Source organism: Streptomyces sp. NPDC001493 (assembly GCF_053597235.1).
Genome location: NZ_JBSFHV010000006.1, coordinates 112,674 through 168,864, shown reverse-complemented (window position 1 = coordinate 168,864; position 56,191 = coordinate 112,674). Strand labels below are relative to the sequence as shown.

52 protein-coding genes and 1 tRNA gene (2 of these 53 only partly in view) are annotated in these 56,191 nt (G+C 71.3%); 20 read left to right on the top strand and 33 right to left on the bottom strand.

Annotated elements, in window-relative coordinates; genetic code table 11:
• From ACWCWD_RS11845 to ACWCWD_RS11830, 4 genes are all read right to left on the bottom strand, one after another.
• Positions 1-341, bottom strand: partial view of a sodium:solute symporter family protein gene (locus tag ACWCWD_RS11845; RefSeq protein WP_450772169.1) — the start only. It extends 1,225 nt beyond the left edge of the window; 341 of the gene's 1,566 nt are visible here — the first part of the coding sequence; it begins with the start codon at positions 339-341; the stop codon falls past the left edge of the window.
• A gap of 804 nt (positions 342-1,145) precedes the next feature.
• Entirely contained in the window at positions 1,146-1,352 is a 207-nt protein-coding gene (locus tag ACWCWD_RS11840; protein WP_450772167.1) for a DUF397 domain-containing protein, read from the bottom strand.
• Positions 1,353-1,637: 285 nt separating this feature from the next.
• Positions 1,638-2,495 carry a helix-turn-helix domain-containing protein gene (locus tag ACWCWD_RS11835; RefSeq protein ID WP_450772166.1) on the bottom strand — a complete coding sequence of 286 codons (858 nt, stop codon included), beginning with the start codon at positions 2,493-2,495 and terminating at the stop codon, positions 1,638-1,640.
• 291 nt (positions 2,496-2,786) lie between these two features.
• The gene (locus ACWCWD_RS11830) at positions 2,787-3,500 is read right to left on the bottom strand and encodes a GOLPH3/VPS74 family protein (RefSeq protein WP_327177326.1); all 714 of its coding nucleotides are present in this window, start codon (positions 3,498-3,500) and stop codon (positions 2,787-2,789) included.
• 191 nt (positions 3,501-3,691) lie between these two features.
• On the opposite strand from ACWCWD_RS11830, the gene ACWCWD_RS11825 reads away from it, so the two are divergent.
• A complete protein-coding gene (locus ACWCWD_RS11825) occupies positions 3,692-6,382 on the top strand; it encodes a serine hydrolase (protein WP_450772164.1) in 2,691 nt (896 codons plus the stop codon).
• A 326-nt stretch (positions 6,383-6,708) separates the two neighbouring features.
• Positions 6,709-8,736, top strand: a complete 2,028-nt coding sequence (locus ACWCWD_RS11820) for an MFS transporter (RefSeq protein WP_450772163.1) — start codon at positions 6,709-6,711, stop codon at positions 8,734-8,736.
• On the opposite strand, the gene ACWCWD_RS11815 is transcribed toward ACWCWD_RS11820, so the two are convergent.
• Positions 8,699-9,547, bottom strand: coding sequence for an ATP-grasp domain-containing protein (locus tag ACWCWD_RS11815; protein WP_450772162.1), 849 nt, complete (start codon positions 9,545-9,547; stop codon positions 8,699-8,701). The two genes, ACWCWD_RS11820 and ACWCWD_RS11815, sit on opposite strands and share 38 nt — an antisense overlap.
• 180 nt (positions 9,548-9,727) lie before the next feature.
• Here ACWCWD_RS11815 and ACWCWD_RS11810 point away from each other — a divergent pair, with 180 nt between their 5' ends.
• Positions 9,728-10,675, top strand: coding sequence for an aminoglycoside phosphotransferase family protein (locus ACWCWD_RS11810; protein ID WP_450772160.1), 948 nt, complete (start codon positions 9,728-9,730; stop codon positions 10,673-10,675).
• 70 nt (positions 10,676-10,745) lie between these two features.
• Here the strand turns inward: ACWCWD_RS11810 and ACWCWD_RS11805 are convergent, their stop codons facing one another.
• From ACWCWD_RS11805 to ACWCWD_RS11795, 3 genes are read right to left on the bottom strand one after another with little or no spacing between them, the layout of a single operon-like run.
• On the bottom strand, positions 10,746-11,489 hold the full coding sequence (locus tag ACWCWD_RS11805) for an ATP-binding protein (protein ID WP_450772159.1): 744 nt from the start codon (positions 11,487-11,489) through the stop codon (positions 10,746-10,748).
• Positions 11,490-11,491: 2 nt separating this feature from the next.
• The gene (locus ACWCWD_RS11800) at positions 11,492-12,406 is read right to left on the bottom strand and encodes a hypothetical protein (protein WP_450772158.1); all 915 of its coding nucleotides are present in this window, start codon (positions 12,404-12,406) and stop codon (positions 11,492-11,494) included.
• A complete protein-coding gene (locus ACWCWD_RS11795) occupies positions 12,403-12,546 on the bottom strand; it encodes a hypothetical protein (RefSeq protein WP_450772157.1) in 144 nt (47 codons plus the stop codon). The genes ACWCWD_RS11800 and ACWCWD_RS11795 overlap by 4 nt, the downstream gene beginning before the upstream one ends.
• 181 nt (positions 12,547-12,727) lie before the next feature.
• Here ACWCWD_RS11795 and ACWCWD_RS11790 point away from each other — a divergent pair, with 181 nt between their 5' ends.
• The 7 genes from ACWCWD_RS11790 (at position 12,728) to ACWCWD_RS11760 (ending at position 16,770) form a co-directional block, all read left to right on the top strand.
• Positions 12,728-13,228 carry a helix-turn-helix transcriptional regulator gene (locus tag ACWCWD_RS11790; protein ID WP_450772155.1) on the top strand — a complete coding sequence of 167 codons (501 nt, stop codon included), beginning with the start codon at positions 12,728-12,730 and terminating at the stop codon, positions 13,226-13,228.
• Between the two features lie 139 nt (positions 13,229-13,367).
• Entirely contained in the window at positions 13,368-14,612 is a 1,245-nt protein-coding gene (locus ACWCWD_RS11785) for a helix-turn-helix domain-containing protein (protein WP_450772153.1), read from the top strand.
• 88 nt (positions 14,613-14,700) lie between these two features.
• On the top strand, positions 14,701-14,880 hold the full coding sequence (locus ACWCWD_RS11780) for a hypothetical protein (RefSeq protein ID WP_450772151.1): 180 nt from the start codon (positions 14,701-14,703) through the stop codon (positions 14,878-14,880).
• The gene (locus ACWCWD_RS11775; RefSeq protein ID WP_450772149.1) at positions 14,877-15,026 is read left to right on the top strand and encodes a hypothetical protein; all 150 of its coding nucleotides are present in this window, start codon (positions 14,877-14,879) and stop codon (positions 15,024-15,026) included. Before ACWCWD_RS11780 ends, ACWCWD_RS11775 begins: the two co-directional genes overlap by 4 nt.
• The gene (locus tag ACWCWD_RS11770) at positions 15,023-15,226 is read left to right on the top strand and encodes a hypothetical protein (RefSeq protein WP_450772147.1); all 204 of its coding nucleotides are present in this window, start codon (positions 15,023-15,025) and stop codon (positions 15,224-15,226) included. The genes ACWCWD_RS11775 and ACWCWD_RS11770 overlap by 4 nt, the downstream gene beginning before the upstream one ends.
• A 339-nt stretch (positions 15,227-15,565) precedes the next feature.
• Complete coding sequence (locus ACWCWD_RS11765; RefSeq protein ID WP_450772146.1) at positions 15,566-16,255, top strand: SMI1/KNR4 family protein; 690 nt, start codon at positions 15,566-15,568, stop codon at positions 16,253-16,255.
• Between the two features lie 32 nt (positions 16,256-16,287).
• On the top strand, positions 16,288-16,770 hold the full coding sequence (locus ACWCWD_RS11760; protein ID WP_450772145.1) for a WapI family immunity protein: 483 nt from the start codon (positions 16,288-16,290) through the stop codon (positions 16,768-16,770).
• Here the strand turns inward: ACWCWD_RS11760 and ACWCWD_RS11755 are convergent, their stop codons facing one another.
• Both ACWCWD_RS11755 and ACWCWD_RS11750 read right to left on the bottom strand, forming a co-directional pair.
• Positions 16,771-16,899, bottom strand: coding sequence for a hypothetical protein (locus ACWCWD_RS11755; protein ID WP_450772144.1), 129 nt, complete (start codon positions 16,897-16,899; stop codon positions 16,771-16,773).
• Between the two features lie 33 nt (positions 16,900-16,932).
• Positions 16,933-18,180 (bottom strand): MFS transporter, encoded by a 1,248-nt coding sequence (locus ACWCWD_RS11750; RefSeq protein WP_450772142.1) that lies wholly within the window; start codon positions 18,178-18,180, stop codon positions 16,933-16,935.
• A 127-nt stretch (positions 18,181-18,307) separates the two neighbouring features.
• On the opposite strand from ACWCWD_RS11750, the gene ACWCWD_RS11745 reads away from it, so the two are divergent.
• On the top strand, positions 18,308-19,243 hold the full coding sequence (locus tag ACWCWD_RS11745) for a LysR family transcriptional regulator (protein ID WP_450772141.1): 936 nt from the start codon (positions 18,308-18,310) through the stop codon (positions 19,241-19,243).
• A gap of 561 nt (positions 19,244-19,804) precedes the next feature.
• Positions 19,805-20,362 carry a hypothetical protein gene (locus ACWCWD_RS11740; RefSeq protein ID WP_450772140.1) on the top strand — a complete coding sequence of 186 codons (558 nt, stop codon included), beginning with the start codon at positions 19,805-19,807 and terminating at the stop codon, positions 20,360-20,362.
• A 362-nt stretch (positions 20,363-20,724) separates the two neighbouring features.
• On the opposite strand, the gene ACWCWD_RS11735 is transcribed toward ACWCWD_RS11740, so the two are convergent.
• Positions 20,725-20,797 (bottom strand) — tRNA-Arg (locus ACWCWD_RS11735).
• A gap of 414 nt (positions 20,798-21,211) precedes the next feature.
• Positions 21,212-21,757: an RNA polymerase sigma factor gene (locus tag ACWCWD_RS11730; protein WP_450772138.1), complete on the bottom strand. Its 546-nt coding sequence runs from the start codon at positions 21,755-21,757 to the stop codon at positions 21,212-21,214.
• A gap of 219 nt (positions 21,758-21,976) precedes the next feature.
• Here ACWCWD_RS11730 and ACWCWD_RS11725 point away from each other — a divergent pair, with 219 nt between their 5' ends.
• Complete coding sequence (locus ACWCWD_RS11725; RefSeq protein ID WP_450772137.1) at positions 21,977-23,560, top strand: BTAD domain-containing putative transcriptional regulator; 1,584 nt, start codon at positions 21,977-21,979, stop codon at positions 23,558-23,560.
• Positions 23,561-23,575: 15 nt separating this feature from the next.
• Here ACWCWD_RS11725 and ACWCWD_RS11720 read toward each other — a convergent pair whose 3' ends face one another.
• The 14 genes from ACWCWD_RS11720 to ACWCWD_RS11655 form a co-directional block, all read right to left on the bottom strand.
• Complete coding sequence (locus tag ACWCWD_RS11720) at positions 23,576-24,193, bottom strand: TetR/AcrR family transcriptional regulator (RefSeq protein WP_450772136.1); 618 nt, start codon at positions 24,191-24,193, stop codon at positions 23,576-23,578.
• Positions 24,194-24,297: 104 nt separating this feature from the next.
• Positions 24,298-25,065 (bottom strand): dienelactone hydrolase family protein, encoded by a 768-nt coding sequence (locus tag ACWCWD_RS11715; protein WP_450772134.1) that lies wholly within the window; start codon positions 25,063-25,065, stop codon positions 24,298-24,300.
• 65 nt (positions 25,066-25,130) lie between these two features.
• The gene (locus ACWCWD_RS11710; RefSeq protein WP_450772351.1) at positions 25,131-25,469 is read right to left on the bottom strand and encodes a DUF4873 domain-containing protein; all 339 of its coding nucleotides are present in this window, start codon (positions 25,467-25,469) and stop codon (positions 25,131-25,133) included.
• A 17-nt stretch (positions 25,470-25,486) separates the two neighbouring features.
• Complete coding sequence (locus ACWCWD_RS11705) at positions 25,487-26,419, bottom strand: AurF N-oxygenase family protein (protein ID WP_450772132.1); 933 nt, start codon at positions 26,417-26,419, stop codon at positions 25,487-25,489.
• A gap of 5 nt (positions 26,420-26,424) precedes the next feature.
• On the bottom strand, positions 26,425-27,321 hold the full coding sequence (locus ACWCWD_RS11700) for a ThiF family adenylyltransferase (protein ID WP_450772131.1): 897 nt from the start codon (positions 27,319-27,321) through the stop codon (positions 26,425-26,427).
• Positions 27,318-28,262, bottom strand: coding sequence for a hypothetical protein (locus tag ACWCWD_RS11695; protein ID WP_450772130.1), 945 nt, complete (start codon positions 28,260-28,262; stop codon positions 27,318-27,320). Before ACWCWD_RS11695 ends, ACWCWD_RS11700 begins: the two co-directional genes overlap by 4 nt.
• 259 nt (positions 28,263-28,521) lie before the next feature.
• Positions 28,522-29,784 (bottom strand): acyl-CoA dehydrogenase family protein, encoded by a 1,263-nt coding sequence (locus ACWCWD_RS11690; RefSeq protein WP_450772129.1) that lies wholly within the window; start codon positions 29,782-29,784, stop codon positions 28,522-28,524.
• Positions 29,785-29,859: 75 nt separating this feature from the next.
• The gene (locus ACWCWD_RS11685) at positions 29,860-30,231 is read right to left on the bottom strand and encodes a hypothetical protein (RefSeq protein WP_450772127.1); all 372 of its coding nucleotides are present in this window, start codon (positions 30,229-30,231) and stop codon (positions 29,860-29,862) included.
• A 46-nt stretch (positions 30,232-30,277) separates the two neighbouring features.
• Positions 30,278-31,894: a GMC family oxidoreductase gene (locus tag ACWCWD_RS11680; protein WP_450772126.1), complete on the bottom strand. Its 1,617-nt coding sequence runs from the start codon at positions 31,892-31,894 to the stop codon at positions 30,278-30,280.
• The gene (locus ACWCWD_RS11675) at positions 31,894-32,577 is read right to left on the bottom strand and encodes an SGNH/GDSL hydrolase family protein (RefSeq protein WP_450772124.1); all 684 of its coding nucleotides are present in this window, start codon (positions 32,575-32,577) and stop codon (positions 31,894-31,896) included. Before ACWCWD_RS11675 ends, ACWCWD_RS11680 begins: the two co-directional genes overlap by 1 nt.
• 35 nt (positions 32,578-32,612) lie before the next feature.
• A complete protein-coding gene (locus tag ACWCWD_RS11670) occupies positions 32,613-32,906 on the bottom strand; it encodes an acyl carrier protein (RefSeq protein ID WP_450772122.1) in 294 nt (97 codons plus the stop codon).
• 54 nt (positions 32,907-32,960) lie between these two features.
• Positions 32,961-33,938, bottom strand: coding sequence for a ribonucleotide-diphosphate reductase subunit beta (locus ACWCWD_RS11665; RefSeq protein ID WP_450772120.1), 978 nt, complete (start codon positions 33,936-33,938; stop codon positions 32,961-32,963).
• Entirely contained in the window at positions 33,935-35,653 is a 1,719-nt protein-coding gene (locus ACWCWD_RS11660) for an AMP-binding protein (protein ID WP_450772119.1), read from the bottom strand. The genes ACWCWD_RS11665 and ACWCWD_RS11660 overlap by 4 nt, the downstream gene beginning before the upstream one ends.
• A 229-nt stretch (positions 35,654-35,882) precedes the next feature.
• On the bottom strand, positions 35,883-37,397 hold the full coding sequence (locus ACWCWD_RS11655) for a DHA2 family efflux MFS transporter permease subunit (protein ID WP_450772117.1): 1,515 nt from the start codon (positions 37,395-37,397) through the stop codon (positions 35,883-35,885).
• A 187-nt stretch (positions 37,398-37,584) separates the two neighbouring features.
• On the opposite strand from ACWCWD_RS11655, the gene ACWCWD_RS11650 reads away from it, so the two are divergent.
• Positions 37,585-38,589, top strand: a complete 1,005-nt coding sequence (locus ACWCWD_RS11650) for a beta-ketoacyl-ACP synthase 3 (protein ID WP_450772115.1) — start codon at positions 37,585-37,587, stop codon at positions 38,587-38,589.
• Between the two features lie 3 nt (positions 38,590-38,592).
• Here ACWCWD_RS11650 and ACWCWD_RS11645 read toward each other — a convergent pair whose 3' ends face one another.
• The 3 genes from ACWCWD_RS11645 to ACWCWD_RS11635 form a co-directional block, all read right to left on the bottom strand.
• On the bottom strand, positions 38,593-41,940 hold the full coding sequence (locus ACWCWD_RS11645; RefSeq protein WP_450772113.1) for a BTAD domain-containing putative transcriptional regulator: 3,348 nt from the start codon (positions 41,938-41,940) through the stop codon (positions 38,593-38,595).
• Between the two features lie 483 nt (positions 41,941-42,423).
• Positions 42,424-42,741 carry a hypothetical protein gene (locus ACWCWD_RS11640; RefSeq protein WP_450772111.1) on the bottom strand — a complete coding sequence of 106 codons (318 nt, stop codon included), beginning with the start codon at positions 42,739-42,741 and terminating at the stop codon, positions 42,424-42,426.
• Between the two features lie 13 nt (positions 42,742-42,754).
• On the bottom strand, positions 42,755-43,474 hold the full coding sequence (locus tag ACWCWD_RS11635; protein WP_450772110.1) for an amidase domain-containing protein: 720 nt from the start codon (positions 43,472-43,474) through the stop codon (positions 42,755-42,757).
• A 241-nt stretch (positions 43,475-43,715) separates the two neighbouring features.
• On the opposite strand from ACWCWD_RS11635, the gene ACWCWD_RS11630 reads away from it, so the two are divergent.
• The gene (locus tag ACWCWD_RS11630; RefSeq protein ID WP_450772108.1) at positions 43,716-45,284 is read left to right on the top strand and encodes a hypothetical protein; all 1,569 of its coding nucleotides are present in this window, start codon (positions 43,716-43,718) and stop codon (positions 45,282-45,284) included.
• 36 nt (positions 45,285-45,320) lie between these two features.
• Here the strand turns inward: ACWCWD_RS11630 and ACWCWD_RS11625 are convergent, their stop codons facing one another.
• Positions 45,321-45,641, bottom strand: coding sequence for a hypothetical protein (locus tag ACWCWD_RS11625; protein WP_450772107.1), 321 nt, complete (start codon positions 45,639-45,641; stop codon positions 45,321-45,323).
• A 297-nt stretch (positions 45,642-45,938) separates the two neighbouring features.
• Here ACWCWD_RS11625 and ACWCWD_RS11620 point away from each other — a divergent pair, with 297 nt between their 5' ends.
• The 4 genes from ACWCWD_RS11620 (at position 45,939) to ACWCWD_RS11605 (ending at position 49,383) form a co-directional block, all read left to right on the top strand.
• Positions 45,939-46,106, top strand: coding sequence for a hypothetical protein (locus ACWCWD_RS11620; protein ID WP_450772105.1), 168 nt, complete (start codon positions 45,939-45,941; stop codon positions 46,104-46,106).
• Positions 46,107-46,301: 195 nt separating this feature from the next.
• Entirely contained in the window at positions 46,302-46,751 is a 450-nt protein-coding gene (locus ACWCWD_RS11615) for a hypothetical protein (RefSeq protein ID WP_450772104.1), read from the top strand.
• Positions 46,751-48,841: a hypothetical protein gene (locus ACWCWD_RS11610; RefSeq protein ID WP_450772103.1), complete on the top strand. Its 2,091-nt coding sequence runs from the start codon at positions 46,751-46,753 to the stop codon at positions 48,839-48,841. Before ACWCWD_RS11615 ends, ACWCWD_RS11610 begins: the two co-directional genes overlap by 1 nt.
• A 107-nt stretch (positions 48,842-48,948) precedes the next feature.
• Positions 48,949-49,383 (top strand): hypothetical protein, encoded by a 435-nt coding sequence (locus ACWCWD_RS11605; RefSeq protein ID WP_450772102.1) that lies wholly within the window; start codon positions 48,949-48,951, stop codon positions 49,381-49,383.
• A 68-nt stretch (positions 49,384-49,451) separates the two neighbouring features.
• Here the strand turns inward: ACWCWD_RS11605 and ACWCWD_RS11600 are convergent, their stop codons facing one another.
• Both ACWCWD_RS11600 and ACWCWD_RS11595 read right to left on the bottom strand, forming a co-directional pair.
• The gene (locus tag ACWCWD_RS11600) at positions 49,452-53,126 is read right to left on the bottom strand and encodes an AAA family ATPase (RefSeq protein WP_450772100.1); all 3,675 of its coding nucleotides are present in this window, start codon (positions 53,124-53,126) and stop codon (positions 49,452-49,454) included.
• A gap of 177 nt (positions 53,127-53,303) precedes the next feature.
• Positions 53,304-54,224 (bottom strand): helix-turn-helix domain-containing protein, encoded by a 921-nt coding sequence (locus ACWCWD_RS11595; protein ID WP_450772099.1) that lies wholly within the window; start codon positions 54,222-54,224, stop codon positions 53,304-53,306.
• A 172-nt stretch (positions 54,225-54,396) separates the two neighbouring features.
• Between ACWCWD_RS11595 and ACWCWD_RS11590 the strand changes: the two genes are divergently transcribed.
• Positions 54,397-55,833 (top strand): MFS transporter, encoded by a 1,437-nt coding sequence (locus ACWCWD_RS11590; protein WP_450772097.1) that lies wholly within the window; start codon positions 54,397-54,399, stop codon positions 55,831-55,833.
• Between the two features lie 31 nt (positions 55,834-55,864).
• Here the strand turns inward: ACWCWD_RS11590 and ACWCWD_RS11585 are convergent, their stop codons facing one another.
• On the bottom strand, positions 55,865-56,191 hold the 3' portion of the coding sequence (locus ACWCWD_RS11585) for a helix-turn-helix transcriptional regulator (protein WP_450772095.1). The gene runs 522 nt beyond the window's last position; 327 of the gene's 849 nt are visible here — the last part of the coding sequence; its start codon lies off the right edge, out of view — the gene reads right to left on this strand; the stop codon is at positions 55,865-55,867.

Below are 56,191 nucleotides of genomic sequence, written 5' to 3'. Positions count from 1 at the left end.
TTCTTCAGGTACTCCAGCGGCGACGCGACCCGCAGCCGCGAGCGCAGCCGGTTGAGCCGGGGCGCGAAGAGCTTCGCACCGATGAAGATGCCGATGGCGATCGGGAGCGACCACGTGACGAAGGAAGTGACCCCGTACGTGTAGGCGATGCCGGCGTAGCCGGTGAACATCACCGCGCTGTACCCCGACATGTGGTGCGAGATGCCGGACAGCCACCACGGCATCTTCCCGCCGGCCGTGAAGAAGTCGCCGACGGTGTCCACGCGCTTGTGCGACCAGAGTCCGATCGCGACCATCACACCGAAGTATCCGATGAGTACGGTCCAGTCGAGACTGTTCATGTACCCCTCCAGGGGTCCGCCTTGTGAACGGGAACGCTCTTCGTCAGTACGGCCGTTCAGCGGTACCCCGCGCGGGTAACGGGGACTTGGGGGATTGAACCGCTTCCGCGTGTACGCGGTCAAGGCATCGGTGTCCATGAATGTGAACACCAATCAGCAACCCGAACGATTTTGCCTGTTCTTGACCAAGCGGGGCGTTGTGCGGACGTGGCGGCGGCCACACGATGGGCGGGCACTTCGTCAGGCTGTCCGAAACATCTGATGCGCGCGACGCACGCGATGCGCGCGACGCGGTGAACGGCCCGCGCGGAGACGGGAACGGGTGGCCATCGGGCGTCAACAGGCGCCCATGGCAATCGGGTTCGCGATCGCACCGTCGGGAGATGCCGCCGCCGTCACGTCCTCGCGGTTCCGGTCGCGGTGCGCGGGCCCCGGAAAGGGCCTCCCGCTCCGCGTGCCGCGCGCGAACGGCAAGACCGCACGGGATGCGGGTCCCGTGCGGTCGAGGAGGGGGGAACTTGGTCGGTCGACATGCGGCGATGCCGGAGCAGAGCCGGTGCGGTCGCCGGTTCCCACCCGGGTGTGCCGACGGTTCGTGCCGTACGGCTGGGTCGGTACGCCGCCTGTGTGGTGTCCGGGGCGGATGACCGCCCCGGACCGCATCGCGGCGTACCGGTGATGCGCGCGTACCGCTCGGTCACCCCGTACGGAGCGGGTGGAGCCGAGCCCTCTCGGCCAGGACGGCGGGCCGGTCGAGAGGGCCGGGTGAGCGGCACGGGAGCGGGCCGGCGGAGTTCACCGGGCTCAGATGTCGAGCGTGCGCTCCGCGACGTCCCGGACGAACGCGTTCCACGCGCCGGGCACGAAGGTGATCGAGGGGCCCTCGGTCACCTTCGAGTCGCGGACCGCGATGGAGAGCGCGACGGGGGACTTGACCTCGACACAGGCGCCGTTGCCGCCGGAGTAGGAGGACTTGGTCCACATGTCCGTAGCACCCTGGATGATAGCCATGTTCACTCCGGTTTCGATGAGTTGATCGTGAGCCTCGCACCAGACTGCTTTCAGCTGGCGTGATCGACGCTACTCGCCAACTCCCTCGGCTGAAATTGCCGTTCACTCGACCGGATGGCAAATGCCAATGAACTCTTACCCGATGAGGTGGCGACGGTGTATCGTGCCGTCGCCCCTCATCTCACATCGTTTCATGTCGCACATGACCCGCTATGGCGGGCCGTTCGGTCCGGTGGCGTCCTGGAGGCCCTGGGGCCACGGTTGTTGGCGCGGTTTCGACCCCGGTCAGTCGGTGTACTTCTTCGCGATCCCGCCGATGAAATGACGGCTCTGCTCCACGTTGAGTGCCTGGGCCCGCAGGTGCTCGTACATGACGCTGTACCGCTGCACGTCGTTCGCCTTCTCCAGGTAGAGGTCGCTGGTGACGCCCTCGATGTAGACCACGCTGGAGTCGGCCGTGTCCGGGAACTCCAGGATGGCGTACTGCCCGTTGATGCCCGGGTGCGCACCCATGTCGAACGGCAGGACCTGCACGGTCACGTGCGGCAGCTTCGAGCAGGCCACCAGGTGCTCCAGCTGCTCGATCATCACCTGCTTGCCGCCGACCGTCCGGTGCAGCGCGGATTCGTCTATGACGACCCACAGGCGCAACGGGCGTTCGGGATCGTTGATCCGGTCCTGGCGGCGGGCCCGGACGTTCACCCGCTTCTCGATGTCGGCCGGCGGCGCCTCCGGGAGAGCACCCGTGATCAGCGCCTCGGAGTACGCCCGCGTCTGGAGCAGTCCCGGGATGACCTGGGGCTCGTATCCGCGCAGCGACTCCGCGTCGGTCTCCAGACCGATGTAGACGCTGTACGGGATGTCGCCGAACGCGTGCCACCAGCCCTGCTGGCGCGAGTCCTTCGCCATCTGCATGAGGGAGTCGACGATGCGGTGGTCCTCGACCTCGTAGACCCCGCAGAGGTCGCGGACGTCACGCTGGCTGATGGAACGGCGGCCGTTCTCCAGCCGGCTGATCTTCGACTGGGAGACCAGCAGGCGGTCGGCGACCTCTTCGGCGGTCATGCCCTTGAGCTCGCGCAGGCGGCGCAATTCCTGGCCCAACCGACGTCGCCTGACGGTGGGATTGACGGTGGACGGCACGGAAACGGCACCTCCGGCTATGTAGCTGTGCGTATCTACTTCTCAGCAGATTGCCACCCTTGGCCCTCGCTTCGCTGGAAAACGGAGAACGCAAGCACGCGGGGCAGCCGGAAGACCGGCTGCCCCGCGTGTGGTGCGGCTCCCGAACCGGGTCTTCGTGGACGTCGGTACGGCGGTATGTGATTCTCCGCGCGGTCTCCCGCACGGGTTCCGCGCGGTCTCCCGCACGGCTCTGAAACGGTGCGCAGCGCGGATGTCCCGCGCGGCGCACCGCGGTTCAGCTCACTGCGTTCAGCTCGCCGCGGTCTGCGCCATGCTGCCGCGACGTGCTTGCGGCTGCAACGGCACTCCCGCTGCCTGCTGGTTGCGGCGGGGCTGTGCGCCCGCGCCGCTCTGGACGTCCATCACGGCATGCGCCACGAGGCCGCCCATCGGGTCGTGCCTGATCAGGTCCCGGAGGCGGGAGCGTGATGAACGCCCCTCGTTCCCCGGGTACAGGTGCTTGCCGAGTCCGACCGCGTGGGCCAGCGCGGCAAGCGCCGCGGTCCGCGGGTCCGGCGGTACACCGGTGCGGATCGCACTGTCCAGCCGGGACCTGATGTCCCTGCTGACTGCCGTGTCCGTCGCCTGGTAGCGAGTCGTCGGCAGCACTCCGCACATCTGGCCCGCCACGGCATGCACCATGCCGCACCGCTCCAGATGAGCGAGATAGACCTGACGGAGCCCCAGTCGGGGTCCGCCGATCCAGTGGACCGCCCGTACCGGGCTGCCGCGTCTGCGCAGCAGTTCCAGTGCGGAGTCCAGTGTCGGATCTCCAGTCGGCCGTGGCATCACCACGGCGATACGATCCCCGTCAGGGGCTATCCGTCCTGCCAGAGCCAGCTCCACTAGCTGTGCTCCGGCGAGGCCGAGGTCGAGCGACTGCGGCTGCGCCGTGGTACCCGTGGTCGGGTCCAGAGCGAGCAGCAAAAGCTCTTCCGGAATTGTTCTGCGGCTCCTGCCCATCCATGCCTCCCCGCGTGGATGAGTGACAGGGTGACCCCTCTCACAACTGTCTGTCGAGAGCGCCTGCCAGCTTTGTACGGGAACCAGTACGTATGTCGTTCTCGTCTAGCAGCTGAAGCAAGGGTTCACACAGGACACTGGTACACGGTTCGGACAGCGGGGGCAGTCCCCGCAGCGATGAGGAGGCATTGGTGGCGGGCGAGTCCCTCGGCAAATCGGAGCGGTCGAAGTCCTCGGGGACGGCTCCGGAGGAACGCGACCCCAGGCTCTCCGTGTTCCGTGAAACCGCCGGACCGGGTGACGACACCGTCGGTGACGCGGCGGACGACGCTCCCGGTTCCCGGACGGACGCGGAGCCGGGTACGGACGCGGCTTCCGGCACCGGTACGGACTCGGGCGCGGACGCGGACGCCGAGCCGGGTACGGACGCCGAGCCGGACGCCGACGCGCGGGAGGACACCGCCACCGCGGTGTTCCGCTTCCGCGTTCCGGTTCCCCCGGCGGCGGACGCGGCGGACGCGACGGAGGATGCCGACGAGGCGGCGGACACGGCCGACGCGGCGGCGGACACGGACGCCTCTGAGCGGGCCGAGGGCGTCACGAACACCGACGCGGCCGAGGACGGGGCGGCAGAGACCCCTGAAGGCCCCACGGAGCCCTCGGGGGCCGATTCCGCGCCCTCGGGCGCCTCCGGCGCGCAGGAGCCCGCCACGAGCGCCCCGGCCGCCGACGCGGACGCGGACGCGGCCGCCGACGCGGACGCGGACGACGACGAGACGGCTCAGAGCGAAACGGCTGAGAGCGAAACGACCGAGGGCGACGGCGACAAGCGGCTGCGCCGTGCGGTCGCCGCCTGGGTCGCCGAGGGCGACAGCCCTGCCGCAGCCGAGAAGCCGACCGGGGCCACGGAGTCCGCAGAACCCTCGAAGGACGACACGCCCTCGAAGGACGACACGCCCTCGAAGGGCGACAAGCCCGACGCGGACACGGCCGGCGCCCAGGTGCCCCGTACCCGTGAGGAGGCCGCGCCCACCGAACCGGCGTCGGCAGCCAAGGTGCCCGGACCTTCCGGCAAGACCGACGAACCCGCCGAGGCGGCGTCCGACGCGAAGGGCAAGTACGACGCGAAGGGCAAGTCCGACCCCGACGGCAAGTCCGACGCCGACGGCAAGCCCGGCGCCGATGAAGACGGCGACGACGCGGACGACACCGGTATCGACCAGCCCACCGCCGTGTTCAAGTCGGTCCGTCCCCGGATCGACCAGCCCACGACCGCGCTGAAGATCCCGAAGCGCGAGGCGTTGGCCAAGCAGGACGCCAAGCCGGACACGAAGCCTGCCCCGGGCGACGCGAGCGACCCGAAGGCCGCCAAGGCCGCGAAGCCGGAGTCCGAGAGCGACTCGGAGCGCACCAGCACCTTCGTACCGCTGCGCTCGGACGACGTACGGTCCGCGCCCGCGCCGCGGCGTCCGGCTCCGCAGGGGCCGGTCGTCGGTCCCACGGTGACGCCGGCCCTCGGTACGTCCACCACGTCGGACACGTCGTCGGACACGTCCGCCACGGGTGAGCCCGACCGGACCCGTTCCCTGCCGCTGCCTCCGAGGCCGCCGCTGGACCTGCTCGCCGAGCTGACGAACACCCCGCCGCCGGCGGAGACCCCGGTGCGTACGGCGGTCCGGCGGGTCAAGATCTGGACGCCGCTCGTCCTGCTCGTATTGATCATCTTTGCAGTCGTACAGATGGTCAGGCCGCTGCCGGACCCCACGCTCTCGGTGACGGCCAAGCCCACCTACACGTTCGACGGGGCCGCCCCCGACCTGTCGTGGCCGTCCCAGGGCCAGGGCTACATGGCGGCGACCGGCCTGGGCGAGGTCGGCTCGTTCGGGAAGCAGAAGCCGGTCCCGATCGCGAGTGTGGCGAAGGCCATGACCGCGTACATCGTGCTCAAGGACCACCCGATGAAGAAGGGTGAGGACGGGGCCTCGATCAAGGTCGACGCCAAGGGCGAGTCCGACGGCAAGCTCTCCTCCGAGGGCGAGTCCACGCTCGACACCGTCAAGGAAGGGGACGTGCTCACCCAGCGCGACGCCCTCTCCGCGATCATGATCCCCTCCGCCAACAACATCGCGCGGCTCCTGGCGCGGTGGGACGCGGGCTCCGAGAAGGCGTTCGTCGAGAAGATGAACGCCACCGCGAAGGAGCTCGGGATGACGAACACCACGTACACCGACCCCTCCGGCCTCGACGCCACCACCGTGAGCACCGCCGAGGACCTGGTGAAGCTCGGGGAGAAGCTGGTCGAGATCCCGGCGCTGATGGAGATCACCATCCTGCCGAGCTGGACCGACCCCACGGGCAAGCCCTGGCCCAACTACAACCGCCTGGTTCCGTTCAACGGGGCGCTCGGCATCAAGACCGGCTCGACCACCAAGGCGGGCGGCAACCTGCTCTTCGCGGCCCACAAGATGATCGACGGGACCGACCAGCTGATCGTCGGCGCGATTCTCGGCCAGTACGACAGCCAGTCGATCATCGATGAGGTCAACCGGGTCAGCAAGACGGTCATGCTGGCCACCGAGGACGCCCTCAAGGGCGCCACGATCGTGAAGAAGGGCCAGGTCGTCGGGGTCGTCGACGACGGACTCGGCTCCACCACCCCGGTCGTCGCGACCAAGGACGTCAAGGCGGTCGGCTGGGGAGGGCTCACGGTGAAGCTGGAGCTCACCGACGACGGAAAGACCGTCCCGCACGAGGCGGCGGCCGGTACCGAGGTCGGCACGCTGACGGTCGGAGAGGGCACCAGTCAGGTCAAGGTTCCGGTCGCCCTGGCCCAGGACCTGAGCGAGCCCGGATTCGGCGCCAAGCTGTCCCGGATCGGCTGACGACCGGGGGCCGTACCGGCTGACCACCGGGGGCCGGATCGGCCGACGACCGGTCCGGCCTGCGGGAAGGCCGCGGCGAAGGTCCGGAGCAGGACGCGCGAAGGCCGGGGCGAGGCCGAGGTCGGCCCGGAGGTTCGCCGAGGAGAGCCTCGGGGAAGGAGGGCGGGGGGTACCGATCCGGTGCCCCCCGTCCCCCTTCTGTCCGCTTGGTACGTGTTAGCGTCCCGGAACAGACCGAACAGACGAGCAGACGAACAGCAGCCGGAAAGCCGAACGGCGGTCGCCGGGGGGACGCACCGGGCCGGCGGACGACGGGGAGAGCCGTAGTGACCACCGCGGAGCCGAGACCCGGCCGCGAGGCGGACAGCGAGAGAGACCGGACGTCCGGGCAGCCCGACGGCGCCGCCCGCCCGACGGGTCCCGTGGACGGCGGCGACCCGGCCCTCGTGGGTCTCGTGCCGACCCAGCGCACCCCGGAACCGGAACCGCAGGCCGACCACGGCCACCCCGGCCCGTCCTCCGACGGCTCGCGCGAGCACCCGGGCGCCCCGTCCGAAACACAGCCGCAGCCGCTGACGACGCCGACCGAGCCGTCGACGCCGACCCAGGCACCTGCCCAGCCGCAGCCGCCGACGCAGTCGCTGCTGCACCGGCTGACCCGTCACCCCGTGACGATCGCGACGGCCGCCGCGGCCGTCACCCACGTCCTCTGGTTCTTCTTCTTCGCCAACAGCGGCGGCGACATCGCGGCGCAGGACGCCTGGGCCGAGTTCGTCGGCCAGCACCCCGGTACCGCGTACAACCTCGCCTGGTACGGGGGCATGCACCCCGTCTCGTACAGCGTGGTCTCGCCGTACCTGATGTCCGTGATCGGCGTCCGGTCGACGATGATGCTCGCGGGCACCGTCTCCGCCGGGCTGACCGCGATGATCCTGGTACGGGTCAAGGCCGTGCGGAACCCGCTCGCCTGCTCGCTCGCCGGGGTCTTCGCGTACCTGTGCAACGCGCTGTCGGGCCGGGTGACCTTCGGGCTCGGCATGATGTTCGCGGTCGGGGCCGTCGCCGCCGTCTTCTGCTGGCCGTACCGCTGGCGGTACCGGCGCTGGGCGAAGGCGGGCGTCGCCGCGCCGCTCGCCGGGCTCGCGACCGCCTCCAGCCCGGTCGCCGGTCTCTTCCTGGGCGTGGTGGCCGCCGCGCTCTTCCTGCACAAGCGGCGCCCCGGCGCGTACGCCATCGGGCTGCCCCCGGTGGTGGTGGTCGGGCTGTCCTCGTGGCTGTTCCCGTTCTCCGGTACCCAGCCGATGTCGGTGGGCACGCTGTCGCTGCCGTTCGTCTTCGCGGTGTTCGTCTTCGTGCTCGTACCGCGCGACTGGAAGACGGTCCGCACGGCGTCCGCCGTCTACGGCCTGGGCACGCTCGCCACCTACTTCGTGGACTCCCAGATCGGTTCCAACATCACGCGCATGGCGATGCTCTTCGCCGGTGTCGTGCTGCTGGCCGCGCTGCCGTTCACCGCGCCGCGCACCCGCCGCTGGTACGCCCTGGTGATCGCGATCGTCGGGCTCAACGTCTGGATCGGCTTCAAGAGCGTCGCCGACATCGTCCGTACCGCGCCGACCGCCTCCTGGGCGCGCGAGCTGGCGCCGCTGGTCAACCAGCTCCAGGTGGTGGACGCGACGAGGGGCCGGATCGAAGTGGTCCCCGCGAGCAGCCACCGCGAGGCCTCCGCTCTGGCGCCGTACGTCAACCTCGCCCGGGGCTGGAACCGCCAGGCCGACATGAAGCGCAACCCGCTCTTCTACGACGACACCCTCGACGGTACGAACTACCGCGAGTGGCTCGACCGCTGGGCCGTCCACTACGTGGTCCTGCCCAAGGGCAACCCGGACAGCGGGGCCGCCCAGGAGGCGACCCTGGTCGGCGACGGCCTGCCCTACCTGAAGCAGATCTGGGCCGACGCCAACTGGAAGCTGTACCGGGTCGAGGACCCGACGCCGCTCGCCGACCCGCCCGCCACCGTCCTGAACGCGGAGGCCGACGAGATCACCCTCCGGGTCGCCGAGGCGGGCCGCGTCCTCATCCGGGTGCCCTACACGCGCTGGCTCTCGCTTGTCGACGAGGAGGGCAAGGGCCTGGACCGCCCCCAGGAGACGGCGGAGTCCAAGGAGCGCACCAAGGACGACGACAAGGCTCCCAAGACCTTCGACAACGTCAACGGGTGCCTCCTGGAGGTCGACGAGGAGACCCACGGCGACCAGTGGACCGAACTCGTCGCCCCCAAGGCGGGCGTCTACCGGCTGGCCGCGCCGTACCGTTTCAGCCCCGGCACCCCGTGCCCGGAGGAACTGCGCTGACCCGCCGCCCCTGCGGGATCCCCGCCCCGGGCCTCACGAAGGCGCCGTCCCGGGCGGCGTCCAGCGCCGCCACCGGCCCGGCGGCCCGCAGCACCACGTCCAGGGCGCGTTCCGGGTCGGCGGCGTAGCAGCCGCTCGCCCAGGCGGCGTTCGCCTCGACCACACTCCAGCCGCCGTCCGCGTCCCTTCCTACGTCCACGACGATCGCGGACGGCAGCGAGCCCGAGGCGGCGGCCAGCAGGTCCGCGCCGAAGGCGAGGGCGTCCGGTGACGGCTCACCGAGCCGGAGGCGGCCGCGCCCGGCGTACCGGCTCGCGGTGTGCACGGCCCCGTCGAGGACGTACAGCCGGTACTCGGACACGTACGACAGCACCTCGCTGACCAGCACCGGCGTCTCCGGCTCGACCGCGTCGGGACCGGGCAGCCGGGAACCGTCCGTGTACACGAGGGCCGGGATGCTCTTGTCGTTGGGCGACTTCACGAACACCGGCCTGCGCAGCCCGTACGCCTCCCGGATCGGCATCGCCCGGATCTCCCGCCGCGTGAACGCGACGGGAAGCCTCGCGAGCCAGTCGGCCGGGGCTTCCAGCGGGGCGATCCCGAGCGCCGGCGCGACGGCGTCGGCGAAGCCCGGTCCGGCGTGCAGGTACGCACGGCCGTACGCCGACTCCCGCAGCGCGTCCGGTATCCGCGTCCCGCCCGGCTCCACGGTCCGCAGCCCGCGCCGCACCGCAGCCCCGGCGATCGCCCGCGCGGAGGCGGTGAGGCGGGGCGGCAGCACGAGGACGGTGTCTCGTCGGTCGTCGGTCATGGAGACCAGGGTGTGGTACGGGGACGGGCGCGGCCCAGCGGTTTTCGGGGGAGCTCCCGGGCGTTGTCGCCGTCCATGGTTTCCGCAGGTGGTGGCGGGTTCGGGCAGCCGTCGGGACCTCGTGGGCACCCGGTGCGGAAAGCGGTTGCGGCGGCCCCGCCCAGCCGATTCGATCGGTTCATGCTCTCCGACGAAGATCTTGTACGGGCCCTGGTCGCCGCACAGTTCCCGCAGTGGGCGGGGCTCCCCGTCACCCGCACCGGTTCCCACGGCACGGTGAACGCCATCTACCGGCTCGGGGGAGCGATGGCGGTACGGCTCCCGCTCGGCGAGGGCGGCGCCCGGGACGTGGAGAAGGAGCACCACTGGCTGCCCCGCCTGGCCGCCCACCTTCCGGTCCCGATCCCCGCCCCACTCGCCCAGGGCGGGCCGGGGGAGGGGTACCCCTGGGCCTGGTCGGTGTGCCGCTGGCTCGAAGAGGAGCCGCTGACACGGTGGTTGGATTCGTCGGTGAGTGAACGTGGCTCCGGAAATGGTGACTCGATTCCGGACGGCGGCGAACTGTCGTCGGATCTGGCCCAGTTCATCACCGCACTGCGCCGGATCGACACGGCCGGCGCCCCGACCGCGTACCGCAGTGAACCGCTCGCCGCCCGGGACGCCGACACCCGCCGGACGATCGAGGACCTCCGCGAGGTTCTGGGCGAGGAGGGCGCGGAGGGGGCTCTCGCCGTGTGGCGTGCGGCGCTGGCGGCCCCCGCGCAGGACGGGCCGGGGGTCTGGTCCCACGGAGACCTCCAGCCCGGCAACATCCTCATCAAGGAGGGCCGGTTGGGCGCCGTCATCGACTTCGGCTGCATGGGTCTCGCCGACCCGGCGCTCGACCTGATGGCCGCCTGGTACCTGCTCCCCGCCACCGCCCGCCCCCGGTTCCGTACCGCACTGGACGCGGACGGAGCGACCTGGCGGCGGGCGCGCGGCTGGGCCCTCTCCGTCGCCCTCCCCGAACTCGCCCACTACCGCACCACGAACCCGGTGATGGCGGACAACGCCCGCCGTGTCATTGGTGAGTTGCTGGCGGAGGGGACGAGTTTGCGTGGGGAGACGGCTCGGGCGGAGGGAGCCTGAGCCGGTCGGCGGCCGTGCAGCGGGAAGGGAGAGAGGCCTGATCCCGGGTGGACGCCAACTCCCGTCCGGGTCACCCGGCGGCCCGTCTGCGGTCCGCGCCGGTCATCGCGACGATCCGGGTGTCCTCGGAGAGCCGTGACACGATCCGCTCGCCGAGGTGGGTGGTGAGGTCGGTGCCGGTGGGGCGGCCCTGCTCGTCCAGGGGTGCGCGGGCGGGCAGGTTGCTCGTGTAGAGGCTGGGGAGGCAGGCGTTGTACCGCTCGTTGACCAGCCGGTACGTCACCTCCTCCGTCCACTCGCTGGCCTTCGCGGACCCGAGGTCGTCGAGGAGCAGCAGCGGGACCCGGCAGAGACGGCGCAGCTCCTCCTCGGTCCCCCGCTCCGAGCCCTTGGGGCGCAGGCGGCCGTACAGGTCGGCGGCGGTGACGGAGATGACCTCGTACGTACGCGGACCTGCTTCGGCGATACGGCGGAGCGCGCCGTACGCCTCGTACGTCTTGCCGGTGCCGGTCGTACCGGTGAGGAGCAGCGACCCGGCGGACTCCGGGTCGGCGGCCACGGCGTCCGCCCACTGCCGGACGGCGGGGAGGGTGGCGTCGGCCCGCCGGTAGCGGGGCGGTGTCGCGGTCCGCCAGCGGCCGAGCGCCCACGCGGCGCGGCGGCGGTGGTGGTACTCGGGGTGACCGGGCTCGTCCGGCACGTGCCCGTCCGCGACGGGGCCAGGACCGACGCCCTGGCGCTGCTTCTCGGCGATGCCGCCCATGATGTGCGCGAGGGCGGACGGGCCGAGGACGCCGATGGTGGTGGGCTCCATGGTCAGAATCCGTTCTCGTACACGGACGGGTCGACCGGGTTGGTGTACGGCTGCCAGCCGCCGGGGGCGGACGCGGCGTGGCGGGCGGGCGGTACGGGCACTCGCTGCTGTGCGGGCACTGGGCGCATCGGGGGCGCTGCGGGCCGTACGGGGCTGGGTGCGGGCAGCGGAGGTAACTCGCGCCAGCCGGGCAGGAAGTACTTCGCGAAGCTGATCTCGCGGGCGCTCGCTTGCCGTTGAGCGAAGGCGGCGAGGGCCGGGACACCGGTCCGCGCGATCAGGGCTTCGACCACGGACCACTCGGAGGCCGAGAGGTTCCAGCGTACGAGCACTCCGGCGGTGGTGAGCGCGTCGACCAACGGGCGTGCTGCGGTGGGGATCCCGGGGCCGAGGTCGACGGGGGCAGGCGCTCCGGCTTGCTTGCTTTCACTCCTGGTGGGAGTGGTTTGGTTGAGGGGGCCTGAATCGGTACCGCTAGGGGGCTCGATCCGGTACCTCCCCGGTCCTGAATCGAGACCCCTCGCATCCTCGCTACCGGTCTCGATCCGGTACCCCTCGATGCGGCCAGGGGTCTCGATTCGATCCCCCTGCAGGGCGTCCATCGGTCGCGAATCAGGACCGGTAGAGCCTGGAGTGGGCCGCATGTACGCCACCGCATGGGGAAGTTGGTAGACCGCCGCCCTGGTTCCGCGCGCCTCTTCGATCATGACCAGCTCTCCGGATGCGAGGGCCTTGTCGACCGCGCGGACGACCACCGACTTGCTGACCCCGCCGAGACGGGCCCGGAACTCGGTAGTGCCGATGCCGGTGACGCAACGGGCGTCCTGCACCTTGTCGGCGACCGCCAGCAGCACTATGCGGGGATTGCCGGTGCTCCTGGAGTGGGTCCACACCCAGTGCATGGCGTCGATAGTCACGGGGTCCCCTTCCGCACGGTGCTGGTCGTGCGACGGATCTTGGTCTCCGGCGTCTTCCAGGAGCGGCGGTCCGGGCCGGTGGCGTTCTGTAAGCCTTGGGGCGCGAGCATGGCTGCGCGCAGCAGTGATTGCACGTTCATGGCTCAATAATAGGCCCTGATGGGCCTCTTTCGATCCGCTTCGAGGCTTAATGGGGGGTGGGTGTTGCTCGATTGAGCCGTGCAGTGAGCTGAAGTGTCCCGCGTGTGCCTACTAGTCGCAGGTCGAGGACTCAAAAGGTGAGCTACGTGTAGGCATACCGATGGGGCATCATGAGGAACCATGGATCGCTGGGTACGTCTGGGTGAGGCATTCAAGGCCGCGCGCGCTGCGCTGAAGTTGACGCAGAGCGATGTCATGCGCGCCCTCGATGTCTCTCGGGCCACGGTGCAGAACGTGGAGAGGGGCAAGGCTTTCACCCGGCTGACCTCCACGCACCGGGCCTACGCCCGGCTCGTCGGCTGGAGCGGCGATAGTGTCGAACAGGTGTTGGCCGGCGGCGAGCCGACCCCCGCAGTTGACGCCGAGCCGAGCGTCAGCGGACCGGGCGTTTTCGTCCCTGACGATCTGCCGCTCCATGTCGCTGAAGAGCTGACCGCCGGCCGTTTGCTCGACACGATGGTGATTCGGTTGCCTGGCGGCGGGCAGGCCGTCGTAGTCGCGCGTGGCAAGGAGGGCAGCTCGCCCGAGGAGCTCCAGGCATTGATGGAGGCATGGCGGCGCATCCGCCCGCAGCTCCAAGAGATCGGCGAGCGGTCCGAAGGCCCTGCGTCGGCGGGGTAGGTCACGGACGCTCGGAGGGTCTTGGGCATCCCGGGGCGATGACGCGGGCGGGCCACCGTGGACTCGGCAAGTCCTCGACATGGAAGTGACCTTGCCCCCTACGCTGACAGCGACGAGTTGTTCAGAGAGGGGCGAGGCCATGCCGTTCGACACCAGCCCGGACCCGCACGCGGACCCGATCGCTTTCGGCCAGCGGCTTCAGATTCTCCGCACGCGGCGGGGCGTCACCCGCGAACAACTCGGGGGCCTGATGGGGCGATCCGCGTCCTGGGTGAAGGGGATCGAGACGGGGCGCAGAGGCGTACCCCGCCTGGAATCCATGCTCCGTCTCGCCGAGGTCCTCCGGGTGCAGAATCTGTCCGACCTGACCGGGGACCAGGCCGCGTCCGTGACCCTCTTCACCGGTCCTGGTCACGCCAGGCTGGCTGCCGTGCGCGCCGCCGTGGACGCGTTTCCGGTCGGCAGGACCGAGGTCGCACCGACCGCCGCGCATCTCTCCGCCCGCCTCGCCCGGGCGTGGGCCGCCCGGCACACCTCGCCGAACCACCGGGACGTGATCGGCGCCCTGCTGCCCGACCTGATCCGGGACGCGCAGGCCGCCGTACGGCAGGCCGGGACGGCCAGTAACTGGCGTGCGGCGCAGGCGGCTTTGGCGGAGGTGTACGCCCTCTGCCAGTTCTTCGTGTCGTACCAGCCGGATGCCGCCCTGGTGTGGCGGGTGTCCGAGCGAGGGATGATCGCGGCCCAGCAGTCCGAGGACGGTCACGCGATCGGTGTCGCGGCGTGGCTGGCGGCGCAGGCGCACCGGGACCGCGCGCACTACGACGCCGCCGAGCACGTGGTGGGCGAGGCGCTCCGATACCTGGAGCCCCTTCTCCCGGACAGCACCGAACCGGTCCGGGCGATCGCCGGTGCGCTGCGGTTCGAGGCCGGGTACACGGCTGCGCGACGGGGCGAGACCGGTACGGCCTGGCGGTACTGGGACGAGGCCCGACAGGTCGCCAACCGGCTCCCGGACGCGTACTTCCACCCGGTGACCAGCTTCGGCCGGGCGATCATGGGCGCCCACGCGGTGACCGTGGCGGTCGAGTTGCACGCCGGCGGCGAGTCCGTACGCCAAGCAGCGGCGGCCGACGCGACCACCATCCCGTCACGGCCGCGCAGGGCCCGCCACCGCATCGAACAGGCGCGCGGCTATCAGCTCGACGGGCAGCCCGATGTCGCGCTGGCCACCTTGGCGCAGGCGCACGAGGCGGCCCCGGAGACGATCCGCTACAACGGGTACGCGAAGAGGATCGTGCTGGAGGAAACGCAGGCGAAGTCGCCGGACCGCCGCCGCCGAGCCTCCGCGCTCGCGGTCCAACTCGGTCTCCTCGCGGCCTGATCGAAGGGGCGCACTCCGCGCCCCCGGTTCCTCGTGTCCGCCTCCACCCTTGGGTGACCTGCCCGCATGATCACACCGAGGTGAGCGGATGAACCATCGAGAGTGCACGTACTGCCCGGATTGCGGACCGGACGTCTGCGTGCGCATACACGGCACGGGCATCGGGCCGGACACGGTGGTGTACGCGCACGCCGCCTGCGCCGATCAGCGCGGAGTACCGGCTCTCTACCGAATCCTGCCCGAGGCCGAAACGGTGGTGTCCCGGTGACGAGATCCACCGAGCAGCCCGAAGCCGGGGAGCAGGCGTACCGCGTGTGGCTGGCGCACACCGCGACGTGTGCGACCTGCCGGGTCAGCGCGGCCTGCCCCACCTCGGTACGTCTCGGCCGTGCCTGGCGGAAGGCCCGCCGGTGACCTTCCCCCGCTACTGCGTCGACTGCGACCGGACGATCACCGGCAACGCGATCGTCGTCACCGAAGGGCATTCCGCCTCCGGGGCGCGCCCTGACGCGTACGCGCACCCGCCGGGCGACCCGGAGTGCACGGTTCGGCGGGCGTCACCGTCGATGCTGCACCAGGTGCTGGACGCGCTTCCGCCGACTGCCCGCCGCTGACGTCCCCACGCCCGCCGTCGAGGCCCGCTCACCGATTCGGCGGGGGCGGACTCGGGGGCGGGCCGGGAACGGAGACCGGCAGGACCGGGAGGCGAATCGGACCCGCGCTCGGGTCCATGGCCCTGCGCCCGCCACGTGGCAGCCGGTCAGACGCAAAGCGCGCGAGTTCCGGGAATCCTGTGCGTGCGGACGCCGGAACCCGCTCACTGTCGCGCCGAACTGTTCCTCCGGCGCGTAGGTTCGGTGTGCAAGTCGGCAGTCTCTCGGCGGGCGTTGACTCGCCTCAGGACACGACGACCCTCCGGTGGGTGTGTCAGTGGCGGCGCATATGGTCGCTGCATGGTTGATCAGGATTGGGCCGGGGTGAGGGAGCGGATCGTGGAGCTGAGCGCGCTCCCGGCGAGCCAGAAGGTGTTCGGGACACTCGGTCATCGGTGGGCGCTCGAGGATCCGCTTCGCGAGGACGAGATCGTCGAGTTGGAGGGCCAGATAGGCGTGCGGCTGCCTTCGGAGTACCGGGGCTTCCTCGCGATGGTCGCCGCCGGGGGCGCGGGGCCGTCCTATGGCGTCTTTCCCGTGCGACGCATTGAGGGCCGCTGGCGCTGGGAGGGCGACGGTGCCGACCTGGCCGATCTGTCCAAGCTCGCCGAACCGTTCCCTGACAAGGGCCCGGACCCAGAGGTCCTCGAACGGCTGTTGGCCGAGCGTCCCGAAGAGGAGGACTTCGAGGAAATCGAGGACTTCGACACCGCCATCGAGGCGTGGGATGAACGATGGGAAGCCGTCATGTTCGCCCCCGAGCGCACCGCCGGCGCCATCGTGATCTGCCACCACGGCTGTGCTCAGCGCGACTGGCTGGTCCTCAGCGGCTCCCACTGCGGCACTATGTGGTCCGATCCCCGAGCAGACGACGCGGATCTTGAGCCCCTCGTCGACGCGGAGGGCAAGCCCGTCACCTTCAGCGGCTGGTTCACCGATTGGCTGGACAAGGCCGAGCACGATGTCCGGCAGTCCTCCGCAGGCTCCTGAGTCACGCATTCGGGCCGTGGCATCCTGTGGCAGTGCTTCTGGGTGATGACGCGAGCAGTGTCGAGCTCTGTCCGCTGCGCTATCAGTTCGCCGCGGTCCGGGGCGACTCCTACGACGACAACTGGCTGGTCATTGGTGGGTCGGTGGCCACTCCCCAGGGCAGTTGGTCCTTTGCTGATCCATGTCTGCTGGCTCATGAAGCCCGGCAGGTGTCCGCGTGGCTGCGGGCGGTGGCCGCCGGGACGGTGGCGCTGACGGGGCCCGACGCCGAAGGCCGGCTGTCTCCGGACACATGGTTCGTCGAACCGGTCCTTGCCGTGAGCCTCGCTGATCGAAGCGACAGCGGGGCAGTGATTCGTGTTCACCTCTCCCTTGAGGCGGCGCCCCCATGGCAGCGGGGAAATGACGGGGCAGACATCTACCAGTACTTCGTGGAGCTGCAGCTGGATACTGCAGCACTGCTTCGCGAGGCCGACCGATGGGATCTTGCCCTGGACTCCTTCCCAGCTCGCTAATCAGCGCAGGGTGTTTCCGGTGCGTTCGGGGTGGGAGGCGTGGACGCACCTGACCGCCGTGACCTCGCTGATCCCGAACAGTCTGATCAGGTGGAGCGGATCTGCGGTGAGCTGGGCCTCGTAGAGCATCCGGTCTTGCGGACTTTGCGAGTGCCGCATGTGTCATGAGGGGCTGCGGGACAGCTCCGGCTCGTGCGGCGACGTCGTGCGGTCGTGCCGGGGCAGCAGGAGCGGGGTGGTCAGGATGAGCAGTCCCGCGGCCGTGAGAGCGGTGCGCGGGCTGGTGACGTCGGCGAGCAGTCCGGCGAGTGCGGTGAGGGCGGCGATGGACGCCTGCTGGCCGATGGACCAGGCCGACAGGGTGCGGGCGACGAGGTGCTGGGGGGTCTGTTCGAGCCGGTAGGTGGCGAGCACCGGGGTGTACAGGCTCATGTTGACGATGATCGCCAGCTCGACGGCCATCACGGTGACGAGGCCCACGACGCCGGGACGCACGAAGGCCAGGCCGATCAGCCAGACGGCACGCAGGGTGCCGACGGTCCGGAAGACCCTGTGCCGGCCGTACCGCGCCACGACCCGGCGGGCCAGCCGCGAGCCGATGAGGCCGCCGAGGCAGGGGGCGGCGAAGGCGAGGGCGTACTGCCAGGGCGGGAAGCCGAGTTGGCGGAGGAGGAGCACGGCCAGCAGCGGCTCGGTGGCCATGATCAGTCCGCCGACGAGGACCTGGTTGAGGTAGAGCGCCCGCAAGCCGGAATGCCCCATGATGTGGCGCCAGCCGTCGAGCAGTGCGCCCGCCCGGGACGGGCTCCCGCCAGGTGCCGTCGGTGCTTCTTCCCGGTCGCGGATCGCGGTGATGCAGAGCGCGGAGAGCAGGTAGCTGAACGCGTCGGCGACCACGGTGACGACCGGCCCGAACAGGCCGATCGCCGCCCCGCCCAGCGGGGGCCCGACCGCGATGGAGCTCCAGTTCGTGGACTCGAACCGCGCGTTGGCCACGAGCAGGCCGTCCGGCCGGACGAGGGCCTTGAGATAGGCGCCGCTCGCCGCGTTGAAGGCGATCTTGGCCGCGGCGACCACGGCCGAGATCACGAGCAGCTGGACGAAACCGAGCCGCCCGAAGGCGTAGGCGACCGGGATCGTCGCCATGGCCGCGAACCGGGTCAGGTCCATCATGATCATGACGGGCCGCTTGCGCCGGAACTCCACCCACGGCGCGAGGCGCAGCGCGATCAGCGCGCCCACCGCGGGCCCCACCGCGGACAGCGCGGACACCTCGGCGGGACTGGCGTGTAACGCCAGCACGGCGATCAGCGGCAGCGCGCCGAACCCGAGCCCGGAGCCGTAGGCGCTGACCGCGTACGCCGTCCACAACCAGCCGAACGGACGGCCCAGCGGTCTCCTGCTCACCATGCGCAGCGCTCCCATCCGAACAAACCGACGTTGACCGGTGAGAGCTAAGCGAGCGGCACAACCGCTGGTCAAACAACCGCACGGCTCGATGCTCACAACCATTGGTTGTTCACTAAGGTGGGTCGGCGTGGATCTCGAAGCAGTGCGTACCTTCACCGCCGTCGCGGAAGCGGGCCAGTTCCAGAAGGCCGCCGCCGACCTGTCGATCACCCAGCAGGCCGTCTCCAAGCGCGTCGCCGCGCTGGAGCGCGGCCTCGGCGTGCGGTTGTTCTCCCGCGTCCCCCGAGGCGCCGAGCTCACCATCGACGGGCAGGCGTTCCTGCCCCACGCGCGTGAGCTGCTGCGTGTCGCCGAGCGTGCGGTCGCGTCGGTGCGCCCCGGCAGCCGTCCGCTCCGCGTCGACGTGCTCTCCTCGCGCGGCGCGCAGTCGGGGCTGATGCGCGGCTTCCACCACGCGTACCCCGAGACCGCCCTCGACGTGGTGATGCTGTTCGAGATCGAGACGGCCGTCGCCGCCATCCGGTCCGGTGCGATCGACGCGTCCTTCCGCGCCGTCGCCGCGCCCGGCCGGCCCCTCCCCGAGGACATCGAGTCGGTCCGGGTGCTCGACGAGCCGCTCCAGCTCCTCACCGGCCCCGCCCACGCGCTGGCGGGCGCCCGGTCGGTGACCGTCGCCCAGCTCGCCGGGCACCGGATCTGGATGCCCGGCATCGTCCCCGGCACCGAGTGGGCCGCCTACTACGACGACCTCGTCGCCGAGTTCGGCCTCACCATCGAGGCGACCGGCCCCAACTTCGGCTCCGACGCACTCCTCGACACCATCGCCGACACCCCGGCCCTGGCCACCTTCATGGGCGAGCACACCCGCCTCATCTGGCCCACCGGCCACGACCTGCGCCGCATCCCGGTGACCGACCCGACGCCCGTCTACCCGCACTCGCTCCTCTGGCACCGCGACAACCCCCACCCGGCCCTGGCCACCCTCCGCGCCCACCTCGCCGCCACGACGGCCGGCCACGACGCCGCCGGGACCTGGACGCCCGGCTGGGTGACTCCGCGCTGAACGGCCCCCGCGCGCGCTGAACGGCCCCCGCCCGGCGGGGCGTTCCGCACGGCGAGGACCCGTCGCCGTGCGGTCGGAGAGGTCGTCGTGGTTGCCATGGGCTGCTGGGCGGGCGGGCGCCGACTGCCTCCCGGCAGTCGCATCCTCGTGCGGGGTACGAGGACCGGGCAAGGCTGCCCCGGTGCACCGGCAACGGGCGGCGGGGCGGTCGATCCCCGTTCTGTCGAGGGCTGTGACCGGCTGCTTGGACTCTGGGGCCGCGCGCCCCGAGGGGCCGGCGCCTGCCCGGTTGATTCCCGGCAAGCTCTTGGGGCTACCCTCCTCGGCCGGTCCCGAACGGCTTGAACCGGTTGAGGCCTCCCGACTCGTACGAGGGGCGACGCTCGCTGAAATGTGGCGCATCCCGGATGCGCCGCCCTCCGGGGGCGTCGCCGAGATGGCCGTTTCCCGTACCGCGCCAGTTGGCTGGAAGAAGACTTACCGGTGCTTTGTGAATGTATTTAAGATCCCCTCGTCTCGACTTGATCATCCGGAACTCTTTGTGACGAGAAAGGGAATTGCGTGAAGCGTCTCGCCTTGAAGGTGCTGGCCCCGACGATGCTCGCTGTAAGTGCCTCCGTGATGGCCGCAACGCCTTCCGTGGCACAAGAGGCAAACAACACCTGCTCCACTTTCGCCAGCACCAGTGACAACTATGAGTACAAGTGTGAATTCTGGGTCTATCCCCTCGCGAGCACTACCGAGGGCGGCGTGATCAAGAACGCCATCTTCACCGACATCATCACCGACTTCAACAAGTACTTTCCGCTCAGCGGCTGCCCGGACAAGCTGAGCGTGGGGCTGTCCTGCTCGCTGAAGGACCCCTTGGGGGTCACCAGTAATCCGATCAAGGTCACCGAGATCGGAACGAATTACTACACCGTGAAAACGCTTCCGGGGCATGCGGAAGGGGAGGACAGGTACATAAAGTTCGCGCTGTACATCACCGACAACGAACTGCGTCTGGGTGTCGATTCGTGGGGGAAGCCGAGCCTCGCCTCCAAGGCGACGGTCAGCTCGGGGGGCGCCACCGTGCTGTGGCAGAGTTTCGCGGAAAATATCACGGCAGTTTTCGGGTGATGGAAATTCGCCGTTCGCGACGCCAGGCATGAGCCGGCGACGAGTCGAAATCCGAGCCGGGGATGAGCTTGCCGGACGCGGCGGTGTGAGGGGTGGTCCGGATCGGTCCGCACGAGCGGCGGCGGAGGTCCGGCTGAACCGGGTGTTTACCCCGAGTCGCCCTGAACTCCTGAGCATGTGGCGCGCCCGGCCCGGACGTGGACGCTGAGCTCCCGCGCTCCCCGCCGGGTTCGCCCAAGGCCGGGGAGAGGCCTCGGCACGCGCGAGCACCACGCGGGAGCATGTCGTCGAACATGGCGAAGGGCCAGGCTGGGCGTATGCCCTGACCTGGCCCTTCGCCAGAAAACGCGTGCTTGGAGCTGTGCCCCCGGCAGGATTCGAACCTGCGACACCCACTTTAGGAGAGTGGTGCTCTATCCCCTGAGCTACGAAGGCGGGGCTCTCGGGGAAGATGTGTGGGAAATTGCCGCGATGTCCGCAAGGTCCTGCACGATCTTCCGTTGGAGCCGCAGCGCGCTGCCCGTGGAGGCTGCGCACCGCCGCCAGTGTAGCGGGTGGGGCGCGATGGTGGCTGAGGGTGCCGGACGCCGGGTCAGGGGCTGCCGGCTGTGGCGAGGGCGACGGAGTTGTTCACCCGGGCATGGCCGAGGTGCCCGACGAGCGCGCCCTCGCCCCGTACACGGGAACCCGTTTGGCGCGGCGGAGCAGTGTCTCTGACGCCGGCTCGGCAGGGGTGAGCCGCCTCATGCAGCTCAGCGGTGGGGATCGGGCAGGTCAGGAGAGGCGTCCCGTTCATGGGGCGCCCCTCCTAACCGTGTGCGCGGGATCCGGCCGGGCGGCAGGCGTGGGTCAGCGGGCCATTTCCTGGTGGTAGAGCACCCGCAGCCGGCTGCGGGCCCGGGTGAAGGCGCTCTCCGCCGACTTGTACGTGATCTGCAGCGCGTTCGCCGTCTCGGCGGTGCTCAGGCCGCGTGCCCGGGCGAGCAGTACGTCGCGTTCGCGGTTGCCGAGTCCGGTGAGCTGGGTCAACAGCCAGGCGCCCGCAGCCCTGTTGCAGACCCGGTGCTCGACCTCGGAGCCGGGGTCCGGCTCGGGCCGGCGCAGGATGTGGACCCGGACGGCGAGCCTGCGATCGCGCTGGGTGCCGCGCTGGTGGTCCACGCACAGGCGCAGGGTGATGGTGGTGAGCAGCGCGGCGACCCGGGACTCGTCGAGGGCCTCGAAGGCCACCGCGCGGATCATGGCTTCCTGGACGCAGTCCTCGGCGTCCGAGGTGCGGCCGAGCCGGCTGGTGGCCAGGCGTAGCAGGCGCTCGCGCTCGGCGAGTACGAGGTTCCAGCGGTGGTGGTCGCGCCGTTCCTTCTCAGTGGGGGGGTGGGACAGTGTGCGCGTCACATCAGCTCCCGTGCGAGGTCGTGGTGGCAGGAGCCAGCCTCGACGGGGGCGGTGCAGGAAAACTTGATGAAAACATTCTCTGATTCCTCGCCCGTGGCAGGGGCCGTTCAGCGAAAATCAAGAAATGTTCCATCGTGACAGGCTTCGTTACCAGAGCGGAGTCCGCTGATTCTGGTGGGCTGAGCGATCCGGAATGGCGCGCACACGGGGGTGGCGAGCATGGTTCATGTTCAGTTGCTGGGGCCTGTGGAGTACCGGGCCGCCGGGGAGGATCTGGCTGAACTGGGACAGGCCAAGCAGCGTTGCGTTTTCGCCATGCTCGCCGTCAGCGCCAATGAGGTGGTCATGCCTGACGAGCTGATCAGCCGGGCATGGAACGCGGACCCGCCGAAGTCGGCGCGGAACATGATCCACTCGTACATCTCGCGGCTGCGTGGCGCCCTGGAGGACGCCGACGACGGCAAGGGGGCCGTCCTGCGCCGCCGGCACGGCGGGTACGTCCTGGAAGCCGATCCCGACGCGATCGACCTGCACCGCTTCCGCCGCACCGTGGCGACCGCCCGTGCCGCGGGGACGGACACCCGTACGGCCACACGGCTGCTGCGGGAGGCGCTCGGATGTTGGCGCGGCAGGCCGCTCGGCGGGGTGTCCGGGGAGTGGGCCACCCGGACGCGGTTGCAGCTGGAACGGGAGCACCTGTCGGCCCTCGTGGAGTGCCATGAGGGTGAACTGCGGCTCGGGGGCGGCACCGGGCTCCTCGACGAGCTGCACTCGCTCGCCGATCTGCATCCGGACAACGAGCTGGTCATCCGCAATCTCATGACCGGGCTCCACCGCTCCGGCCGCCGTACCGAGGCCGTCGGGGCCTACGAGACGCTGCGCCGCCGGCTCGCCGACCAGCTGGGAGTGGAGCCGGCCCAGCAGACCACGGCGTTGCGCGCCACCATCCTGCGTGCCGATCCGGACCTCGCCGCGGTCGGGCCCGCGGTGCCCGACGTGGCCCTGTCCGTGCCCCGTCAGCTGCCGCGCGTCATCCGCTGTGTGGGCCGGGAGCAGGAACTGGCGATGCTCGACGGGGCCGTCACCGCCGCCGGCGGACGCCCGGTCACCCGGGTGATCGAGGGCCCGCCCGGCATCGGCAAGACCGCCCTGGCGGTCCAGTGGGCGCACCGGGTGGCCCACCGCTTCCCCGACGGCCAGATCTTCGTGGAACTGCACGGCGGCAGAGCCGCGGCGCGGCCCGGGGGCGCGCACCTGGCCGGGCGGACACCGGTACAGCGGCGTGCGCCGGCCGAGTCGGCCCGTGGCCTGCCGGCGGACGTGCCCACACGTGACCGCGTGCTCTCGGGAGACGACGTGCTGCGGCTCGTGCTGCGGAGTCTGGGTGTGGACGTGCCGTCGGGAGAGGCCGATCCGGTCGCGTTCGGCCAGGCCGTGCTCAAGGACCTCCGGGTGCTCGTCGTCCTCGACGACCTGACCTCGCCGGAGCAGCTGAAGGTGCTGCAGCCCGGCCCGTCCGCCGGAGCACTCCTGGTGACCACGAGGGACGCCCACCGCCTCGCGGGAGCCGACGCGGTGCGCACCGTGGGACTGCGGGAGCTCAGTGTCCAGCAGGCCCGGCGCATGCTCGCCGGGATCCTCGGCGAGCGCCGGGTCGAGGCGGAGGCGCTTGCGGTGTCCCGGATCATCGACCTGTGCGGGCGATCTCCGCGGGCGCTGAGCGCGGTTGCCGAGCAGGCGCTCGTACGGCCCTGGCTGCCCCTGTCCGATCTGGCGGCCGCGACGGCGGGCCGCACGGGGTGACCGGAGGCGTACGGCTCAGCGCGACGTCGTCGCCAGGGCGTCGAAGAGGGTGCGCAGTTCGGTGATGCCCGCGTCGAGGGCCTGCTGCTGGTCCTCGGCCCGGGCGACCGCCATCGCCGTCTCGCACAGGCCGCCGTACAGGAGGTGGGTGAGGGCGGTGACGGAGTGCGGCGTGATGTCGCCGGTCGCGGCGGCGCGCCGGACACCCTCCTCCATCATCTTCAGACAGCCGGAGTTGATCTCGCGCATCTCCTCGGTGCCGAGCGCGCCCGGGGCGTCCAGGAGGTTGATGCGCTGGACGTCGGGTGCGAGGACCTCCACGAGGAAGGCCCTCGCACCGACGAACACGGCTTCCCAGGAATCCGGCTTCGCGTCCAGGTAGGCGCTGGCCACGATGTGGGCGAGCCGGTTCTGTTCGCGCTCGTACACCGCACGGAAGAGGTGCTGCTTGCCGGAGAAATGGTGGTAGAGGGCGCCCTTGGTGAGGTGGGCGGCCTCCACGACGGCATCCAGCGGCGTCGCGTTGTAGCCGCGTTCGGCGAACAGCGTGCGGGCGGCGCGGAGCAGTTCCTCGATGGTGCCGTCGGACCGTTCGCGCTGCGTCGGACGCGTTCTCGTACGAGTGGTGGGCATGTTCACACTCCCCGAGGTTCGACCGCCTTCAACTGGCTTTCCAGGCTACACGCACTTTCATTCCGTCCATACGTATGTGTTCCGGTCGTTCCGTCGCCGGTGCCTCAGTGCGCACCGACGCGTTCCACGAACCGCAGGACCCGGTTCCAGGCGTCCGCCGACGCGTCGGCGTACGCGTCGCGCTTGGCGTCGAAGAAGCTGTGCGGGGTGCCGGGGTAGGTGACGACCTCCCGGTCCACGCCCGCCGCGGCCAAGGCCTCGTCGAACGCCGCGACATGGGCCGGCGGGATACCGGGGTCCTCCCCTGCCATGAGGGCCAGCACCGGCGCCGCCAGGTCGGCCGCCCGGCTGGTCGGCCCCGCGGAACCGTCCGGCCCGTCCGCGGGCCAGCAGTAGAAGCCGATCACGCCGGCCAGGTCGAAGCGCCCGGCCGCCGCCATCACCGCGAGCCGGCCGCCGATGCAGAAGCCGGAGGTGAGGACGGCGCTCGCGGCGCCGCCCTCCTCCGAGCGCAGGTGGGCGATGGCCGCACTCAGGTCGGCGTAGAGCTCACGGGGGCTGAGCTTGGCCATGTGCTGGGCGTACGGGAAGTCCTTCTCCCGTTTCCCGACGCCTGCCGTACGTCCGTAATAGTCGACGACGAGCGCCCGTACGCCGTTCTCCGCGAAGCGCTTGGCCAGCTCCGTGTAGAAGCCGTACAGCCCGCGGACATCGGGAAGGATCACGATCGCCGTACGTGTTCCGCCGGCCGGGGCGGCGGTGAACGCGGCGAATGTGTTGCCGTCACTCGCGGTCAATTCCAGATACCGGCTCTCGATCACCGAATCAGGAATGTGCGGTACCGGTGGAATGGCGTCCTCGTCGAAGCACATGGGCCGGGGGCCTCCGTTTTTCTGAGTAGATCTGTTCTCTTCGTACGTGGTTCACAGTGCGTTTCTCATGCGTCGGAGGAGTCGGCGTCCTCGGCGTCCTCCACTTCTTCCAGGCTGAACGGAACGCGGAACGGGGGCACGCTCGTGCCCTCGATCCGGTACCGGTTCCACAGGTCGGGTTCGGTGATGCGGCCCTCCGCGTCGCCCTCGGCCGTACGCAGCACCACGCCGGCGCTGCGGTCGCCGACCAGCCGGGTCAGCTCCTCGTGCGCCTCCAGCCGTCCGTACCAGCGATAGCGGCCGTCCAGTGGCTGGAAGCGGCCGGTGAGCCGGGCCCTGAGCGTGAACTCGGCCCGGTTTTCCACGACCAGGACCGCAGGACCCTCGTATCCGTCATCTTCCACGGTCAACTCGCTTTCCTCTAGGCGTCCTTCAGCCAACCGGCCTCGCGCCACACCTTCTCCGAGCGGCCTCCGATCAGACCGATCGACTTGTAGTACGGGGCGATCCGCTCGGCGCCGTACGCACCGTTGACCAGGCCGATGGGGTTGGTGCGCCCCACCTCCACGCAGACCTTCGGATCGAGACCGGCCCGCTCGTACATCAGCGGGTTGTACCGGTCGTGGCGCACGGTCTTCACCACGGAGGCGAGGAAGTCGCGGAGCAGCTGCAGGCGCCGCTTGGAGAGCGTCGGCACGAACCGCTCCAGCTCGGTGCGGGCGAAGCTGATGTGGCGGGCCTCCTCCACGACGTGGATACGGGCAACCGTGCGCACCAGCGGCTGCACCGTCTCGTCGCTCGCCTGCTCGCGCTGGAAGCGGTCGAAGAACTCCTCGGTGAGCAGGAGCATCGCCCACAGCGCGGGCACCGGCGCGAAGGTCTTCAGCAGAAGCCCGGAACGCTGCGTCTTGCGGCTGACGGGGTAGAACTCCGAGCCCGTCTTCTCCACCAGCTGCGCGAACATGATCATGTGGCGGACCTCGTCGGCCACCTCGGTCAGCGCGAACTGCACCTGCGGGCTGGTGATGTCGCGCTTGTAGGCGTACCGCGACACCAGGTGCAGCAGGATGTGCTCGGTCCACACACCCGCGGCCAGCGACGACGCCAGCTCCTCACGGCTGAGCAGCAGCTTCTGCTCCAGGGACAGGGAGTCGTACAGCTCCGTGCCGAAGAGCGAGATCCGCTTCTCGGGCAGGAACCACTTGCCCTCCTCCAGCGGTTCGTCCCAGTTGACGTCGACACGCGGGTCGTAGGAGTGCCGGGCCGACGCGACGAGCAGCTGGGCGGCCTTCTTGGTCTGCCGGACGAGCGGGTCGCCCGAGCGGCGTCCCGGGCGGTCGGTTGCGGTGGTCATCGCGACTACTCCTTGTCCTGTGCGGGCTGTGAACTTTCCGAATGGGGTTCCGGCAGCTCGGCGTCCGCCGAGACCAGCCGGTGCACGTCGACCGTGAGGCGGTCGCGGACCGGGCGGCCGGCCAGGATCTCGATCACGTAGCGGGCGGCGAGTACGCCGAACTGGTGCGACGCGTAGACGAGCTGCGGAACGCTGTAGTCCGGGTCCCCGCGGTGCGCGGTGACGTCCGCGATCAGGTCGGCCGGGACGATCTCCCGGGGGATCACCTTCAGCAGCAGCGTCCACAGCGCGCCCTCGGCGATGTCCTCGGCGCTGACCGCGTCCGCGAGCGGCGTGGGATCGGTGCGGTAGTCGTAGAAACGCACGTGCTGGGTGCCCGACAGGTCGTAGCCGGAGACCACGGGCAGGCGGCGGTGGGCCGCCGCCACGTGAAGGGCGTGCTTGGCCCGCCAGCCCGAGAGGGTCGTGACGTCCACGCCGTCGACGACCACGTCCACGCCGTCCAGGAGCAGTTCGGGGGCGTCGGGGTGGATGCCCGCCGTGTCGACCCGGATCTCGGCGTACGGGTTGACCGACCGGATGCGCTCGGCCGCCACCTCCGCCTTGTTCCTGCCGATGTCCGCGCGTGTGGCGCTCTGCCGGTTGAGGTTGTTGAGCTCGTACTCCCCGGGCTCGGCGAGCACGAAGCGCCCCGTGCCCAGGCGGGCCAGCGGTTCGACGACCGCTCCGCCCGTCGAACCGCACCCCGCCACCAGCACGGTGGCGTTGCGTAGTCGCTGCTGTACGGCGTCCGGAATCAGTCCCCGGTTGCGCTCGGTCAAGGACCGGTAGTACGTCTCCGGGTCCTCGGGGACGTCGGCGATGCCCGTCCCGACCGCGGGGCCCGCGGTTGTGGTGCTCATATTCTTACCCTCCGGATCTCTCCCCCGACCCGGCCCACCAACTGCTTGAAGCCGGCGAGGGGGTTCGTCGCGTCCAGTGCGCGCTCGAGCCAGTGCACGAGCTCGTCCAGCTCCTCCCCGCGGGGTACGCGGGCCACGAACGGCTTGACCGACTCGCGTTCCGTGTACGCCGGGAAGAGCAGGTCGTCCTCCGCCAGCGAGGGGCAGGTGCCCTCGATGACGGTGATCTCCTTCAGGCTGCGCGCCAGGCGCCGCACGGCCAGACCCTCCTCGCCGTCCCCGACCAGGAACTTCGGCCTGGGCGAGAGACCGGCGAGGACGGTGTAGAAGCCGAGCATCAACTCCAGTGACAGGCGCAGACGCTGGGCAGGTGAGGTGTCCCGCTGGGAGGCGCGCTGCATCAGGCGCTTGATCTCCCAGATCTCGTGCCCCGTGACCTCTTCGTCCACGGGCACGTGGTCGAAGAGGTTGATGCCGTGGGCCACCTCGCAGGGAAACGGGGCGCGGTCGGGGTGGGTCACCGGCATGGGTGCGGCGTCCGTCGAGGCGATGACGGACACGTACCGCAGGATCGCGCCGGTCGACTCCTCCATGCCGATGACGTGGATCTCCTCGCCGTGCCCCGCGCCGAGCGGCTCCGCGAACAGGCCGCGGGCGAAGGCGATGCGGTCGCTGGCGAACCGGGACCGCAGGTACTGGGCGAGCCGGAACCCGTAGATCGCCAGCCGGTAGCGCTCCGGCAGCCGGGAATGCGGCACCGCGACCACGGTCAGGCCGTCGGGGCGCCGGGCCAGGTACAGCGGATCGGCCTGCTCGGCCAGGCCCGCCACACTCATCCGGTCGTGCAGGGCCAGCACGTGCTCCACGTAGCGGGCCCTGCGGCTGTCCTCGGCGGTCGCCGCAGCGGCCGGCAGCGCGTCGGCGACGGTCCGCGGCGTCATGTCGGTCCTCCCTGCGGGGAGCCGGCGGAGGGCGCCGGGACCGGGTCGGCCGCGGTCTCCGGCGCCAGGGGCGCGCCCAGTGCCAGGGCGGTGCAGCGGGCCACCGCGGCCTCGACGTACGAGGCGGCCGAGAGCGCGGCGGCGGCCCGCGCCCGGGGCGTGGCCGCCGCCTTCGGCCGTGGCGCGGCCGTCTGCGGAGTCGACGCCCGCGGGGCCGACGCCCGTGGGGCCGGCGTCCGGTCGGTGCGCGGAGACGGCGTCACAGCCGGCGCCCGTACAGAGCGCCGGTGATGGCCAGCGCCAGCACCTCCGGCGTGCCCTCGTAGATGCGGGCGCCGAACGACTCACGGACCAGCTTCTCCACCCCGTGGTCACGGCAGTAGCCACGCGCCCCGACGATGGACATGGCCTCCTCGGCCACCTCGATCGCGGCGCGGTCGGCGAACATCTTGGCGACGGCGGGTCCGTAGACGGGGGCGGGCATCATGTTGTCCGCCTGGTAGGCCGCCTGGAGGTACAGCAGCCGCGAGGCCTCGATCTTCGAGGACATCTCGGCCAGCTTGCGGGCCGTGAACTGGTGCTCGTACAGCGGCTTGCCCGCCTGGACCCGCTCGCCCGCGAACTCCTTGGCGATCTCGAAGGCGCCCCGGGCGACCCCGGTCGACATGGCGGCGACGATCGAACGGGCCTGGTTCGACTGGACGGTGAGGTAGTTCCAGCCACCGCCCTCCCCGAACGCGATGTTCTCCTCGGGCACCCGGACGTCGTCGAAGTGGAGCGTCGTGCCGAGGCAGGCCCGGTAGCCCATCTTGTCGGCCACCTCGCCGCGGGTGACGCCCTCGCTGTCCAGCGGCACGATGAACACGGTCAGTCCGGTGGAGCCCGGGTTGCCCTCGATGTTGGCGAAGACGGCCGCCCACTCGGCCACCTTGCCGTTGGTGATGAAGCGCTTGATGCCGTTGAGGACGAAGTGGTCGCCGTCCCGGCGGGCCGTCATCACGTCCTCGGCCAGCTCCGCGTGCTCCGGTATCAGCAGGTCGCAGCCCGCGGTCTCCTCGGTGATGGCGTTGCACGCCAGGACCGGCTCGTCCCCGAGGAACGGGGGCAGGAAGCGGGCCTGGAGCTGCTGGTCGCCCGAGAAAAGCACGGACGTCTGACCGAGCAGCGAGGCGCCGAAGATCAGCGCCGTGCTGGGGCAGACCGAGGACAGCTCCTCCATGGCCACGGACACGCCGAGCACTCCCAGGCCCCGGCCGCCCAGCTCCTTGGGGATGGTCAGACGCAGGAGTCCCAGCCGGTGGCCGGCCTCGACCATCTCCCAGTCGAAGTCGTCGGCCGGGGCGAGGTCGTTGGCGAGGGTCCGCGGCTTCACCACGGTCTGCGCGAACTCACGTACCTCCTCGCGCAGTTCTTCGACCTCGGGCGGGAGCTGGAACAGCGACGGCATGGCCGCCGCGTTGAGGGCGCGGAGGTCGGAAAGGGTCGGGGCGTTCGGGACGGCGGTGGTGGTGGTCGCGATCACGACGGTCGGCTTTCTGTGGTGGCGGACGTGGTGGCTGACGGTGCGGGCCGTGCCGGAGACGGTCCCGTCTGCGGCTCAGGCGGAGGCGGGCGCCAGGACGAGCTGGGCGTACGCGCGCCCCATCGCCGGGAGATAGTCCGCCAGTTGGCGCACCCGGGGGACCGGGCCCTTCACGACGAGGCCGCGGTCGACGATCGCCCGGGTCACGGGGAGCCGGCCGAGGAGGATCAGGTGCAGCGCGTCGGGCCGCACCTCCAGGCGCAGACCCGCGGGGTGGGGAGCGCCGTCGTGCACGCCGTCGGAGTCCAGCAGGAAGGCCGTGTGGGTCTCCCCGGTCACCACGAACTGGATGGAGAAGTCGCGCTCCTTCAGCAGGGCCGCGAATTCCGCGTCGGAGAAGGCCGCTCGGAAGGCCTCGATGAACAGCTGCGGGTCCTGAACGGTCACAGTCGTACTGCCTTTCGTCTGGTGGGGCTGGTCATGGGGCGGCGGATCAGCGGTGCGACAGGGCACCGACACGGCGCGGCGCGGCGTCGGCGAGGATCAGCTCGGCCGCGCGCTCCGCGAGCATCACGGTGGGGGCGTGGGTGTGGCCGCGCGGCAGGGACGGCAGCGCGGAGGCGTCGACGACGCGCAGCCCCGCCACGCCCCGCACCCTCAGCCGGGGATCGAGTACGGACTCGGGGTCCGCCCCCATGCCGCAGGTGCCGACCGGGTGGTACAGGGTTTCCGCGTGGGCCCGGGCCAGGGCGTGCGCCGTGCCGGGGTCCGGGTCCAGGGCCCCCGGTGTCAGGGCCGCCCCGAGGCGCTCGGCCAGCGAGGGTCGGGTGAGGACCTCGCGGGCCCGGCTCATCCCCTCGGCCAGCACCCGCAGGTCGTCGCCTTCCGGATCGGACAGGTAGCGCGGATCGATCACCGGGTGCGCCGCCGGGTCGGCGGACGCGAGGCGTACGGTGCCGTGGCTGCGGGGCCGCAGCAGCACCACGCCCAGGGTGACGCCGTGTGTCCGTGACTGTCGGCCCTGGTCGAGGGAGGGCACCAGCATCCACACGAATTCCAGGTCCGGTGCGGCAAGTGCGGGATCGCTGCGCAGGAACCCGACGGCCTCCGCGAGGTTGGACGTGAGCCGCCCGCGCCGGCCGCGCAGGAACTCGGCGATCTCGCCCTGCTGGTCGGTGACCCCGGGGGTCACCCTGCCGTGCGCCTCGAACGCCAGCGGGACGTAGAGGTGGTCGGCGAGGCCACGCCCGACCCGCGGGGAGTGCGCCCGCACGGTGATGCCGTGCCGCCGCAGCTCGTCCGCGTCGCCCACGCCCGAGAGCATCAGCAGCTGCGGGGAGCCGATCGCGCCCGCCGCGAGGATCACCTCGCCTTCGGCCCGCACCTCGGCAGGACCGTCGGCGGTCGTGTAGGCGACGCCGACCGCGCGGCCGTCCTCGATGAGGACGCGCTCGACGTGGGCGTCCGTGACGACGGTGAGGTTCTCGCGCCGCAGCGCGGGCCTCAGGTAGCCGTCGGCCGCGCTCCACCGCCGTCCCCCGCGCTGGGTGGTCCGCACCGGGCCGACGCCCTCGGGCTCCAGCGGATTCCCGTCGTCGAGGGCGGGCAGCCCCGCCTCCGCGCAGGCGCCCAGGAACTCGGCGGTGGCGGGGCTGGGATCGCGCAGGTCCTCGATACGGATCGGCCCCCCGGAGCCGTAGGCGCCCGTACCCGACCGGTCCTCGGCCCGCGCGAAGTACGGCAGCACCTCGTCGGCCGACCAGCCCGTGCACCCGTCGTCCTCGGCCCAGCCGTCGAAGTCCGCACGGTGCCCGCGGGTCCAGATCTGGGCGTTGAGCGAGGACGATCCGCCCAGCGTGCGGCCACGCGGCCAGTTCAGGCTGCGCCCGTCGAGACCCGGCTGAGGGGTCGTCCGGTAACCCCAGTCGGCCGACGTGCCGAACAGGGCGGGAAACGCGGCCGGGATGCTGATCTCGGCGCGCCGGTCCGGGCCGCCCGCCTCGATGAGCAGCACCTGCCCGTCGCCGTCGGCGCTGAGCCGGTCGGCCAGTACACAGCCGGCCGAGCCCGCGCCGATCACGACGTGCCGTACGGTTCGGTCCGCCGCCATCACGTCTCCGAGCCGCGCGCCGCCCGCTCCCCGAGGGCCTTGACGACCTCCGCGGCGAGGGCGGCGTGCCCCTCCATCGCGAAGTGGATGCCGTCGGCGCTCATCAGACGGGGGCGAAGCCGTACGGGGTGGGTCCACATCTCGATCAGCACGGCGTCGTGGCGCTGCGCCACCGAGCGGATGCGGTCGTTGAGGGCGGCCGTACGGTCTCTGAATTCCGCCAGTTCCGGAACCGCGTCGAAGACGTTGGCCACGGTGAACGCGAAGATGTCCGCACCCTGGGACCGCAGCGCCGTGTACATGGCGTCCAGGTCGGCCTCGACACCGTCCAGGTCGGGCTTGACGTCGAACAGGTTGTTGCCTCCCGCCGCCACGCTGACCAGGTCCGGCTTGAACGCGAGGACCTGCTCCAGCTGCTCCTCCCGCACGGCACCGGACCGCTTGCCCATGACGCCGGTGTTCAGGTAGGCGAAGTCGGGCTTCCCGGAACCGAGGGCGGCCTGGATCCGCTGCGGCCACGGCACATGCGCGTACCCCTCGCTGGGGTCGCCGAGGCCGGCGGCGAAACTGTCGCCCATCACGGCGAGCCGCTGCCACGGGGCTCCCCGCAGCAGCTGTACGGACTCGTCGTGCGAGAGCGTCAGCGGGTCGTCCGCCTCGGTGCGGAGATCGTGTGTCGTCATCGTCTCGTGCGTCCTTCTCTGGGAGGGCGGGTGGATCAGGCGGCGTCGCTCTTCGCCACCTGCTGGTGATCGACGAAGTCCTCGATGTCCTTCACCGTGGAGATGTCGGGCGTGGTGTTCGTGCCGAGGTCGGCGAGCGGGAACTCCTGCTCTATGCGCAGGGAGAGCTCGATGACGGCGAGCGAGTCGTAGCCGAGTTCCTCGACGAGGCGGTCCTCGGACCGCGCCTCGCGGGCCCCGAGCGGGCTCATCTCGCCGACGATCTTCCGAACCTGTGCGCGCAGCGTGCTGTTGCTGTTGCTGTTGCTGGTGCTGTTGCTGGTGTCCATGTTTTTGAGGTCCCTTTTCGCTGTCTTCTTCGGATGTGGGGGGTCGGACGTCGCTCAGCGGGCGGCCGCGCGGATCGGGTGGGGTGCGTCCCAGCGCTCCGCGTAGGCGTCGAGGGCGGTTTCCACCGCGACGTCCCAGGACGCGCCGGCCTTCTCGGACAGGTCCGGCAGGCCCACCAGCCGCAGCTGCTTCACCAGCCGTTCGCGGGCGATGTCGACGCTGCCCTGGAGCTGGGCGGCGCGGCTGAGCAGGGCCGCACGGAGCGCGGGCACCGGGTTGTGCCGGGAGGGGCCGATGAGGACCCAGGCGGCCACGCCGAGCGATTCGAAGTGCGCGTCGCCGACCACCTGGGCGAATCCTTCGGCGACCCCGTCCTGCGCGGCCCGCAGGCCGAAGGAGACGTGCCGCGACTCGTCGCGGGTGACGTTGGTGAGGCCCTCCTCCAGTGCCTCCAGCTTCAGCCGGCGGGCGAGGAAGCGGGTGGTGCGCAGGGCCGTCGCGGCGAGCACGCCCTCGGTGATCAGGTGGTAGTAGACGAGCGCCCGGTACCAGGACTCGCGGTCCGCGTGGTCGGCCCGCACCGCGTCGGTCACCCGGGTCAGCTCGGGGGTGAACACCTCCGCGTAGTCGGCGCCCTCCTCGACCGCGTCGAGACTCGTCCGGCAGCCCTCTTCCAGATAGGTCTGGAAGAACCGCACGTGGCGTGCCTCGTCGGCCAGCTGGGTGCAGAGGAAGATCCGGTCGTCCTCGGTGGGCGGCGCGTCGATCAGCGTTCCCAGCGTGTGCGTCACCGTGACCTCACCGACCTCCAGCTCGCCCAGCGAGCCGAGCATCTGGGCGCGTGAGAAGGGGGTGAGTGCCTGCCAGGTCTCCCAGTCCCGCGCGGGGTCGACCTGGGCGACGGCCCACTGCTGGCGCTCCCAACGGCGGTAGAGATCGGCCGAGTTCGCGAGCCGTCCGCGCTTCTCGGCGTTGGTCTCGGGGGCTGTCTCGGTGACGTCGAGTACGAGCCCGGTGGTCGTGACGCTCATGTGGCTGCCCCATCCAGTACCGGTGCGGTCTGTTCCGTCGGTCGGTCGTCGCTGTGTGTGCTGTGCAGTACGTCGCCGGCGATCGCGTTCTCCCCGGCCTGGCGCCAGAGCAGCCGGCGGCGCGGTTTGCCGCTGGAGGTCCGCGGGATGGTGCCGCGCCGGGCCCGCACCACGGTCACGGAGACCGAGGCGTCCAGGGCGGAGCGCAGTACGCCGGTCACGGCGCCCAGCCAGCCGTCGCCCGCGACCTCCACGACGATCACCGCTCCCGGTCGCCCGCCGCGGGTGCCGAGCGCCACCGCGCAGCGTCCCGGCGGTACGCCGGGGGCGGAGGTGAGGGCCGCCTCCAGGTCCTCGGCGTGCACCTTGCGGCCGCGGACCTTGATGCTGTCGCCGATCCGCCCGATCACGTACAGCTCGCCGTCGAGCAGGAACCCGGCGTCACCGGTACGCAGTCCGTCGTCCCCGAAGGGCGCACTGGCCGCGGGGTCGGGCGAGGTGTAGCCGTCGGCCACGGACGTTCCCCTGACCCGGATCTCCCCGAACGTGCCGTCGGGCAGCAGGACCCCGTCTTCGTCGACGACGTCGACGGAGGTCTCGGGAACCGGCGTGCCGCAGGAGGCGATCCAGCCGGCCGGGTCCTCGGGGCGGTCGACGCCGAGCGTGCCCGAGCCGACGACGGTCACCGGTGCCCCGGTCTCCAGCGGGCCGGACGGCCTGACGATGCGCGCTCCGCGGCCGGGGCGGACGCCGGTGACGGCGAGCGTCGTCTCCGCCATGCCGTAACAGGGCGTCAGGGCACGGGAGTCGAAGCCGTACGGGGCGAGCTTCGCCGTGAAGTCGGCGACCACCCGGGCGTCCACGCGCTCGGCGCCGCTCATCGCGACCCGCCAGGTGGAGAAGTCGGTGCCCGTCAGCTCCTCGTCGCGCACCCGCGAGTTCGCGTACCCGTAGCCGAAGTTGGGCGCGGTGGTGATGGTCACCCCGTGCCGGCCGTGGCAGTCGAGCCAGCGGGCCGGGGAGCGGATGAAGTCGACGGGGCTCATCAGCCACAGGTCGATCTGGGCCACGACGGACCCGAGGAACGTCCCGATGAGACCCATGTCGTGGTAGAGCGGAAGCCAGGACGAGCAGGAGTCCTCGGGCGTCACCCCGAGCCATTGGTGGATGGCGCGGACGTTGGCCGTGAGGTTGTCGCCGGTGACCCGGACCCCCTTCGGGGTGCCGCTGGATCCGGACGTGAACTGCAGCAGGGCGAGTTCCGCCGTGCGGGGGGCCAGGTCGTCGGCGGCGGGCAGCCCGGCCGGGTCGGGCAGCACGAGAGGCGCGCCCGTCCCCGCCTTCGCGCAGGCCGCGGCGGCGAGCGGGGCGAGGTGGGCGTCGGTCAGCACCGCGGCCGGAGTGGCGGCGCCGAGGACGGCGGCGGCGTGCTCGGCGAAGGCTTCGTGCCCCCCGAACGTGACGGGTGAGGCGATCGGGGACGGTGTGGCCCCCGCGTACATGGTGCCGAGGAACGCCGGGACGAAGGTCTCGGGCTCCTCGATCAGCAAGGACACGACGCCCTTGGTGACGCCGTTGCTGTGCAGGTAGGCGGCTGTGCGGCGGGCCGCGGAGGCGATGTCCGCGTAGGTGCGCAGGTGCCAGTCGCCGTTTCGGTAGTAGTGGATTCCACGCTCCGTCGCGGGGGAGTCCAGCCAGTCCAGGACTGTGTTCATCAATTCCCCTAATCGAACCGATGGGCTCTCGTCCTGTATTACGGGCCTACGGCCCCACCCCCTCGTGGCGATCGTGGAATTCTCGGCGGGGCGGGCACGAAGCGGGCCCGGAACGAAGCGGGGCGGGCACGAAGCGGGGCCGCGGATCCTGGGGATCCACGGCCCCGCCGGGGCCGGCCGCGGCCACGGGGGATGGAACCGCGGTCGGAGCTCGGGGTGGAGCGTCTGGTCAGCCGCGGTCCGGAGCGGGGACGCCTTCGGCGGACGGCGTGCCCGACTCGGCGGCGGCGGCCTTGGCGGCGGCCTCGGCCTGTGCCCGCATGTAGGCCTGGATCTGCGCCTGGGTCTCGGCGATCTGCGCCATCGACTTCTTGGTGAACATCCAGAACGCCGGCACCCCGGACGCGGCGATGAAGATGCCCGCGAGCAGGAAGGCGTTGAGGTACGGCTGCGGCGTGCTCAGGTCACCCGCGGCGAACACCGCCGCCATCCCGGCGACACCGACCAGGCCGCCGAACTGCCGTGCGGTGGTGGCCATACCGGTGCCGGTGGCGAACTTCAGCGGGTGCACGGAGATGGACGCCGCGGTCGTCACGCTGGTGAGCGCGGCACCGATCACCGCGCCGCCGAGTGCGCCGTACGGCAGCCACAGGGCCAGGAACTCCCGGTCGGAGCCGAGGCCGGTGTACGCCCAGATGCTCAGCACGAGGAAGACGACGGCGGCCACGATGACCACCGGACGCTGCTTCTCGGGCTTCAGGCGGCGGCCGATCGTGATGGCGGCGACCGCGGAGAGCACCGCGCCCGGGGTGACGGCGAGACCGGCCTTGAGCACGGAGTAGTGCCAGATCGTGGTGAGGTACAGCGGCCCGGAGAGGAACCAGACGAACAGGCCGGCACCCAGCAGGAAGGCGGTGAGGTTGGCCGCCGCGAACATCGGTGTACGCCACAGCCCGGTCTCCACGGCCGGGGCGGGGTGCTTGCCGGAGCGCTGGAGCGAGAAGGCCATGAGGAGGAGACCGGCGCCGATCCAGATCCACGTCCTGGCCGCGTCCCAGCCCCAGTCGCCGGCCTTGGTGAGGCCGATGACGACACCGGCGATGCCCAGGGTGATGGTGGCCGTGCCGAGCAGGTCGGGAAGCTTGGTCGGCTCCGCCGCGCGCTTGGGCAGGCTCGTGGCGCCGTAGACCACGAACAGGCCGATCGGGATGTTCAGGAAGAACACCACGCGCCAGTCGATCTCACTGACCAGCAGACCGCCCAGCGCGGGTCCGGCGGCGGCGGCCAGGGAACCGGCCGCTCCCCAGATGCCGATGGCCTCGGAACGCTTCTCCGCGGGCGTCTCGGAGAGGACGAGTCCGAGTGCGGAGGGGATCATGCCGGCCGCGCCGATGCCCTGGACCGCACGGGCGGCGATGAGGAGTTCCACGTTCGGCGCGAGGGCGCAGGCGAGGGACGCCAGGGTGAACAGCCCGACCGACCACAGGAACAGCTTCCGCCGGCCCAGGATGTCGGCGAAGCGCCCGGCCGGGGTCAGCAGGGCGGCGAACAGGATGCCGTAACTGGTCACCACCCAGGTCAGGTCGGTGACGGACTCCTCGGGGAAGTCCGCGCGCAGGGCCGGGAAGGCCACATTGACGATCGTCGTGTCGAGGAAGGCCATGAACGTGGCTGCCGACGTGAGCAGCAGTGTCTTCCCCGCACTCGACGGCTCGGCGCGAGACGCAAGCGGTACTGAGGTCACCTGTCGATCCTTCCAATTAACATTCCGTGAGTATGTGAGTACATACCATCAGTATGTGACTGTCAAGTGGCAACCCCGCAAGCGGTCTTCGCGTTGTCACGCGGGGTGGAGCCGTCCGGCGCGTAACCCCTTCGAAGGAGTAAGGAGCAGGCAAGGACGCAGTTGCGAGCGACGACAGGAGTCCCGTGTGAACACCACGCACGCCGCGCACGTCCCCGGGCCGGACCGTCACCATGCGGTTCTGCTCGGCATCGGGGGCTACCGGCCCCGACGGATCGTCACCAACGAGGAGATCTGCCGCACCCTGGACTCGTCACCCGACTGGATCCAGCGCCGCAGCGGCATCCGGACACGCTGCTTCGCCGGTCCTGACGAGACGCTGGCGGAGATGGGGGCCGCCGCCGCGGGGAAGGCGCTCGCCGACGCCGGCATCGCACCGGACGAGGTCGACCAGGTACTGGTCGCCACCATGTCGGACATCGGCGGGGCGGGCACCGGGGCGGCGGCGAACGCGCTCGCCGCGGAGATAGGCCGCCGCCTCGGCGTACCGGGTCCCGCCTGGCAGGTCGCCGCCGCCTGTGCCGGATTCGCCGTGGGGCTCGCCATGGCGTCCGCGTCCGTCGCGACGGGGCAGGCCCGCACCTGCCTGATCGTCGGAGTGGAGCGGATGTCGGACATCCTCGACCCGCAGGACCGCTCCACCGCCTTCCTGTTCTCGGACGGGGCGGGCGCGGCCGTGGTGGGACGCGGTACGGAGCCGGGCATCGGGCCCGTGGTGTGGGGCACCGATCCCGGACTGCGCGAGGCGATCACCGTACGGGAGGAGCCGGAGTACGGCGGGCCCGTCATCCGCATGCAGGGCTCCTCGGTCTTCCGTTGGGCGGTGACGCAACTGCCCGGTCTGGTACGGGAGGTGCTGGACCGCTCCGGTCTCGGACCCGGCGACGTCCAGGCGTTCGTCCCGCACCAGGCGAACCTGCGCATCATCGAGGCGGTCACGGAGAGCGTGGGCTTCCCCGCCGAGGTCGCCGTGGCCCGCGACATCGTGGACCAGGGGAACACCTCGGCGGCGTCCATCCCCCTCGCCCTCGACCGCTTGCGCACCTCCGGGGCCCTGCGGAAGGGCGACCTGGCGGTACTGATCGGCTTCGGGGCCGGCCTCACGTACGCCGGGACGGTGGTGCGCGTCTGAGTGTCACCCGCGCCCCGTGCCCAGCAGGGTCCGCAGGGTGTCCGCCTCCGGGACGGCGAGGGGTTCGGCCAGCCGCAGCGCCCGGTGCCAGGGCCGGTCCGGGCGGCCGTGCCCCGGTACGGTGTCGGCGGCGCGGCCCCAGGACAGCAGGGCCCTCACCTCACCCAGGCGGTGGCCCGCCGCCCGGTACAGCGCGGAAGCCTTGCGGTACCTGGTGATGGCAGCCGCGCACCGCCCGGACGCCAGTGCGCAGTCCGCCTCCAGGACGAGCAACTGCGCCGTGACCAGGCGCATGTCGCATTCCTGGAGGACCCGCCTGGTGCGCCGGCCGGCTGCCAGCGCCTCCTCGTACAGGCCGAGCCGTATGTACGTCTCCGCGCTCGCGGCCTGGGCACGCGCCGAGCCCTGCCGGTAGTTGACCCGGTCCGCGAGCAGCCGCGCCTTGCCGAAGCTGCGCATGGCCACGTCCGTGTGCTCGGCGGCGGCCTCGACCACGCCCAGCCGGATCAGGCAGTCCGCCTCGATGCGGGGGTCCGACAGGTACGGGATGGCGACATGCGCCTCCCGCGCGGCGATCACCGCGCGGGTGTGTTCCCCGAGGTCGCTGAAGAGCGCCGCCCGGCAGGTCAGCGCCATGGCCACGCCCTCGAGGAAGTCCATGTCACGGCTTGTGCGAATCGCCAGTTCGCACCACTGGTCGGCCTCGGCGTACTGCCCCAGCTGGCGCAGCGACAGGGCGATGTAGACGGGCAGACGGATCTGCCCGAACCGGGAGCCCGCCCGCTCCGCCAGTTCGAGGGAGCTGCGGAAGCCGCGCAGGGCGGACACCGGGTCGCCCGCGTCGTAGGCGTTGCGGGCCAGCCGGCCCACGGCGTTGGCCTGCCCCGCCAGGTCGCCGAGGCTCTCGTGGATGTGCAGCGCGGCGCCCAGGTACCGGTTCGCCAGCCCGATCGCCCCGACCGACCAGTACGACCGGCCGAGAACCGCCAGGGAGAGTGCCTCCCCCGCCTGCCACGACGCGTCCCGGCTGATGGTGAGCGCCTCCCGGGCAAGCTTCTGCTCGCTGGAGTACCGGCCCTTGCGGTACCGCGAGTCCGCGAGGTTGAGCAGCATCGCCGTATTCGCCCGCTCGTTCCCCAGCTTGGCGGCTGCGCTCTGCGCCGCCTCCACGGCCGCCGTCCAGTCGTCGCCGCCCGGATGCAGCCGGATGTAGCCGACCATCGTGTCGGCCAGCCGCCAGCTCGCAGGACCGAGACCGACCTCGGACGCGAGCGTGATGGCGGCGCAGAGATTGGCCTTCTCCCGGTCCAGCCAGGCCATGACGTCCTCGCCGTCGCCGTCGCCGTCGCCACCGCCGCTGTCCGGGCGGCCGGGGCCGTCCGGGCCGGTCCCCACGGGGTCCGGTTCCGGCGGCGGCGGACCTGCCGGGGAGACGGCGCCCTCGCCCCGGTGCACCTCCGACATCTGGATGCGGCCGGCGCTGCTGATCCGCTCCACCGACTGCCGGTACCACTCCAGAAGCCGCAGCAGGACGTCCCGGCGCACCGCCCACGGGTCCTCGTCGGACGCGCGCCCGACCGCGTACTCCTTGACCATGGTGTGCATGCGGTACCGGCGCGGGGCGTACTCGGACAGCAGGTTGGCCCGCACCAGCGCGTCGATGTGCTCCTCCAGCAGGGCGAACGACCCGTCCGCCAGCGCCGCCACCGTGTCCCGCCCGAACTCGGTACCCGGAAGGACGCCCAGCTGTCTGAACAGCTGCCGCTGGTGCGCCCTCAACTTGCCGTACGACAGGTCCATCGCCCCACGCGTGTCCGGGCTGCTGCCGGTAGGAACCCGTGCGAGCACCTGGTCCAGCCGCTCGTCGGGGTGGTTCGCGGCGTAGGCGCCGCTGAGCCGCACGGTCAGCGGAAGCCGCCCGGAGGCCCGTACGATGCCGGCCGCCGCCTCCGGCTCGCTCGCCACGCGGGCGCTGCCGACCAGCGAAGCCAGCAGCGCGAGCGCCGATGGGGTGTCCAGCGCGTCCAGCAGCACCTCACCGGCGTAGTAGGCCGCGGTCAGCCCCGGCATCCGCTCCCGGCAGGTCACCACGACCGCGCTGCCGTCGACACTGGGCGGCAGCAGGTGGCGCACCTGGTCGGGCCCCGCCGCGTCGTCCAGCACGATCAGCACCCGGCGGGTGACGAGCAACGTCCGGTACAGGGCGGCCCGTTCGCCGAGGCCGAACGGGATGTCGGCGGCCGGCAGCCCCAGCGCGAGCAGCGCCTGGGCGAGCGCCTCGACCGGTTCGAGGGGCGGGAGATGCGGCTCGTATCCCCGTAACGTCACGAAGAACTGCCCGTCGGGGAAGAACGCCTGGACCTGCTGCGCCCATTGCAGCGCCAGCGTCGTCTTCCCGGCCCCGGCCATGCCGCTGATCACGGCGAGGTTGCTGCCCCGCGGCGCGGTGGTGGCAGTGGTCGCGGCGGTTCCGACGGCTGATGGCTGAGGGGTCAACAGCACGTCCAGCTGGTGCAGTTCATGCTCCCGGCCCGCGAAGTACCCGGCGAACCGGGGCATGTGCAGCCTGTCGAGGGCCCGCGTGGCGACGGAGCGGGTGTTGCCCCGGCTCTCCGGCTGCCGTTCCGGGTTCAGCAGCCGTTCACCGGCGTTGCGCAGCGCCTCGCCGGGACGCGTCGACAACTCGCTGGCCAGTCGCTCCCGTGCCGCCTCGTACGTCCGCAGAGCGGCGGCCGGGTTTCCGATGTCCCGGTGGGCCAGGACCAGCCGGAGCGCCAGCTCCTCGTCGTACGGACGTTCCTCGGTCATCCGCTGGAGCTGGTCGAGGATCTCGTGGGGCCGGCCGAGTCCCAGCTGGGCGTCGAAGTAGTCCAGCAGGACGGCCTGCCGCTCGCCGTCCAGGGTCGTGCGCAGCGCTTCGACGTGGGTGCCCAGCAGGTCGCCCAGCGCGGCGCCGGACCACTGCGCGAGCGCCGACCGCAGGAGCCGGCAGCGCTCTTCGTCGTCCCGGACCGTGGCGGCCCGGGAGGCGCGGGAACGGAACCGGTACAGGTCCACGGCCGTCGGGTCGACCCGCAGCACGTATCCACCGGCCTGGGACAGCAGCGCAGGACGTCCCGGCGCGGAGGCCAGGACCTTGCGCAACCGGGTCGCGTACCCGGCGAGCGTGTTGCGCGTCTTGCGTGGCGGGTAGTCGTCCCACACGAACTCGGCGAGCCGGTTGCTCGGCACCACGTTGTTCACATCCACCAGCAGCATGGCCAGCAGGCTGCGCTGCCGCGCGTGTCCGATGTCGAGATCGCTTTCTCCGGCCAACGCCCGTACCGGTCCCAGAACCCGCAGGTCGATCACAGTGGACTCCACTCAGAGTTCGACGGTCGCCAGGTGGCTCCCCAGGCATAAGTGCGGTGCACGGCCAAGAGTTGTCGAACGTGTGTAGGAGTGTGGGAACTTTGTTTCTCGTGTGGTGAATGTAACGCCGCATCCGCCGGGGTCCGCCGGGGTCCGGCGGGTGCGGTCGGGGAAGTTCGGGGCGGCCCGTGGGCGGCCGGGCTGCCGGGGCGAGGGCGGCCCCGGCCTCCTGTTCGGGGTGCCCCCGCTCGGCGCGGTGAGGGCGTGGGCGGAGGACGTGTGTGACGGTGGGTAGCGGGGCGGCAGGCCAGAGGTTCTCGGGACCACCGGCCGGCTCGGCCCGTCGGTGACGTGCGACCGATGAGCGGTGGTCGTGGGTGTCGGTGAGCGGGGGCGCCCGGAAGGAGAGTTGGCGGGCGCCCCTGGTTGGAGCGGCCCGCACCGAAGGCGCGAGCCGCTCCCGCTGTCATGGCGCGTGAGGTGTCAGCAGAGGCTGGTGCCCCCGCCCACGAGCATGAGGAGGCCGACGGCTCCCGTGAACAGGAACCGCAGGGCGGTCGCTGTCCAGCCGATCCGGCGGAGCCGGATGCTTCTCGGCGCGAGGAGTGCCCATGTGACCGGAAGCGAGCCCAGGAGGAGGTACGTGACCAGGGTGGCCTGGTCCTGGGCCGCGAAGTCGCACGCGCTGCTGGTGGAGTCGGAGTGGAAGGAGAACGCGACGAACAGGGCCAGGGCGGCCTCCGCCACGACCGGCGGCAGCCATCGTGCCGGGCGGCGGGCAACGGCCACGGAGTCAGTCATGGTGGGCAGCCTCTCACTCGTACCACGGGAAGGGGGTCACGATCCAGGTGCTCATGTGCGGGTGCTGCTTGCGCTGACTGGTCAGCGGGTAGTTCTTCCGGTTGGTGCTGTGCTGGCTGATGTAGATGTTGCCGTGCGAGTCGATCTTGGTGACCACGGAGGCATGGCTGATCCCCTTGAATCCGTTGGGGTGATCGTCGCCCTTGTCGTTCCAGTTGTAGAAGACGATGTCCCCGAGGTGGACCTGCCCCTTGTTGGTGTGCCAGGAGTCGGTGGCCTGACGACTGATGAAATTCGCCAGGTGGTAGGCCATGGACCAGGAGTCGGACTGCTTCCAGTACGAGTAGTTCGTGTTGCGCCACCAGTAGTCGTCCTTGTGGCGGTCGAGCCGGGACCCCCACTTCTTGTCCATGCCGCCTCCGCCGTTGAGGGACTTGGATGCGAAGTTCGTGCAGTCATTGCCGTAGTTGTGCGCGGAGTTCGAGTGGGCGCGGGCCCAAGTGGCGGTGCCGCCGCCGGAGATGTCGGCGGCGTACTGGGCGTGGGTGGAGACAGTGGTGACCGTCCCGGACGAGGTTTCGGAGGCGTTCAGGTTGCCGTCCGCGTCGGTCGTCACGGCGTCGGGCATTCCCGTGGTGTCCGCCGAGTCGTCGGCCGTGAGCTCGGAGCCGAGCTGGGAGAGCGCGTCGCTGCCCACTCCGTGTGCCCGTCCGGCCGGGTGCCGTACGTGCACGCCGCGGATCGCGATGCCGGGGGGTGTGACCGTGCGGGACCCGGACGGGTACCTGCCGGCTCTGCCCACGCGTACCCGGGGCGGCTCGTGAGCCGACGTGCGGAGCGGCGTTACGCCTTTCGGCTCATCCCTGCGGACCCGCGTCGGCCACGGCTGAAACCTCACGGCGGGTGGGGGATTCTCGGGCGGAGTTCCGGAGGTTCGCCGGAACCCACAGCCCGCAGGGTTCTGGAGGAGAGCGATGAGCAACGGTCCGCAGACCACGGACGGCGCGCGGGTCACGACGGCCGGCCCGAGCGGCTCGGTCCCGCGGGCCGACGCGGTCCCCCCGGTCGCCGCCGCCCGTTCCGCCCGGCCGTCCCGCCTGCCCCGGTCGGACCGCCGGTCCGGCCGGCCCCGGGGCGCGGTGGCGGTCGCCGTCGTGGCCGCCGCGTTCACGCTGGCCCAACTCCTCCTCGTACGACCGGGGATGGGCCTCGGCTGGGACGAGTCGGTCTACGTCAGCCAGGTCGCGGGCCACGCTCCCGCCTCGTTCTTCAGCGCCCCACGGGCCCGAGGCGTCCCGCTGCTGGTGGCGCCGGTCGCAGCCTGGACCTCGTCGACCGCGTTGCTCCGGGTCTACCTGGCCGTCCTGTCCGGCCTCGGCCTCTTCCTCGCGCTCCGCGCCTGGCGGGGCGTCCTCCCCGCGCGGGTGCTCGCGACCGCGGGCGCCCTGTTCGCCACCCTGTGGGTGACGCTCTTCTACGGTCCGCAGGCCATGCCCAACTACTGGGTCGCCGTCGGCGCCCTGGCCGGTACGGGCTGCTTCCTGCGCACCCGCGCGGACCGCTCCGACCGCGCGGCCCTCTGGGGCGTCGGCCTGAGCGCGGCCCTGATGGCCTTGATGCGGCCCATGGACGCGGTGTGGGCGGTCCTGCCCCTGCTCGTGCTGCTGGTGTGCGTACGGCAATGGCGCCGCCCGGCCCTGCTGGTGGCGCTGGGCTGCGGACTGGCGGCCGGGGCCGCCGCGTGGGTGGTCGAGGCGTACGCCGCCTACGGAGGGCTCGCGCAGCGCCTGGCCGACGCGTCCCGTATCCAGGGCGGCCTCGGCTGGAACATCGCGGTGGTGGACCAACTGCGCGCACTCGGCGGACGCACCCTGTGCCGGCCGTGCGCCGGTGCGGTTCCCCCCGTCGCGGAGACACTCTGGTGGTTCGCCCTGCCGCTGCTCGCCGCCCTCGCGGTCAGGGCCGCCGTCCGCGCGGGCCGCCCGGCCGTCACGCTCGTACCGCTGGCCTGCGCCGCCTCGGCGGCCTTCCCGTACCTCTTCCTGATCGGCTACGCGGCACCCCGCTTCCTGATGCCCGCCTACGCGCTGCTCGCCGTGCCGGTCGCCGGACTCCTGGTGCACGCGGTACGGGTGCCGGGGCGGCTGGGCCGGCCGCTGACCGTGACCCTGCTGGTCCTCGTCCTGGCCGGGCACCTGACCGCGCAGCTCGTGGTCCTGCACAACACCGTGCGGCGCACCACGGCCGCCCGGCAGGAGTGGGCCGACATCGCCGACGGGCTGCACCGGCTGGGCGTCCGGCCGCCCTGCCTGGTCACCGGCAAGGAGTACGTCCCGATCGCCTTCTACGCGGGCTGCTCCTCCGCGGCGGCCGGCGGCCACGACGCCAACACCACGACGGCAGGCATCCGGCGGACCGCCGAACGCATGCCCACCGCCGTGCTCCTGGCCCCGGGCGGCGGACCGCCCGGCTACGCCCGGTCCTGGACCCCGCACCGGACGGCCGGGCTGCGGGTGTACGTGGCGCCCGCCGTCGACCGCTGAACCGCCCTGAAGGTGCACGGACTTGGGAGGGTGCGTTCACCCCACCGCGGCCTCGCACTCCTCGCACCGCCGGATCGCCTGGCGGTCCGTGTTCCCCTCGGTCGCGGTCGCCGGGCAGCTGCTGCTCAGCCGGTCCCAGAGCCCGGCCGGCGGCGCGGGGATCCAGCCCCAGCGCGGGGCGGTCACCAGCTCCTCGGTCAGATGGGCGCACGCTCCGGGAAGGTGCGCGTACCGCCGCGGTGAGATGAGGATCGTGTCGGCGGGGAAGGTCCGCCACTCCTGCCGGGGCGGGGCGACGGGGCGTTCCCTCGGCAGGGAGCCGTCGGGTGGGCAGGAGCAGCCCGGTCCGATGAGCAACTCACAACGGTCGCAGTACTTCTGTCGCACGTGTCTCGCTCCCACCTCGCGCCGGCGTCCTCATCAGGGGACGAGCGGTTCGTCGAATTCCGAAAAGCCTGGCGACCGGTAGAACGCCCGCACGCCGGGCCGGTCACGGTGCGTTGCTCCTCCGGGGGGAAGGGGGGATGCGCCGCCGGGGCCGACCGGACCGGGAACGCGGGGCCGGCGCCGGGTGAGGCAAGGGCAACGAAAGACGCCTCATGGCTGCCGGATCGTCCACTTCCCGCTCGCCGCGCGCAGCAATACCGTCGCGTCATGCCTCACTTCGACAAGCATGAACCCGTCTTCAGGCGAAGCAAGTTCGGGTCCCACTGGGAGTGCAACCCGCACAACCGCGTCGGCCGTGCGCTGAGGACCGTGGGCATCGTGTTCATCGGAGTGGTGATGCTGCTCATGATCTTTCGCGTGGGGCCGTACGCGTAGCCGCCGGATCGCGCACACCCGATGACGCGCCCCATGACGCGCCGGACGACGTGCTCGATCGGGCTCTTCGTGCGGTGCTTCCTCAGGCGCGCGACAGAGGGGCGTCAAGAAGGACGGGCGAACGGGGCGTGACGTGTTCGAGGTGCCTAACGTGCTTACTTCGATGCACTGAACACGTTCGCGGGGGAGGGCCCGATGGCCTGGGACGAGTGGGAGAAGCTCAAAACGGAGGCGCTGGACCGGCACTCCACGGCGATGCGGCTCAATCGATTACCGGACGAGGGCGGCGGGGCCGCCGCTCCGCAGGGTGATCTCAAGGTCGACCAGCGGGATCTGGCGGCCGTCGGTGACGCCGCGTACCGGCTCTTCGGAGACCTCGGCAACCACGGCCGCGACGCCTGGTCCGTCAGCCAGGAGGCGGCGAGGAGCATGAGTACCCAGGGCTTCTCCCTGGGCGGCGCTCTCGACCATGTGCAGGAGCGCTGGGAGCAGCAGCTGAAGACCCTCCTGGACGCCTGTGCGCACATCTCCAACCACATGGACTTCACGCGGAACGCGCACGCGGGTGACGAGACCTACGTCTACGGCGTCGTGAGCAGCATCGCGACGCTGGACGACGGGTTCACCGAGAGGACGCGGCGCTGATGGACTTCGAGTCGTTGCGCCAGGCCGACTTCGGCCGGCTCGGGGAGTGCGTGACCGCCTGGCAGGGGGTGGTGGAGAAGCTCGACACCCTGGAGGCGCAGGCCAGGGACGATCTGAAGGCGAAGGCGGACAAGGCGGACTGGGCCGGTGTGAATGCCACCGTCTCGCGGGAGTTCATCACCAAGACGGCGGGTGAGTTCGCCGACGCGCACACGCAGGCGAAGAGCATCCACGACATTCTCCAGGACACCCACGACGAACTGGTGGGGTACAGGCAGCAGCTCGACCAGGCCCTGGAGCGGGGCCGTCTGAAGAACCTCACGGTGACCTCCACCGGTGGCGGCGGCTTCACCGTGACGATGCTCATCCACCCGGACCGGGCGGCGGCGGGTCATGACGTCCCGGACCACTCCCAGCAGGATGCCGACCAACTGCGGGACGACGTACAGGTGATCATGGGCCGGGCGTCGGAGAGCGACACCACCGCGTCGACCGTCCTGCGGGCTCTGGTGGACCAGGCGGAGTTCGGGTTCTCCGGGGCCGCGTACGAGGACCGTGACTCGGCGATCGACGCGATCCGCAAGGCGGAAGAGGCGGCCAGGATCCTCAAGGAGAACGGTGACGAGATGTCGCCCGAGGAGTTCCAGAGGCTGAACGGGCTGCTCGCCTCCTACGGGAACGACCCGTTGTTCCAGGAGGAGTTCGCCACCCAGGTGGGGCCGAAGAAGATGCTTGAGTTCTGGGCCGACCTCTCCAGCCCGGACAACCCGGACGAGCTGACCAGGACGGAGCTCGACCAACTCGGCTCGTTCCAGCGGAACCTGGGCATCGTCCTGGGCGGGGCGACCCAGTCGGACAGCCCGGCCATGCGGCAGTGGGAGAACGACATGGTGCGCTTCTCCGGTGACGTCTACCCGACGCGCCAGGGGAGCCTCTACGGCTACCAGCTGATGAGCAACCTCCTGCGGGCCGGCGACTACGACGACCAGTTCCTCAACAGGTACGGCAACGCGCTGGTCGCCAAGGAGGAGGAGCTGAGGCTGCCTGAGAAATTCTGGCAGGGCAACGGACAGCTCATGCCCAGGATGAACTTCATCGGCGACGCCGAGTTCGGCCGCGACCCGATGACCGGCCTCATGACGGCCCTCGCCAACAGCCGCGATGCCGCAACGGAGTTCTTCATCACCAAGGAGCCGCAGGACAACGCGGAGTGGGTGCTCAAGGACCGGCACTACTTCGACGACTCGCCGCTGAAGGACGGGGGGAACGAAGCCCGGGACGCGGCAGGCAAGGCCATGTTCGCCGCCGTGTCCGGCGTGTCCGACCCGCAGACGCCCGGGGGAACGTACGAGGAACACACGGCGGAACAGCGGGAGGCGATGAAACGCAGCCTGTCCATCCTGGCCGGTACCGGCAACGACTTCCCGCCGGAGATGCGCGACAGCATGGCGTACGCCCTGGGCAACCACGGCGACTGGGTCCACCGGGCCATGAGCAGCCCGCTCAACGACAACGAGCTGGACTCGGGGCAGTTGATGGCGGTGAGTACTCAGATCTCGCGCAACCAGGACGACTACCAGATCCTCAACCAGGTCATGCACCAGCCGATCGTGGCCGACATCTTCGCGGAGACGGATCATCCCGAGGACAGTCTCGACCGGGCGGGCCGCACGGTCGGGTTCCTGGAGGAGGCCCGCTACCAGGCGACCAACACCGACAAGGGCGAGGCCCTGGCCGACGCCTCGTGGGAGAAGTCGGGGAGGTACCACGTCATCGGTGGTATCGCCAACGCCACCCTGGGCATCTGGGGAGACCCGGCGCAGCGCGCGGTGGACGTCGTCACGTCGAAGATGCTCGAAGACGAGCAGAACCGGATCAACGCGGATGCCGCATCCGCTCACACGACGACGTACGGGCTGCACACGAAAGAGCTCCAGTCGCTTGCCGATTGCTGGTACCAGAAGAATCAGAGCTGGGCGGAGGACTCGGCACACGAGGGATATTCCGGGCAGCACGGCGTCTACTCGCAGATCGAGGCCGCTGCGAACGACGGAAATCAGAAGGCCAAGGGAGTGGCGGGAATCCAATGAGACGAGCAGCACGAAGGGCGGTCGGCACGCTCACCGCGGGTCTCGTCCTGTCGCTTGCGGCCTGCGGTGGAGGCCGTGAGTACGCCGTCCCCAAGGAAGCGTGCGGCGTGTCCATCGACGAGAAGAAGATCGCCCCCTTCCTCTTCGACGGGGAGAAGATCGATGTACGGGGCGACTCCGTCGTCGACACCGGCCCCATCAACCGCGCGGTGTGCACGATCCGGGTGGATGGGAGGCTGGTGATCAGCCTCGAAGTCGACAAGGTGGACCAGATATACGATCCCATGGCCGAGCTGGACAGCTTCCGGTTCACCAACCGGAGGAAGATGGCAGAACTGCCGTTCGCAGGGGTCGGCGCACTGGGTGACAGCAACTCGATGGTGAGTACGGGTTGTTCCGGTGCCGCTGCGGATTTCCTCATCGCGTACGTGGTTGTCGACGGTGCGGTGAAGGACGACGTGGCCGGGCGCCGCAAGGCGTTGGAGGCATTCACCGTCGACTTCGTGCCGAAGGTGAAGAGGGCCCTCGGCTGCACGGTCTGAAGCCCGTCCCACGCGTGCGGCCCGCCCGTGCCGGAGCGGGCCGCACGCGTCCGGCTGGAGGTCGCGCCCTACGCGCCGAAGGAGCCCAGGGCGGTCGCGGTGTCCTCACCGCCCCAGCCGTCGGGGGTGCGCCACAGGACGTGGACGCCGAAGATGTCGCGGACGGTGTCGGCGGACCAGTCCTCGGCGGGCGGTTCGCAGAGGACCAGATAGCGGGCGGCGGCCGGAGCGGGCAGGGTGTGGTTGATCTCCAGGAGGCGGGTCGCCCCGGAGCGGAGGTCCTCGTACCCGGCCCGGCCGGCGCCGAGGACCTCGTAGAGGAAGAGCCCCCGGTCGGTGACGCAGCCGACGTCGACGATCTCGGACTCGGTCGGCTGGATGTCCGCCCAGAGGAGAGCCGACATGAGCAGGTGGCGGACCGCCTCGTGCTTCTTGTCGGTGCGGTCGGCGGCTGCCGAGGTCACCAGCGCCTGGAGGAAGCCCTCTTGGGGCGCCGGGGCCGCAGCCGGGGCCGCAGCCGGGGCGGGAGCGGGTGCGGCGGGGGCGTCTTCGGCGGTGGCCGTCACGGGGGTCACGGGGTCGCTTTCCTTCTGGGGAGGCTGGTCGGGCCGGGGTGCGGGGCCGGCCGGGGCCGCCTCGGGTACGTCGGTCTCAGCGGCCGGCTCGGTGACGGGCTCTTCGGCGTGGTCCGTGGTACCGGACGCTCCAGCACCGGACGCTCCCGCCCCGCGCGTACGGAGCGTCTCCCGCGCCTCCGCGAGGGCGTCGAGCCAGCCGGATCCGCCGAGTTCGGCGGAGAGGCGGGCGGTGTCCAGGGTGTCGTCCTTGAGCGCGCGGTTGGTGCCCGCCGCGAGATCGCGCAGTACCCCCAGCCGGTCCCGGTCCGGTGAGCCGAGGACGTGCCGTACGTCCACCCAGTCCGCCTGGTCGCGGCGGAGGATGCGGTTGGCCATGCCCTGGAGTTCGGAGAGGCGGGCCCGGGCGTCCGGTACGGACCCCAAGTCGGCCTCGGGGCTCAGCAGTTCTGCGAATACGGTGACGGCGCCCAGGTAACGGTCGGACATTCTCGGGGAGATGGGCAGGCGGCCGCGTTCGTCGGCGGTCAGCACACTGTGGCCGGTCTCGTTGGCGAAGACCCAGGTGTCCAGCTCCTGGCCGGGGCGCGGTGGTGCGGAACCGTGCCGGACGGTCAGGACGAGCGGGCGCTCGACGGCGGGGGCGAGCGCCTTGACCCGGTAGCGGCCTCCCGGGCCGGGGCCCAGGACCCGTACCCGGATGTCGGAGCCGATCTCGGGGACCTCGCCCGCCGGGGCCGTACGGACCGGGGAGACGTCCGGTGCCGACGTACCCGGTGCCGGAGTGCCCGGCGCCGCTCCCGTGCCGGTGGTGTCGTCGGTGCGTGTGAGGGCTTCCGGGAGCGGGGAGGTGTGCAGCACGGTCAGGCTCTGCGTGGCGCGGGTCAGGGCGATGTAGAGCTGCCGCAGACCGGCCGGGCCGGTGTCGGCGATGGTGGCCGGTTCGAGGACCAGGACGTGGTCGTACTCCATGCCCTTGGCCTGGGCGGCGGCCAGCACGGACACCGCCGCGCGGCCCGGACCGGTGATCTCGGGGCTGCTGTCGAGCCGGCCGCCGATCTCCTCCAGCCAGCGCGAGTCGTCGGGGACGATGACGGCCACCGACCGCAGGGTGCGGCCGTCATGGGTGCCCACCAGGCGGGTGACCTGGGCCACCGTGTCGTCGAGGAGCTTCCAGGGCTCGGTCGACAGGGTGCGTACGGCGTCGGCGCCCGCCTCGCGCACCGCGCGCGGGTACGGCAGCGAGGGAGCGACCACGCGGGCCAGCGGGGCGACGAACTCCATGATCTCGGCGGGCACGCGGTAGCTCGTGTTCAACTCCGCGACCCGCCAGTCGCCGTGGTCGGAGAGGAGCGTGCCCAGGCGGTCCCAGGCGGTGTACGGCACCGGTCCGGTGGCCTGGGCGAGGTCACCGAGCACCGTCATCGAACCGCCCCGGGCGACCCGGCGGCGCAGCGCGCGGGCCTGCATCGGGGTGAGGTCCTGGGCCTCGTCCACCACGATGTGGCCGTAGCGGCGGGGGATCTCCCCGGCGATGAGGTACCGGAGCTCCTCCAGACAGACCCGGTCCTCCAGGGTCCACGGGTCGCCGTCGGCACGGGCCGCACGCGGGCGGTGCAGTGCGCGCCGCTCGTCCTCGCCCAGCACGTCCTCGGCGCAGGCGCGCAGCAGCTCGGGCGAGTCGTAGAGGGTACGCAGCGACTCGCGGGCACCCGGCGAGGGCCAGACGCGGTCGATGAGGCGCTCCACCCGGCGGTTGCGTTCCAGGCTGCGGCGGATCGTGCCGTCCGCACCGCGACGCGGGGCGATGGCGGTGAGCTCCCGCAGCAGCCGGTCCACGATCAGGCTGCGGAAACGGTCGCGGCGCTCGCGGTAGGCCGCTTCGCCGCTCCGCGCCTCGGCGAGCAGGGAGCGTACCTCCGAACCCGCGATGCGCAGGGTCGCACTCCCGGCGGTGACGGTGAACGCGGGTTCGTCGCCCTCGAAGGACGGCGGGGTGAGCTGGCCGTCGATCGCCTCCGGGCGGCACTCGTGCTCGACGCGCCGCCGCAGCACCGCCGCCATGCGCTCGTCGGCCTTCACCGCGCGGGCCTGCGGGCTGTCCGTGCCGAGGAGTTCGCCGTCCCAGAGGCGGGAGAGCTGGACGGCGTTGACGTCCCGGGTGCCGAGGGTCGGCAGGACCTCGCCGACGTACTCCAGGAACCGCTGGTGGGGGCCGATGACGAGGACGTCCCGGGCGTTGAAGTGCTCGTTGCTGACGAGCCAGGTCACCCGGTGCAGGCCGACCGCCGACTTACCGGTACCGGGCCCGCCCTGCACGACCAGGATGTCCGAGGGCGACCCGGTGACCAGGTCCATCTGGTCGCGGCGGATCGTCTCGACGATGTCGCGCATCCGGCCGCCGCGCGAACGCTGGAGCTCGCGGAGCAGGAACTCGTCCGGCTGCGCGGGCTTGCGCCGCAGGGCCCGCGCGAGGTCGCCGGGCGTGGCGGAGGGTGTGCGCAACTTCCGCCGGGGAGCCGGGACATGGGGGACGTACGGGGCGTGCGGTACGGCGTCCGGCGGGACCGCGCCGTCGCCGGGTTCATCCGCGAGCGGTGACCCCTCGGCCTCCGCCGCGTCCTCCGCCTCCGCCGGAGCCCCGTCGTGCGTCGGGCCGTCCCGCGCGTCCCGTCCGTCCCGCTGTCCGGGGACGCCCACCGGTTCCCGTACGGGACCGGCCGTGAACGCCGGGGCGATGTCGTCGAAGTAGTCCTCCACCACCTGCCGCACGCACCGCAGTTGGCGCCGGAGCTCCACCTCCCCCGGGTCCTCGGGACGCGCGTCCGCCCACTTCTTCGCCAGCGGGCTGGTCCAGAGCAGCACGACCGGCTCGTTCTCGGCGTCCCGTACGCCGCGCCGCCCGATGTACCAGGGACGGGGCGCACCCCCCGGCTCCTCCGGGGCGTCGACCCGCGAGAAGACGAGCGCCTCGTCCCCCAGGCCGCCGTACGCCTCGGCGCGCGCCTCCGCGTCCATCCGGGTGGCGATGCCGTCCTTGGTGCTCGCCGCGGCGGTGGCGGCGGACGTGCCGGTCATCTCGGCGAGCCGCGTGGTGTAGCAGTCGTACGCGTGGTCGACGGCCTTCTGCTCCCCGGCGAGGACCTCTTCGCGTGTGGTCGTGCTCATGTGCATCCTCCCTCGCGGAGCACATGAGGCCCCGCTACGGGCCTGTGCCCGTACCCCGGGGACACAACTACCAGAGATCGTACGGTGACGAACAGTCAGGGTGTCGATTACCGGACAGGGCACCCGGCGGCCGGGAGCAACGCGCCCCGCCCGGCGCGCGGGGAGCGCCGCCCGTACCTACCGCAGCCCGTCCGCGCCCGTCCCCGTCGCGTCCGCCTGCCGTGACCCGGTGCGGCGGGCGCGGTCCGTCTCGGCGGTCAGGCTCGACAGCAGGCTCAGCGCCGCCTCGGAGGGGGAGCCCTCGGGGGCGGTGTAGAGCAGCATCCGGTGGCCGGTGCCGTCGGAGAGGTGGAGGTTCTCGAAGTCCAGGGTCATCGCGCCCACCACCGGATGGTGCAGCGCCTTCGTCCCGACGGTGCAGTCCCGCACCGGGTGCTTCGACCAGAGGCCGGCGAAGTCGGGGCTCTGGAGCATGAGCGAGCCGATGAGCCCGGCGAGCGCGCTGTCCTGGGGATTGCGGCCCGCGACCAGGCGCATCGCGGCCAGGGCCACCCGCGCCTCCTTGGTCCACTCCGTGTACAGCTCGCGGGTGTGCGGGTCGAGGAAGAGCATCCGGGTGAGGTTGGGGCGGTCCGCCGGGGTGTCCGGGCTCCGCACGTCCAGATGGCCGGCGAGCAGGGCGTGGCCGAGCGCGTTCCAGGCGAGGACGTCGTTGCGGCCGTCCAGCACCACGGCCGGCACCTGCGGCATCGAGTCGATCAGCCGCCGGGTGGTGGCGCGTACGAACTCCGGGCGGTGTGGCGCGGACCGCTTCGCCTTCGGCGGGCGGGCCAGGTCGCGCAGATGGGCGTGCTCGTCGGGGGTGAGGCGCAGGGCGCGGGCGAGGGAGTCGAGGACGCTGTCGGAGGCGTTGGAGCTCTGCCCCTGCTCCAGATGCGTGTAGTACGTGATGCTCACCCCGGCCAGCAGGGCGAGCTCCTCGCGCCGCAGCCCCGGAACCCGCCTGCGGGTGCCGTGACTCGGCAGGCCGACGTCTTCCGGCTGGAGCCGCGCGCGGCGGTTGCGGAGGAAGTCGCCCAGGGCCGTGGGAGTGTCCATGCGTCCCAGTGTGCCCGTGCGACGGCCTCGGCGGGGCCCCGAAGGTGGCCCTGCGAGAGATAGCCTCCGCGACGCCAGCAGGACCAGAGGGCTGGGTAACTCCCTTGCGCAGGGCCAGAGTCGCTCTCCAGAAGGACCACTCACGGTGGTCCGCGACGGAGGGATGTGCGTGATGGCCGTAACCGAGGGTGTACGGGCGGGGGAGGGGCCGGTCCGACTGGACGGGCGGCTCCGCCTCGTCCTGGTGGTGCTGCTGGTCGCCCAGTTCATGCTGGCGGTGGACTTCTCGATCCTCAACGTGGCGTTGCCGGTGATCGGTGACGGGCTGGGCTTCTCGCTGTCGGGCCTCCAGTGGATCGCGACCTCGTTCGCGCTGGCCGCCGCCGGGTTCACGCTGCTGTTCGGCCGGGTCGCCGACCTGTTCGGCCGGCGGCGGCTGTTCCTGGTTGGCCTCGCCGTGCTCGGGCTGTCGTCCCTGGTGGGCGGGCTGGCCCAGAGCCCCGAGATGCTCATCGTGGCCCGGGTGTTCCAGGGCCTCGCGACGGCCGCCGTGACCCCGGCGGGTCTCTCGCTGCTCACGACGTCGTTCCCCGAGGGGCCGCTGCGGCAGAAGGCGCTCGGGCTGAACGGTGCGCTGATGTCGGCGGGGTTCACGACGGGCGCGATCCTGGGCGGAGTCCTGACCGATCTCCTCTCCTGGCGCTGGTCCTTCTTCATCAACGTGCCCGTGGCGGTCGCGGTGCTGGTGATCGCCCCGACGATCATCAAGGAGTCCCGTCCGGCCGTCCGTCCGAAGCTGGACGTGCCCGGCGCGGTCTCGGTGACGCTGGGGCTGCTGGCGCTGGTGTTCGGACTGACGCAGGCCGGTGAGCACGGCTGGGGATCGGGCGCCGCGCTCGGCTGGCTGGCGTCCGGTGTGGTGCTGCTGCTGGTCTTCTACGCGGTGGAGTCCAGGGCGTCGGACCCGCTGGTGCCGGTGTCGGTCCTGAAGAAGCCGACGGTGGCCTGGGGGAACGTGGCGGGCGCCATCGCGTTCCTCACGGAGACGAGCCTGGTCTTCCTGATGACCCTGTACCTCCAGGAGGTGCTCGGGTTCTCGCCGCTGACCGCCGGCCTGTCGTTCGGCGTGCTGGGAGTCGGCACGGTGGTGGGCGGTTCGATCGCACCCCGGGTGATCGGCGCGACCTCGACCCGGTCGACGCTGCTGATCGGCGGTGTCCTCCAGGCGGTGGCCACCCTGTCCCTGGTCGGCCTCGGCGAGACCAGCGGCTCGATGGGGCTGCTGCTGACGGCGACCTTCGCCGGCGGGGTGGGGAACATGCTGGTGATCGTCGGCTTCATGGTCACCGCCACCACCGGCCTCGCCGACCACGAGCAGGGCATGGCGACCGGACTGGCGACGATGACCCAGCAGATCGGCATCACGATGGGCACCCCGGTCATGTCGGCCGTCGCCGCGGCGAACACGGACATCCACGACGGGATCACGACCGCGGTGATCGTGAACACGGCGGTGGTGGTCCTCGGAATCCTGACCTCCTTCCTCTTCCTGCGGACCCGGAGCCGGACCCGGACCCGGAAGCCCGCCGTGGAAGGCGAGTTCAGCTGAGCGGGGAGATGGGTCCGGCGGGTCCGGAGGATCAGGCGGGTCCGGCAGGCCCGGCGGACCCGGCGGGTTCGTGGGCGAGAGCGGCGAGGAGCCCCAGCTTCTCGTCGCTCTCGCTGTCCTTGTCGGGGTAGTAGACGACGAGGATCACGTCGTCGACGGGGAGTTTGTCGCGGTGGAGCCGGAGGTCGCCGACCACGGGGTGGTGGACGGTGGTGGTGCCCCCGTCGAGGACGCGGACGTCGTGTCGGGCCCACAGCGTGCGGAACCGCGCGCTGGACAGCGCGAGTTCCCCGACGAGCTCGACGAACCGGGGGTTGTCGGTGTCGTCCCCGATGGTGGTGCGCAAGGCGGCGACGAA

What these genes read in the sequence shown, in the direction of transcription:
- ACWCWD_RS11840 (WP_450772167.1), bottom strand. Translation starts at nt 1,352, where the DNA reads ATGGCTATCATCCAGGGTGCTACGGACATGTGGACCAAGTCCTCCTAC.
- ACWCWD_RS11830 (WP_327177326.1), bottom strand. Translation starts at nt 3,500, where the DNA reads ATGGGCAGGAGCCGCAGAACAATTCCGGAAGAGCTTTTGCTGCTCGCT.
- ACWCWD_RS11815 (WP_450772162.1), bottom strand. Translation starts at nt 9,547, where the DNA reads ATGACCGACGACCGACGAGACACCGTCCTCGTGCTGCCGCCCCGCCTC.
- ACWCWD_RS11810 (WP_450772160.1), top strand. Translation starts at nt 9,728, where the DNA reads ATGCTCTCCGACGAAGATCTTGTACGGGCCCTGGTCGCCGCACAGTTC.
- ACWCWD_RS11805 (WP_450772159.1), bottom strand. Translation starts at nt 11,489, where the DNA reads ATGGAGCCCACCACCATCGGCGTCCTCGGCCCGTCCGCCCTCGCGCAC.
- ACWCWD_RS11795 (WP_450772157.1), bottom strand. Translation starts at nt 12,546, where the DNA reads ATGAACGTGCAATCACTGCTGCGCGCAGCCATGCTCGCGCCCCAAGGC.
- ACWCWD_RS11790 (WP_450772155.1), top strand. Translation starts at nt 12,728, where the DNA reads ATGGATCGCTGGGTACGTCTGGGTGAGGCATTCAAGGCCGCGCGCGCT.
- ACWCWD_RS11785 (WP_450772153.1), top strand. Translation starts at nt 13,368, where the DNA reads ATGCCGTTCGACACCAGCCCGGACCCGCACGCGGACCCGATCGCTTTC.
- ACWCWD_RS11780 (WP_450772151.1), top strand. Translation starts at nt 14,701, where the DNA reads ATGAACCATCGAGAGTGCACGTACTGCCCGGATTGCGGACCGGACGTC.
- ACWCWD_RS11765 (WP_450772146.1), top strand. Translation starts at nt 15,566, where the DNA reads ATGGTTGATCAGGATTGGGCCGGGGTGAGGGAGCGGATCGTGGAGCTG.
- ACWCWD_RS11755 (WP_450772144.1), bottom strand. Translation starts at nt 16,899, where the DNA reads ATGCTCTACGAGGCCCAGCTCACCGCAGATCCGCTCCACCTGATCAGA.
- ACWCWD_RS11750 (WP_450772142.1), bottom strand. Translation starts at nt 18,180, where the DNA reads ATGGTGAGCAGGAGACCGCTGGGCCGTCCGTTCGGCTGGTTGTGGACG.
- ACWCWD_RS11725 (WP_450772137.1), top strand. Translation starts at nt 21,977, where the DNA reads ATGGTTCATGTTCAGTTGCTGGGGCCTGTGGAGTACCGGGCCGCCGGG.
- ACWCWD_RS11720 (WP_450772136.1), bottom strand. Translation starts at nt 24,193, where the DNA reads ATGCCCACCACTCGTACGAGAACGCGTCCGACGCAGCGCGAACGGTCC.
- ACWCWD_RS11715 (WP_450772134.1), bottom strand. Translation starts at nt 25,065, where the DNA reads ATGTGCTTCGACGAGGACGCCATTCCACCGGTACCGCACATTCCTGAT.
- ACWCWD_RS11705 (WP_450772132.1), bottom strand. Translation starts at nt 26,419, where the DNA reads ATGACCACCGCAACCGACCGCCCGGGACGCCGCTCGGGCGACCCGCTC.
- ACWCWD_RS11700 (WP_450772131.1), bottom strand. Translation starts at nt 27,321, where the DNA reads ATGAGCACCACAACCGCGGGCCCCGCGGTCGGGACGGGCATCGCCGAC.
- ACWCWD_RS11695 (WP_450772130.1), bottom strand. Translation starts at nt 28,262, where the DNA reads ATGACGCCGCGGACCGTCGCCGACGCGCTGCCGGCCGCTGCGGCGACC.
- ACWCWD_RS11680 (WP_450772126.1), bottom strand. Translation starts at nt 31,894, where the DNA reads ATGGCGGCGGACCGAACCGTACGGCACGTCGTGATCGGCGCGGGCTCG.
- ACWCWD_RS11675 (WP_450772124.1), bottom strand. Translation starts at nt 32,577, where the DNA reads ATGACGACACACGATCTCCGCACCGAGGCGGACGACCCGCTGACGCTC.
- ACWCWD_RS11670 (WP_450772122.1), bottom strand. Translation starts at nt 32,906, where the DNA reads ATGGACACCAGCAACAGCACCAGCAACAGCAACAGCAACAGCACGCTG.
- ACWCWD_RS11665 (WP_450772120.1), bottom strand. Translation starts at nt 33,938, where the DNA reads ATGAGCGTCACGACCACCGGGCTCGTACTCGACGTCACCGAGACAGCC.
- ACWCWD_RS11660 (WP_450772119.1), bottom strand. Translation starts at nt 35,653, where the DNA reads ATGAACACAGTCCTGGACTGGCTGGACTCCCCCGCGACGGAGCGTGGA.
- ACWCWD_RS11640 (WP_450772111.1), bottom strand. Translation starts at nt 42,741, where the DNA reads ATGACTGACTCCGTGGCCGTTGCCCGCCGCCCGGCACGATGGCTGCCG.
- ACWCWD_RS11630 (WP_450772108.1), top strand. Translation starts at nt 43,716, where the DNA reads ATGAGCAACGGTCCGCAGACCACGGACGGCGCGCGGGTCACGACGGCC.
- ACWCWD_RS11620 (WP_450772105.1), top strand. Translation starts at nt 45,939, where the DNA reads ATGCCTCACTTCGACAAGCATGAACCCGTCTTCAGGCGAAGCAAGTTC.
- ACWCWD_RS11615 (WP_450772104.1), top strand. Translation starts at nt 46,302, where the DNA reads ATGGCCTGGGACGAGTGGGAGAAGCTCAAAACGGAGGCGCTGGACCGG.
- ACWCWD_RS11610 (WP_450772103.1), top strand. Translation starts at nt 46,751, where the DNA reads ATGGACTTCGAGTCGTTGCGCCAGGCCGACTTCGGCCGGCTCGGGGAG.
- ACWCWD_RS11600 (WP_450772100.1), bottom strand. Translation starts at nt 53,126, where the DNA reads ATGAGCACGACCACACGCGAAGAGGTCCTCGCCGGGGAGCAGAAGGCC.
- ACWCWD_RS11595 (WP_450772099.1), bottom strand. Translation starts at nt 54,224, where the DNA reads ATGGACACTCCCACGGCCCTGGGCGACTTCCTCCGCAACCGCCGCGCG.
- ACWCWD_RS11590 (WP_450772097.1), top strand. Translation starts at nt 54,397, where the DNA reads ATGGCCGTAACCGAGGGTGTACGGGCGGGGGAGGGGCCGGTCCGACTG.